Raw genomic sequence first — 57,671 nt, forward strand, 5'->3', positions numbered from 1 at the left:
GCGGGCCGGTCGGCACCACGTCGGTATGGCCGGCGAACGCGAGCAGCTTGCCGCGCGTACCGTCGACGCCGCGTTTGACGGCCCACAGGTTGGTCACGCCGTTCGATTCGATCGTTTCGTGCTCGAAGCCGAGCGCGGACAGGCGCTCGATCAGGAGGCGCTGGCAGTGCTGATCGTCGGGCGTGACGGACGCGCGCGCGATCAGTTGTTCGGTAAGGGCGAGGGTGCCGGACATGGATTCAGTACAAGCCACTTTGAAATGAAAAAATGCCGGCTGGCGGTGGAACACCGCAGCCGGCAACAGCTTTTGAGCCACGCGGCAAGGCCGCGCTTGCTTCTTGTTGCATTCGGTCCTGGCTTCGGGTCTGACGGCAAAACGGGCGCCGAGGGCGGAGCCAACTTCTGCGCCAGCGCAACGCATTCAATCCCGCGCATCGGACCACGGGCCCGGGCACGCCAACCGCGTCGCGCTCAGGCGAACAGCGCGGCGTATTCGTGCGCGGCAAAACCGAGCGACTTGACCCGTCCGTTGACCACCAGCACCGGCCGCTTGATCACCGACGGCTTGTGGATCATCAACGCGATAGCGCCCGGCTGCGTGTCCGCGGCCGCCTTCATGTCGTCGGACAGGCCGCGCCACGTGGTGCCACGGCGGTTCAGCAACGCGTCGAGCTCCACGTCCTTCAGCCAGTCCTGCACCAGCGGCCCGGTCACGCCGGCCTTCTTGAAGTCGTGAAACTCGAACTCGACGCCGTGCTCTTCCAGCCACACGCGGGCCTTCTTCACGGTGTCGCAGTTCGGGATGCCGTAGACGACGGTTTTGGTGCCGCGCGCCATCAATCGCCTCGCAGCAGCTCGTTCAGGCCGACCTTCGCGCGCGTCCTGGCGTCGACCTTCTTGACGATCACCGCGCAGTACAGGCTGTGCGAGCCGTCTTTCGAAGGCAGGTTGCCCGCCACCACCACCGAGCCCGCCGGAATGCGGCCGTACGTGACTTCGCCGGTTTCGCGGTCGTAAATTTTGGTGCTCTGGCCGAGGTACACGCCCATCGAGATCACCGAGTTCTCTTCGACGATCACGCCTTCGACCACTTCCGAACGCGCGCCGATGAAGCAGTTGTCTTCGATGATGACCGGGTTCGCCTGCAGCGGCTCCAGCACGCCGCCGATGCCCACGCCGCCCGACAGGTGCACGTTCTTGCCGATCTGCGCGCACGAACCGACGGTGGCCCACGTGTCGACCATCGTGCCTTCGTCGACGTAGGCGCCGATGTTGGTGTACGACGGCATCAGCACGACGTTCTTCGCGATGAACGAGCCGCGGCGCGCGATCGCGGGCGGCACCACGCGGAAGCCGCCGGCGGCGAAGTCTTCAGCGGTGTAGCTGGCGAACTTCGACGGCACCTTGTCGTAGAACTGGCTGTAGCCGCCGGCCGGCATCGGCGCGTTGTCTTCGAGGCGGAACGACAGCAGCACGGCTTTCTTCAGCCATTGATTGACGACCCAGTCGCCGTCCTTCTTTTCGGCGACGCGCAGCGCGCCCTTGTCCAGTTGCTCGATCGCGTGGGCGACGGCTTCGCGCACGTCGGCCGGAGCGGCCTTCGGCGACAGTTCGGCGCGGTTTTCCCAGGCGGTGTCAATGATCTGCTGAAGTTGTTGCGACATATGCGTGCTTTTCTGAAGAGTTGAAGTCGGAAGAAGGCGATGCGGTGCGCCGGGAGCGGGTTCGCCAACGGTCAAAACCGTTGGCCGGACTCAACCGGCGAGCGCGCGGCAAAACTCGACGATCCGCTGGGCGCCCTGCGTGCATTCGTCGACGTCGGCGACCAGCGCGAGGCGCACGAAATTGCGGCCGGGGTTCACGCCATGCGCGGTACGCGCGAGGAACGAGCCCGGCAGAACCGTCACATTATAGTCGGCGTAAAGGCGCTGGGCGAACCCGGTGTCCGTGAGGCCGGTACGCGAGACGTCCGCCCACAGGTAGAACGCGGCGTCCGGCAGGCGCACGTCGAGCACTTCGGCGAGCATCGGCGTGACGGTGGAGAACTTCTGCAGGTACTTCGCGCGGTTCTCGCGCACGTGCGTTTCGTCGTTCCAGGCGGCGATGCTGGCGCTCTGGAACACGGTCGACAAGGCCGCGCCGTGGTAGGTGCGGTACAGCAGGAAGTCTTTCAGGATCGCCGCGTCGCCGGCCACGAAGCCCGAGCGCATGCCCGGCACGTTCGACCGCTTGGACAGGCTCGACAGCATGACCAGCCGCTCGAAGCCGCGGCCCAGCTTATGCGCGGCTTCGAGGCCGCCGAGCGGCGGCTTCGCTTCGTCGAAATAGATCTCGGAGTAGCACTCGTCCGACGCGATCACGAAGCCGTAGCGGTCCGACAGCGCGAACAGTTCGCGCCAGTCGTCGAGCGTGAGCACCGCGCCGGTCGGATTGCCGGGCGAGCACACGTACAGCAGCTGCGTGCGGGCCCAGATGTCGGCCGGCACCGCCGCGTAGTCGCAGGCGAAGTTGCGCGCCGGGTCGCTATTGACGAAGTACGGCTGTGCGCCGCCGAGAATCGCCGCGCCTTCATAGATTTGGTAGAACGGGTTCGGACAGAGTACGATCGCAGGCTCGCCGTCGGCATTGCGCTGCGGGTCCAGCACGGTCTGCGCGAGGGCGAACAGCGCCTCGCGCGAGCCCGACACCGGCAGCACCTGGGTCGCCGGATCGATCGGTGGCAGGTTGTAGCGCTGCGTGACCCATTTCGCGATCGACTCGCGCAGCGCCGGCGTTCCGATCGTGGCCGGATACGCGGCGAGGCCGCCGAGCGAAGCCACCACGGCGTCGCGGATCAGCGTCGGCGTAGGATGTTTCGGTTCGCCGATGCCGAAGCTGATATGCGTGAGGCCGGCCGGCGGCGTGACGTCCTTGAAAAGCACGCGCAGCTTTTCGAACGGGTAGGGCTGGAGGGAGTCGAGTAGCGGGTTCACTGGGCGGATCGAGCCTGATCGAAGAGGGGCGCAGACGGATGCAGGAAGAAGCCGGGCACGCGCGCCGGTGGCGCAGCGCATTCAATGCGCGAGGCGAACCGGCCGGCAGCGGCGGCGAGCGGGTGATTATAGCGTGGGGCGCGCAGCCTGGCGTGACGGCCAGGCGTTGGCAGGCGTGGTGTGGCAACGGGCGTGGGCAATCCGTGGCCTCACCGCCCCGCGAGGTAACACACAGTGGCAGAACACGGTGCGCCGTCAAGCAGCGGCGCAACCCGCCAGGCGGCGTATTGAATGCGTTGCAGCGGGAACGACGCGAACCCCCGACGGTTCGCGCAAAAAGAAGCAGGAGCAGCAATGTACGCAGCAGTCCCGGAGACGGTCGGACGAAGCGGGCGCGAGCCCGCCGCGGTTGGTGACGGCAACAACATGAAGAGCAACACCCCGAGCAATCTTCCGAACAACCCAGCGAGCAAGCCCGCGAGCAAGCCCGCGAGCAACCCCGCGCGCGACTCCGCAAGGAGCCTTGCGCGATGAACAACTGGCTTCGCAACGGCTGGCCGACGCTCGCAATCATGCTGGGCGCGTCGGTGTGGGGAATGATCTGGTATCCGCTGCGCATGCTGGCGGCCCTCGGGGTCACCGGCACCGCGGCCAGCGCGCTGACCAGCGGCGCCGGTTGCCTGTTCGTGCTGCTGGTGCGCCATCGCGCGCTCAAGACCGTGCGCTGGCACTGGCTGCTGCCGGCACTCGCGTTGGCCGCGGGCATCACCAACCTCGGCTTCGTGTGGGGCTCGATCCACGGCCAGGTGATGCGCGTGCTGCTGCTGTTCTACCTCACCCCCGCATGGACCGCGCTGTTCGCACACTTCATCCTGCATGAACGGCTGACGTGGTCGGGCGCGGGTCTTGCCGCGCTGTCGCTGGCCGGCGCGATGACCATGTTGTGGTCGCCCCGGTTGGGGCTCCCGGTGCCCGGCAATCTCGCCGAATGGGCGGGCCTCGCGGGCGGCATGGGCTTCGCGATGAGCAACGTGCTGATCCTCAAGACAAGCCGCGTGCTGCCGGAGATGAAGCCGGAAATGCGCACCGCGACGATCTTCGGCGGCGCGGCGCTGTTCAGCGCGTGCGCGTCGCTGTTCGAAGCGATGCCCGCGCCGCCCACCGGCGCGCATCTCGGCACCGCCGCGTGGCTCGTGATCGGCCTCGGCCTGCTGCTGGCGTCGAACAACATGCTGGTGCAATACGGGCTCGCGCGCGTGCCGGCCAACCGGGCGTCGATCATCATGCTGTTCGAGATCGTGGTTACCGCGTTGTCCGCATGGCTGTTTGCCGGGGAGACGCCTGGCCCGCGCGAATGGGCCGGCGGCGTGTGCATCGTGCTGGCTTCGGCGTTGTCCAGCTGGGTCCACCGGACCAAGGTGCTGCCGCCCGATCCGGCCACCGAGGACGTGAGCCTCGCCGACGACCTCGATAGCGATCGCAACGACCGTAAGGGCGGTAAGAATCGCCCACGTGCGATGGTATGATTGCCCCTCATTAGCCGGCGCATGCCTGAGCGCGTACAGCCGGCGCGCGTGATCCGAGGGTTTGCGGGGTTCGCGGGCCGTGTCGCTGCATCGGCGAACGGCTCACGCGGCCTTCACGAGCCACCTATTATTTTCCCTTTTCAAACAGCGAAATCGCCGTGCGTCTGACCTCGATCAAACTCGCTGGCTTCAAGTCATTCGTCGATCCCACGCATTTCCAGGTTCCGGGCCAGCTAGTCGGCGTGGTCGGACCGAACGGGTGCGGCAAGTCCAACATCATCGACGCCGTGCGCTGGGTGCTCGGCGAATCGCGCGCCTCCGAGCTGCGCGGCGAGTCGATGCAGGACGTGATCTTCAATGGCTCGACCGCGCGCAAGCCGGGTAGCCGCGCCAGCGTCGAACTCGTGTTCGACAACGCCGACGGCCGCGCCGCCGGCCAGTGGGGCCAGTATGCCGAAATCGCCGTCAAGCGCGTGCTCACGCGCGACGGCACCTCGAGCTACTACATCAACAATCTGCCGGCGCGTCGCCGCGACATCCAGGACATCTTCCTCGGCACCGGCCTCGGGCCGCGCGCGTACGCGATCATCGGGCAGGGCATGATCGCGCGGCTGATCGAAGCGAAGCCGGAAGAGCTGCGCGTGTTCCTCGAAGAAGCCGCCGGCGTGTCGAAGTACAAGGAACGCCGCCGCGAAACCGAGAACCGTCTGCACGACACGCGCGAGAATCTGACGCGGGTCGAGGACATCGTCCGCGAACTGGGCACCAACCTCGAGAAGCTCGAAGCGCAGGCGATCGTCGCCACGCGCTACAAGGAACTGCAGACCGACGGCGAAGAGAAGCAGCGTCTGTTGTGGCTGTTGCGCAAGAACGAGGCGGGCAGCGAGCAGGAACGGCAGCAACGTGCGATCGAACAGGCGCAGATCGACCTCGAGGCGCAAACCGCGAAGCTGCGCGAAGTCGAAGCGCAACTCGAAACGCTGCGGGTCGCGCACTACTCGGCCAGCGACGTGATGCAGGGCGCGCAAGGCGCGCTGTACGAGGCGAATTCGGAAGTCAGCCGGCTCGAAGCCGAGATCAGGTTCATCGTCGAATCGCGCAACCGCGTGCAGGCGCAGATCGCCGCGCTGACCGCGCAGCGCGAGCAGTGGCAGTCGCAAGCCGAAAAGGCGCAGGGCGACATCGAAGACGCTGAAGAACAGCTGGTCGTCGCCGAAGAAAAAGCCGCGCTCGCCGAAGACGAAGCTGCCGCGAAGCACGACGCGATGCCCGCGCTCGAAGCGCGCTGGCGCGACGCGCAGACGGAGCTGAACGCGGAGCGCGGCGGGATCGCGCAGACCGAACAGGCTTTGAAGCTCGAAGCCGCGCATCAGCGCAATGCCGACCAGCAGTTGCAGCAGTTGCAGCAGCGTCACGAGCGCCTGAAGTCGGAAGCGGGCGGTCTCGACGCACCCGACGAAGCGCAGCTCGAAGACCTGCGCATGCAGCTCGCCGAACACGAAGAGATCCTGCACGACGCGCAAGCCCGTCTCGCCGACGCGCAGGAAACCCTGCCGCGCCTCGACGGCGAGCGCCGCGCCGCGCAGGAGCGCGTGCAGGCCGAAGGCGCGCAGATTCATCAGCTCGACGCGCGCCTGGCCGCGCTCAAGCAGTTGCAGGAAAACGTCCAGACCGAAGGCAAGATCCAGCCGTGGCTCGAAAAGCACGAACTGGGCGGCCTGCCGCGTCTGTGGAAGAAGCTGCACGTCGAAGCCGGTTGGGAAACCGCGCTCGAAGCGGTGCTGCGCGAGCGGCTCGCCGCGCTCGAAGTGTCGAACCTCGACTGGGTCAAGGCGTTCGCCACCGATGCGCCGCCCGCCAAGCTCGCGTTCTACGCACCGCCGGTGGCCGGGCAGCCGGCCGCCACGCCGCCCGCGTTGCGGCCGCTGTTGTCGCTGGTGCGGATCGACGACGCGGGCATTCGCGCGGTGCTGAACGACTGGCTCGGCCTCGCGTTCGTCGCCGACGACCTGCAACAGGCGCTCAGCATGCGCTCGCAATTGCCGGAAGGCGGCTCGTTCGTCGTGAAGGCGGGCCACGTGGCGACGCGCGTCGGCGTGCAACTGTATGCCGCCGATTCCGAACAGGCCGGCATGCTGGCCCGTCAGCAGGAAATCGAAAACCTCGCGCGCCAGGTGCGCGCGCAGGCGTTGCTCGCCGACGAAGCGAAGGCCGCCGCGATCCGCGCCGAAGCCGCGCACACGCAAGCCGCGCAAGCGCTGACCGACTTGCGTCAGCAGGCCGAGCGCGCGACGCAGCGCGTGCACGCGTTGCAGATGGGTGTGCTCAAGCTCACCCAGGCGCACGAGCGTTACACGCAGCGCAGCACGCAGATTCGCGAGGAACTCGCAGAGATCACCGGGCAGATCGAAGAGCAGCGCGCGATGCGTGCGGAATCGGAAGCGAACTTCGAGCGGCACGACGGCGAACTCGCTGAATTGCAGGCGCGTTTCGAAGACCACCAACTGGCCTTCGAAGGGCTCGACGAAGTGCTCACCGCCGCGCGCGGCCAGGCGCGCGACCTCGATCGTGCCGCCACCGATGCGCGCTTCGCCGCGCGCAACATGGCGAACCGCATCGACGAACTGAAGCGCAGCATCCAGGTCGCGCATGAGCAGAGCGAGCGCGTTGCGGTGTCGCTGGAAGATGCGCGCGCCGAGCTGGAAACGATCAACGAGCAGACCGCGCACACCGGCTTGCAGGACGCGCTCGACATCCGTTCGGTCAAGGAAGAAGCGCTGCACGCCGCGCGCCTCGAACTCGACGATCTGACCGCCAGGCTGCGCGCCGCCGACGAAACCCGTCTCACCGCCGAGCGCGCGCTGCAACCGCTGCGCGAGCGCATCAACGAATTGCAGTTGAAGGAACAGGCCGCGCGTCTGAGCGGCGAGCAGTTCATCGAGCAACTCGCCGAGGCGGGTGTCGACGAGGCCGAGTTGCAGGCCAGGCTCACGCCGGACATGAAGCCGTCGTACCTGCAAGGCGAAGTCACGCGCATCAACAACGCGATCACCGCGCTCGGCCCGGTCAACATGGCCGCGCTCGACGAACTGAAGGCGGCGACCGAGCGCAAGACGTTCCTCGACTCGCAATCGGCCGACCTGACCAGCGCAATCGAAACGCTCGAGGACGCGATCCGCAAGATCGACGCGGAAACGCGCACGCTGCTGCAAGGCACCTTCGACGAAGTGAACCGTCATTTCGGCGAACTGTTCCCGCGTCTGTTCGGCGGCGGCCAGGCGAAGCTGATCATGACCGGCGACGAGATTCTCGACGCCGGCGTGCAGGTGATGGCGCAGCCGCCAGGCAAGAAGAATTCGACGATTCACCTGCTGTCGGGTGGCGAAAAAGCGCTGACCGCCACCGCACTGGTGTTCGCGATGTTCCAGCTGAATCCGGCGCCGTTCTGTCTGCTCGACGAAGTGGACGCGCCGCTCGACGACGCCAACACCGAGCGTTTCGCGAACCTCGTACGGGCGATGTCGGACAAAACCCAGTTCCTGTTCATCTCGCACAACAAGATCGCCATGGAAATGGCGCAACAGTTGATCGGCGTGACCATGCAGGAGCAGGGCGTGTCGCGCATCGTGGCGGTCGACATGGAAACCGCGGCCGGTTTCGCCCAGAATATCGTTTAAGTTGAGCCTTCGCGGGCGCCCGCGGTTCAGCAGCGGCCAACGCCGCGCGACACGTGGAGCGGGCGCATAGCCGCGCAGATAGAAGAATTGCTGATGGAGCATGCATGGACGAGTTGACACTCGGTTTGATCGGCGCGGGTGCCGTGGTGGTCGGAGGCGTGGTCGTGTACAACGCGTGGCAGGGCGCGAAGGTGCGTCGCAAGATGCCGCGGCCCATGCCGGCCGAGACCGCCGAAAGCTTCGCGCGGGACGATCAGGAGGAACAGAGCCCGTTCATCGAACCGGCGCGGCCGACTACGCGGCGCGAACCGGTGGTGGGTGCCGAAGCGGCTGCGGAAACGGCGTCGGCGCGCGTCGAGCCGACGTTTGGCGCGGTGGCCGCCGCGCCGCTCGATACGCCGGCCGATATCCAGGCCGATACGGTCACACCGAATGGCTATCCGGAAGCCGAGGGGGTGGCCGAAGCCGAAGGTGGTCATGCGGCCGAGGCCGGCGAGGTTGACCGCGCCGGCGAGGCTGGCAAAGCCACGCAGCCGGCGCATGGCGCGCGCGGCGCCGACGAACCGGTCGAGCCGATTCTGCCCGCCGCCACGACGATCTCTTCGGCACCGCCGGCTATCGTGGACCGCCGGATCGACTGCATCGTGCCGATTCGCCTGAACGGCCCGGTCGCCGGCGACAAGGTGATACCGCTCGCGCAGCGCCTGCGCCGCGCCGGCAGCAAGCCGGTGCATATCGAAGGCAAGCTCGAAGGCGGCGCGTGGGAGTTGCTGCAAAACGGCGCGCGCTACGAAGAACTGCGCGCGGCCGCGCAACTGGCCAATCGCAGCGGCGCGCTCAACGAACTGGAGTTCTCGGAGTTCGTGACCGGCGTGCAGCATTTTGCCGACGCGCTCGACGCAGCGCCGGAATTCCCCGACATGCTCGAAACGGTCGCGATGGCGCGCGAACTCGACGGGTTCGCCGCGCAGTGCGATGCGCAGTTGTCGATCAACGTGCTGTCCGACGGCGCGCCGTGGTCGGCCAATTACGTGCAGGCGGTGGCGTCCCAGGACGGCTTGCTGCTGTCGCGCGACGGCACGCGTTTCGTCAAGCTCGACGCCCGCCAGAGGCCGGTGTTCATGCTGCAATTCGGCGACACCAACTTCCTGCGCGACGACCTCACCTACAAGGGCGGCCAGATGATCACGCTGGTGCTCGATGTGCCGGTCGCCGATGAAGACATCCTGCCGTTCCGGCTGATGTGCGACTACGCGAAATCGTTGGCCGAGCGCATCGGCGGACGGGTGGTCGACGACGGCCGCCGTCCGTTGCCGGAAACCGCGTTGCTCGCGATCGAGAAACAGTTGATGACGCTCTACGCGAAACTCGAGCAGGCGGGGATTCCGGCGGGTTCGCCGGCCACGCGGCGTTTGTTCAGCCAGTAAGCCGCACGATTTTCCTTGATGTCTGCGACGGCCGCACAATGTGCGGCCGTCGTCGTTTGGAGCGTGACTTGCGCAGCGTTGGCGGCGGCGCGTTCACGCGCCGCCGCGAGGCGAAGGCGAGCGCGCCGAAACTCGCCCGAAACCGTCCATTCGGCCGATGTAAAGGGGCACGCTTCCTGCGATAATCCAATGTCCGAATTTCACCGAAGAACCGTCCGACAGCATGGCCCGAACCCCCGTCTCTTCCCCAGCACCCAGCGCTCCGGCCGAGCGGGCCGCGTGGCTGCGCGCGGAACTCGAACGCGCGAACTACGCGTACTACGTGCTCGACCAGCCGGATCTGCCGGACGCGGAATACGACAAGCTGTTCAAGGAACTGCAGAGCATCGAGACGCAGCATCCGGATCTGATCGTGCCGGATTCTCCCACCCAGCGCGTGGGCGGCGAGGCGGCCAGCGGCTTCGAGCAGGTCGTGCACGATCAGCCGATGCTGTCGCTGAACAACGGTTTCGCCGATGAGGACATCGTCGCGTTCGACAAACGCGTCGGCGACGCGCTCGGCAAGAACGCGAGCGAGCCGCCGGTGCCGGTTGATTACGCGGCCGAATTGAAGTTCGACGGCCTCGCGATCTCGCTGCGTTACGTCGACGGTGTGTTCGTCCAGGCCTCCACGCGCGGCGACGGCACCACCGGCGAGAATGTCACCGAAAACGTCCGCACGATCCGCTCCATTCCGCTCAAGCTCAAAGGCAAGCGCGTGCCGCAGGTGCTCGACGTGCGCGGCGAAGTGCTGATGTTCAGGCGCGACTTCGAACGCCTGAACGAACGCCAGCGCGCCGCAGGGCAAAAGGAATTCGTCAATCCGCGCAATGCCGCGGCGGGCAACCTGCGACAGCTCGATTCGAAGATCACCGCGCAGCGGCCCCTGTCGTTTTTCGCTTATGGCATCGGCGTGCTCGACGGTATCGAGATGCCTGCCACCCATAGCGAACTGCTCGACTGGTACAAGGAACTCGGCTTGCCGGTGAACGGCGAACGGGCGGTGGTGCAGGGCGCCGAAGGTTTGCTGGGCTTCTTCCGCGCGGTCGGCGAGAAGCGCGACACGCTGCCCTACGACATCGACGGGGTGGTCTACAAGGTCAACCGGCGCGACGAACAGGACGCGCTCGGCTTCGTGTCGCGCGCTCCGCGTTTTGCGCTGGCGCACAAATTCCCCGCGCAGGAAGCGCTGACCCGGCTCGTCGCGATCGACGTGCAGGTCGGCCGCACCGGCGCGATCACGCCGGTGGCGCGGCTGGAGCCAGTGTTCGTCGGCGGTGCGACGGTCACGAACGCCACGCTGCATAACGAAGACGAAGTGCGCCGCAAGGATATCCGCATCGGCGACACGGTGATCGTGCGGCGCGCCGGCGACGTGATTCCTGAAGTGGTGAGCGCGCTGCTCGACCGCCGCCCGCACGACGCCCGCGAATTCGTGATGCCGACGCAGTGCCCGGTGTGCGGTTCGAGCATCGAGCGGCTGCCCGACGAGGCGATTGCTCGCTGTACCGGCGGCCTGTTCTGTCCGGCGCAGCGCAAGCAGGCGCTGTGGCACTTCGCGCAGCGGCGCGCGCTCGATATCGACGGGCTCGGCGAAAAGATCATCGATCAACTGGTCGAGCAGAATCTGGTGCGTACGCCGGCCGATCTGTTCAACCTCGGCTTTGCGACGCTTGCCGAACTCGACCGCTTCGCCGAGAAGTCCGCGCAGAACCTGCTCGACTCGCTCGAAAAGGCCAGGCACACCACGCTGGCGCGCTTCATCTACGCACTCGGCATTCGCCACGTGGGGGAATCGACGGCGAAAGATCTGGCGAAGCATTTCGGCTCGCTGGACCCGATCATGGACGCGTCGGTCGAAGCACTGCTGGAAGTCAACGATGTCGGGCCGGTGGTCGCCGAATCGATTCATCAGTTTTTCGCCGAAGAGCACAACCGCACGGTGATCGAGCAACTGCGCGCACCGGGCAAGGTCACATGGCCGGAAGGACCGCCCGCGCCGAAGGCGCCGCAAGGCGTGCTGGCCGGCAAGACCGTGGTGCTGACCGGCACCTTGCCGAGCCTCGCGCGCGAAGAGGCGAAGGAAATGCTCGAAGCGGCCGGCGCGAAAGTGGCGGGTTCCGTGTCGAAGAAAACGGACTATGTGGTGGCGGGGGCCGAAGCGGGCAGCAAGTTGGCGAAGGCCGAGGAACTCGGCATCCCCGTCCTCGACGAAGATGGTATGCGTAAGCTCCTGGAGGGGCAGTCATGATCCGCGAAATTCTCAAGATGGGCGACCCGCGCCTTTTGCGTATTGCCGATCCGGTCGATCACTTCGACACGTCCGAACTGCATGAACTCGTCAAAGACATGTTCGAGACCATGCATGATGCGAACGGCGCGGGCCTCGCCGCGCCGCAGGTCGGCGTCAATCTGCAGGTGGTGATCTTCGGCTTCGCGAAGAACGAGCGCTATCCGGACGCGCCGCCGGTGCCGGAGACAGTGCTGATCAACCCGACCATCACGCCGGTCTCGCTCGATATGGAAGAGGGGTGGGAAGGCTGTCTGTCGGTGCCGGGCTTGCGCGGCGCGGTGAGCCGGTTTTCGATGATCAAGTATCACGGCTTCGATCAGTATGGCAAACCGATCGACCGGGTGGCCGAGGGCTTCCATGCGCGCGTCGTGCAGCACGAGTGCGATCACCTGATCGGCAAGCTGTATCCGATGCGGATCAACGATTTCGCGAAGTTCGGCTTCACGGAAGTGCTGTTTCCGGATATGGATCCGAACAGCGACGATTGACGCTGTTTTCTGGTCTGCCGCAGCGGGATCACATAACTGTGAGGGCTGCCGGCAACAAAAAACCCACGCATTTGCGTGGGCTTTTTGCTGGGCGAATCCTGCGTTCTTCGAGCGCCTGTCCGTATTGAACAGGCGCTCGCGGCGTCAGAACGATTCGTCGGCCGACAGATAGCGCCATTGGCCCGGCGGCAGCGCACCGAGCATCACGCGACCCATCCGCACGCGCTTCAGGCCAATCACTTCGAGCCCGACCAGTTCGCACATCCGGCGAATCTGGCGCTTCTTGCCTTCGCGTAGCACGAAACGCAACTGCTCGCCGTTTTGCCAGTTGACCTGCGCGGGTTTCAGCGGCACGTCGTCGAGCGACAGGCCGTGGCACAGCAGCGCGAGGCTTTCGGGCGGGAAGTGGCTCTCGACGTCGGTGCTGTGCTCGCCGTAGGCCACGCGCACCAGATACTCCTTGTCGATCTCCGAATGGCCGCCGACCAGTTGCTTGGCGATGCGGCCGTCCTGCGTCAACACCAGCAGGCCCGTCGAGTCGATGTCCAGACGGCCGGCCGGCGCGAGCTGGCGCAGATGCGCGACCGAGAAGCGGATCTCCGAGTGATCGCCTTCCCAGCGATTCTCCGGCGTGACCAGCGTGATGGCCGGCTGATAGCCGTCTTCCGCCTGGCCCGAGACCAGACCAACGGGCTTGTGAATCAGCACCGTCACCTGGCTTGCTTGCGCGGCTTCGGCGGCGGGGTCGATCTCGATGCGCTGATCCGGGCGAACCTTGGTGCCGAGCGTGTCGACGCGCTCGCCGTCCACCAGCACCCAGCCTTTTTCGATCCACTCGTCGGCTTCGCGGCGCGAGCACAGGCCGAGTTCGGACATCAGTTTCGACAGGCGCAGCATGCCCGGCGCGTCTTCGTAATCGCGACGCGGCGTGCGCGGGGCGGCATCGGCGTCGATGTCGGTGTCGCGCCGCTCGGCTCGTGCTGCCGATGCGGAGCCGCGCGGCTTGTCGGCGCGTGCCGGCCGGTCGTCGCCGAAGCGGCGGGGCGCGGACGGCACTGTTCTGTCGAAGCTGCGGACCGGGCGCTCGCCACGCTCGGTGCGTTCACCGCTGCGGGCCGGGCGGTCGCCGAATTCGCGTTTGGCCGGCGTCCGCTCACCACGGCCGCCGCGTTCACCACGGTCGTCGCGCGGAGCGCGTGCCGGACGGTCCGAGCGGTCGCCGTAGCCGCTTTTCGCGGGTTTTGCGACGCTGCGTTCGCCACGTTCGGACGAGCCGCGCTCGCCTTCGAAACGACGCGGCGCGCTGTCGCTGCGCGGTCCCCGCTCGCTGCTGCGGCGTTCTTGCGGAGCCCCGCGGTCGCTGCCGAAACGGGGGCGATCGGATGCGTCGCGCTCGCGGCGCACCGGACGTTCGCCACGCGGGCCGCCTTCCGACGGACGGCCTGCGCCGCCCGGACGCGGACCGCTGAACGGGCGGCGTTCGCCGTCGTCGCGGCGCGGGGGGCGGTCGCCGCGATCCCCAGCGCCTTCGAAACGGCGGGGTCCGCGTTCACCGCGATCGCCAGCGCCTTCAAGGCGGCGCGGCGCACCTTGGCCGCGCTCACCTTCAGTGCGGCGCGGAACCCGTTCACCACGCTCACCGCCTTCAAACCGGCGCGGCGCACCGCCAGCCCCTTCGCGGCGCGGCGGCCGATCCGACGTCGCACGGCGCGGCGCGCCCGCGGCGCCCGCATCCCGCTCGCGCGAAAACGACCCTTCAGCGCGTGGCGCGCGCGCACCGCCCGTCGCCGGCTTACCGCCAGCCGGCCGTTTGCCGCCGCTACCCGCTGCGCCAGCGCCTTCGCCCCGCGCCCCGCTGAAGCCCGCCGTCGACGGTTTCGGTCCCGCCGGGCGCGTCGGCTTACGCGCCGACGTGCTACCGGTACGGACAGGGGCGCGTTCGGACGAAGCCGGCCGCGGGTGCTTGGCTGTTAATTTGACTCGCATGAAATCTCACACTGCAATCGCGCGCAGCAGTTCGGTCTCGACCTGAATTTGCAGGCGGTTGTCCGACAGACCGTGTCCATCCAGCAGGAACACGTCTTCGACGCGTTCGCCGAGCGTATTGATCCGCGCCGAGGCGACGCCGACCCGGTGCTCGGCCAGCACGCGCGCGATCGAATAAAGAAGGCCTGGCCGGTCGTTCGCCGACACGGACAGGATGTAGTATTGGCCGCGCTCGTCGGCCCGAAGATCGACGCGCGGCGTGACAGGGAAGGTCCGCGACAGCCTCGACAAACGGCCTTTCGACGGTCCCGGCAGCAGGGTTCCGTGGCCGGCGAGGCGGGCGGTCAGTTCCTGTTCGACCAGATTGGCAATATCGCGATAATGCACGTCTTCTTCGGTATGCGCGACGAGGAAATTATCGAGCGCGTACCCGTGACGGGTCGTGCTGACCCGCGCATCGAGCACCGACAAGCCATTGCGGTCGAAATACGCGCAAATGCCGGCGAACAGATCGGGCTGGTCCTTCACGTACACCAGCACCTGAAGCGCCTCGCCGATCGGCGACGGACGAGCCCGGACGATCGGCGTCGGCGTTTCGACATGACGATATAACACGCGTGTTTGCCACGCGATATCCGCCGCGTCGTGGCGCAGGAAATAGCCGATGTCGAGCTTGTCCCACAGCGCCCGTTGCGCGCCTTCCGGCACGGTTTCGAGGCGCAGCAGCGCGAGCGCCTCTTCCTGGCGGGACTTCAGTTCCGAATGCGCGTCCGGCCGCGCGCCGCCGAGCACCGCCAGGGTGGTGCGGTACAGGTCTTCGAGCAGCTTGCCTTTCCACGTGTTCCAGACTTTCGGGCTGGTGCCGCGGATGTCGGCCACGGTCAGCAGATAGAGTGCGGTCAGCCGCCGCTCGGTGCCGACCAGTTCGGCAAAGCGCCTGATCACTTCCGGGTCGCTCGTATCCTGCTTCTGCGCGACCTGGCTCATCGTCAGATGCTGTTGCACCATCCACACGACCAGCTCGCCGTCCTCGCCCTCGATGCCGTGCTGGCGGCAGAAGCGCCGCGCGTCGACCATGCCGAGCGTGGAGTGGTCACCGCCGCGGCCCTTGGCGATATCGTGGAACAGCGCCGCCACGTACAGCACCCATGGCCGCTCGAGGTTGGCGATCAACTGGCTGCAGAATGGATACTCGTGCGCGTGCTCGGCCACCGCGAAGCGGCGCAGGTTGCGCAGAACCATCAGGATGTGCTGGTCGACGGTGTAGACGTGATACAGGTCATGCTGCATCTGTCCGACGATGCGGCGGAAATTCAGCAGATATCGCCCGAGCACGCTGGTCTGGTTCATCAAACGCAAGGCGTGCGTGATGCCCGCCGGCTGCTTCAGGATGTCCATGAACAGACGGCGGTTTTCCGGGTCGCGCCGCCAGTGCTGATCCATCACGTCGCGCGCGTTGTAGATCGCGCGCAGCGTGCGCGCCGACAAACCCTTGACGCCGGGCGTCTGTTCGTACAGCAGGAAGGCCTCGAGGATTGCGTTCGGTTCGCGCTGGAACACGTCGTCGCTGGCAATTTCCAGCATGCCCTGCTTTTCGACGAAGCGGTCGGACAGCACGCGCGTAATGCCGCTCGTGCTGGGGAAGAGCTGCGCCTCGATGTTCTGGATCAGAATCGTCGCGAGCTGCGTGACGGCCTTGGCGGACCAGTAATAGCGGCGCATCAGCTGTTCGCTCGCGCGCTTGGTGACGGTCGGCTTGTAGCCGAAGCTCTCGGCCACCGGCGTCTGCAGGTCGAACACCATGATGTCCTGACGACGCCCGGCGATCACATGCAGCCGCGCGCGCAGTGCCTTCAGGAAGCCTTCGTTGTGGCGCAGTTCGCGCGCTTCGCGCTCGGTGATCAGCCCGCGCGCTTCGAGTTCGCGCCAGCTGCTGCCGAAACCGGCTGCCTGGGTGATCCAGAGAATCAGCTGAAGGTCGCGCAGGCCGCCCGGGCTTTCCTTGATGTTGGGTTCGAGCGCGTACGGCGTGTCCTGAAACTTCGCGTGACGCTGGCGCATTTCCAGCACCTTCGCCTGGAAGAATGCCTTCGGATCGAGCGCCGCGCGGTAACGCTTCGCGAAGTCGTCGAACAGCGCCGCGCTGCCCGTGATGCGCCGCGCTTCGAGCAGCGAGGTGCGCACAGTGACATCGTTGGCGGCTTCTTCGAGACATTGCGACACGCTGCGCACGCTGCTGCCGAGTTCCAGCCCCAAATCCCACGCGAGGCTGATAAAGCGTTCGATGCGCGCTTGCAGATGCTCGATCGGCGCGTCGGGCAGCAGCACGAGGATGTCGATGTCGGAGTGCGGCGCCAGTTCGCCCCGCCCATAGCCGCCGACGGCCAGCAGCGCCAGCTCGCCCGGCAGTTCGCAGGTGTCCCACGCGGCGCGCAGCGAGTCGTCGGTGGCGCGTGCGAGGGCGGCCATCAACGCATCGACGTTGGTGGCCGTTTTAAAGCGTTCCAGCAACTGGGCTTTGGCCACTTTGTAGTCCGCCTTGAGCGACGTGGCATGGGATTGGGCGACGACTGGAACACTACTCATTGGCAGGCGGGCGGTGAGGTCGGAGGTCGGTCAGGCGGTGGCCGCGACGACCGGCGGCCGCGCAGGCGTGCCGGCGGAAACGGTCAGCACATCGTAGCCGGTTTCCGTGACGAGCACGGTGTGTTCCCACTGCGCCGACAGGCTGCGGTCCTTGGTCTTGACGGTCCACTGGTCGGGCATGGTGCGGATGTCGCGGCGGCCGGCGTTGATCATCGGCTCGATCGTGAAGATCATGCCGGCTTGCAGTTCGAGCCCGGTGCCGGGACGGCCGTAGTGCAGAACCTGCGGATCTTCGTGGAACACCGTGCCGATGCCGTGGCCGCAATATTCGCGCACCACGCTGTAGCCCTGGCCCTCCGCATGCTTCTGGATCGCATGGCCGACGTCGCCGAGATGCGCGCCCGGGCGCACCTGGTCGATGCCGAGCCACATGCATTCGAAAGTGGTCTGGACCAGCCGCTTGGCCAGGATCGAGCCTTCGCCGACGATGAACATGCGGCTCGTGTCGCCGAAATAGCCTTCCTTGATCACGGTGATGTCGATGTTCAGCGCATCGCCGTTCTTCAGCGCCTTGTCGCCGGGAATGCCGTGGCAGATCACGTCGTTGACGGAAATGCAGGTGGCTTTCGGATAAGGCGGATAGCCGGGCGGCTGATAATTCAGCGGCGCCGGTACCGTGCCCTGTTCCTTCAGCATGTATTCGTGGCACAGGCGGTCGAGTTCGCCGGTCGTGACGCCGGCCTTGACGAACGGCGTGATGTAGTCGAGCACTTCGCTAGCGAGCTTGCAGGCGACGCGCATCTGCGCGATATCGTGTTCGTTTTTGAGCGTAATAGCCATGAGTCGGGCCTGAAATGCGATTTATTCCGGGATTATCGCACCATATCCTGGCTGCCGCAGGCTTTTGCGACGGGGCTGGCGCGTTTTGCGGGCGCTTTTGCTAGCGGCCCGCGCGCAGGTTGGGGTGGACTCTGTGCGTGGCGGTGCGGGCGGCCTGCGTGGACTTAAGCAGGTATTACATCTGTTTGCGCTTCGGCAGCCTTTGCGACGCACGTTGGTGACGCTGCAAACCCACTGGTGCAACCCGCTGCGGCAAACGGGAGCCGCCAGGCAGGTTGAGTCGGCCGATAGTCGCGTGCTATACTCTTTGGCTAAGTCGATCTATGTCCTGTTTTGTTATCTCGTATGACTGTCTTATATGAGGCGAAAGCGAGGCAAAAGCGGGCAGGAAAGGCTTCTCATACCGCTGGTTGCCTGCGCTATGAGGTGAAAGGAAAGGCAGTACCAAGGCAGCAGACTCGCAAGCCGGCGCACCCAGGGTGTCCGCCGCGTTCCAGCCAGAGAAGGCGGGCGCGGCCGATACGGCGGCCGGCTTAAGACCCAACCCTCGCGGAGATTTTCATGGCAGTTACCATGCGTCAAATGCTGGAAGCCGGTGTCCACTTCGGTCACCAAACGCGCTTCTGGAACCCGAAGATGGCCCCCTTCATTTTCGGTCATCGCAACAAGATTCACATCATCAACCTCGAAAAGACGCTGCCGATGTACAACGACGCGCTGAAATACGCGCGTCAACTGGCAGCGAACCGCGGCACGATCCTGTTCGTCGGCACGAAGCGTCAATCGCGCGACACGATCGCTGAAGAAGCGCAACGCGCTGGCATGCCGTTCGTCAACGCACGCTGGCTCGGTGGCATGCTCACCAACTTCAAGACGCTGAAGGTATCGATCAAGCGCCTGAAGGACATGGAAGCAGCGCTGGAAGCAGGCGAAACCGAACGCATGAGCAAGAAGGAAGCGCTGCTGTTCGAACGTGAAATGGCCAAGCTGCAAAAGTCGATCGGCGGCGTGAAGGACATGGGCGGCATTCCGGACGCGATCTTCGTGGTCGACGTCGGCTACCACAAGATTGCCGTCACCGAAGCCAACAAGCTCGGCATTCCGGTCATCGCCGTGGTCGACACGAACCACTCGCCGGAAGGCATCGACTACGTGATCCCGGGTAACGACGACGCCAGCAAGGCTGTCGCTCTGTACACCGCAGGCGTGGCTGACGCGATCCTCGAAGGCCGTGCGAACGCGGTCAACGAAGTGGTGCAGGCTGCCCGTGGCGGCGACGGCGACGAGTTCGTCGAGGTCAACGGGGAAGCGTAAACCTGCCCCGTGTCCGGCAAAAAAGGGGGCTTTCTACAGGCCCCCTTTTTTTAAGTCGCGACATTGTAGTGGGGCGCTGCAAGCGGCGCCCAACGCGTTGTCCGTAAAAAAATACGCGGGACGCTGAAACGAATTCTTGCCGCCGGTATCGAAGTGCGGGCGGCGTGTGACAGACGGAACTCAAGGAGCAAATGATGGCGGCAATTACCGCAAGCATGGTTGCAGAACTGCGCGCAAAGACCGACGCGCCGATGATGGAATGCAAGAAGGCGCTGACGGAAGCTGACGGCGACATGGCGCGCGCTGAAGAGCTGCTGCGCGTGAAGCTGGGTAACAAGGCCAGCAAGGCGGCGTCGCGCGTGACGGCTGAAGGCGTGGTCGCATCGTTTATCGGCGGCAACGCGGGTTCGCTGGTCGAACTGAACTGCGAAACCGACTTCGTTTCGAAGAACGACGACTTCCTGGCTTTCTCGAAGAAGGTCGCCGAGCTGGTCGCCACGCAAAACCCGGCTGACGCCGCTGCCCTGTCGGCACTGCCGCTGGACGGCTCGACGGTCGACGCAGTGCGCCTCGCGCTGGTCGGCAAGATCGGCGAAAACCTGTCGATCCGCCGTTTCGTGCGCTTCGACACGGCTAACAAGCTGGCAGCGTACCTGCACGGCACGCGCATCGGCGTGCTGGTCGAGTACACCGGCGCGGACGAGCAGGTCGGCAAGGACGTGGCAATGCACATCGCCGCGATGAAGCCGGTTTCGCTGTCGTCGGACGACGTCCCGGCGGACCTGATCGCGAAGGAACGCAGCATCGCTGAACAGAAGGCTGCCGAATCGGGCAAGCCGGCTGAAATCGTCGCCAGGATGGTCGACGGCAGCGTGCAGAAGTACCTGAAGGAAGTGTCGCTGCTGAACCAGACGTTCGTTAAGAACGACAAGCAGACGATCGAACAGATGCTGAAGGCTGGCAACGCGAGCGTGCAGAAGTTCGCGCTGTTCGTAGTCGGCGAAGGCATCGAGAAGAAGCAGGACGACTTCGCAGCAGAAGTGGCCGCGCAAGTCGCTGCTGCAAAGCAACAATAAGTCTTACCCAAGCTTCGAGTAGTACTGTTGGACCCGCGGCGGAGCAAGACTTTGCCGCGGTCGGCAGCGCCGCAAGGCTGCGCGCGGGTTGACCCTCGCCGCGTAGCCGCCCGCGGACCTGAGGGTCCGTCAATTTGGCGACGCTTGCCCGAATCAGCATTTCACCCCTACATTAGTCCCTTGTTGTTGCCCTGTTCTGCGCGATCTGGATACCTCTATGCCCACTGCTTACAAACGCGTCCTGCTCAAACTTTCCGGTGAAGCTCTGATGGGCGACGATGCCTTCGGCATCAATCGCGCGACCATCGAACGAATGGTGGCGGACGTGGCCGAAGTGGTCCGTCTCGGAACGCAGCTGGCCGTGGTGATCGGTGGCGGCAATATTTTCCGCGGCGTCGCGGGCGGCGCGGCCGGTATGGATCGTGCGACAGCCGACTACATGGGCATGCTGGCCACGATGATGAACGCGCTGGCGTTGCAGGACGCGATGCGCCACGCCGGCATCGAGGCGCGCGTGCAATCGGCGCTGCGCATGGACCAGGTGGTCGAGCCGTACATCCGGCCCCGCGCGATTCGCCAGCTCGAAGAAGGCAAAGTCGTGATTTTCGCGGCCGGCACCGGCAACCCGTTCTTCACGACCGACACGGCCGCCGCGCTGCGCGGCTCGGAAATCGGCGCGGAAGTCGTGCTGAAGGCAACCAAGGTGGACGGCGTCTATTCGGCCGATCCCAAGAAAGATTCGAGTGCTACCCGCTACACCACGATCAGCTTCGACGAGGCGATCGGCCGCAATCTGCAGGTGATGGATGCCACGGCGTTCGCGCTGTGCCGCGACCAGAAGCTGCCGATCCGGGTTTTTTCGATCGTCAAGCCGGGCGCGCTCAAGCGCATCGTACTAGGCGAGGACGAGGGTACCCTCGTCCACGTGTAAACTCTCGTTCACATAACGTGGGCTTTGACGCGAGCCCAAGCCGCCGCATCGCGCGCTGGCCGACTCGCACCGTTTTGAAGGTTCGGAGGTTTGAAAATGTCTGTGGCTGATATCAGGAAGGGCGCTGAACAAAAGATGCAGCGTTCCATCGACGCGTTCAAGAACGACCTGTCGAAGATCCGCACGGGCCGTGCACACACGGGCCTGCTCGATCATATCCAGTGCGACTACTACGGTTCGCCGGTGCCGATTTCGCAGGTTGCGAACCTCACGCTGATCGACGCACGCACGATCGGCGTGCAGCCGTGGGAAAAGAAGATGGTGCAGGTCGTCGAAAAGGCGATCCGCGAGTCGGACCTCGGTCTGAACCCGGCCACGCAAGGCGACGTGATCCGCGTGCCGATGCCCGCGCTGACCGAAGAACGCCGTCGCGAACTGACCAAAGTGGTCAAGAGCGAAGCGGAAACGGCCAAGGTTGCGGTCCGCAACCTGCGTCGCGATGCAAACGAGCAACTGAAGAAGCTCGTGAAAGACAAGGAAATTTCAGAAGACGACGAGCGTCGTGCAGGCGACGACGTTCAGAAGCTGACGGACAGGTTCGTCGCTGAAATCGACAAACTCGTCGTGACGAAAGAAGCCGAGATCATGACGGTGTGAGGCCGCAGGGCTCCGCACTGTCACGATTCCACTTCTTTATTTGCAGTCACTGTCCCGACGGCCATGACCTATACCAGCTCAACCGTGCGCGTGCCTGATGTCGCCGCGGTGCCGCGACACATCGCGATCATCATGGATGGCAACGGCCGTTGGGCCACCCAGCGGCGCTTGCCGCGCGTGGCGGGCCATACGCGCGGTGTCGACGCGGTGCGTGCGGCCGTCGAGGCGTGCGCCCGGCAGGGCGTCGAATACCTGACGCTGTTCGCCTTCAGCTCGGAGAACTGGCGCCGTCCGAACGAGGAAGTGTCGTTCCTGATGCGCCTGTTCGTCACCGCGCTGGAGCGCGAGATCGGCAAACTGCACGCGAACGGCATCCGTTTGCGGGTGGTGGGCGATCTGGACCGTTTCGATGCGCGCATCCGCGACCTGATCAAACGCGCGGAAACCAAGACCGCGCGCAATACCCGTCTCACGCTGACCATTGCCGCGAATTACGGCGGCCGCTGGGACATCATGCAGGCCACCCGCAAGCTCGCCGAGCAGTCGGCGCTGGCGGGCAAGGCGGTCGAGGTCAACGAGGAATCGTTCGCCGAGCACCTGTCGATGGCTTATGCGCCGGAGCCGGATCTGTTCATCCGCACCGGCGGCGAGCGCCGCGTCAGCAACTTCCTGCTGTGGCAGCTTGCCTACACCGAGTTCTACTTTACCGACACGTTCTGGCCGGATTTCGACGCCGACGCGCTCGGCCATGCCATCGCTTCATACGCGGAGCGCGAACGCCGCTTCGGCCGCACCAGTGCTCAACTCGAGCCGCAATCGCAAAACGTCGATTCGCTTCCATGCTAAAAACCCGTGTCATCACGGCGATCATCCTGCTGGCGGTGCTCCTGCCGGTCACGCTGTTCGCGCCGGTGGGCGCGTTCGGCGCGCTGATCGCTTTCGTCGTCGTGTTCGCCGCGTGGGAGTGGGCGCGTTTGCTCAAGCTGGGCGGCGCCGGTCCGGTGATCTACGCGCTGGTGGCGGCGGTCGCGCTGGTCGCCAGCACCCGGCTCGGCACGGGGATCGCAGAGGCCCGTTCGCTGTTCAAGGCGGCGGCCATCTTCTGGGTGATCGCCGGTCCGTTCGTGCTGCTGCGCAAGCCCATGCTCGCGCAGGGCGCCTGGCGCGCCTTTCTGTTTCTTGCGGGCATTGTGGTATTCGCCGCGTGCTGGCATGCTCTCGTCGCCGCGCGCATGCAGGGCGTGCCCTTCGTGCTGTCGCTGCTGCTATTGGTATGGCTGGCCGATATCGGCGCATACTTCTCGGGAAAAGCATTCGGAAAACACAAGCTGGCGCCTGCCATCAGTCCGGGTAAGACTTGGGAGGGCGCGATCGGCGGCTGGCTGGTGGTGATGATCGTCGCGGCGGCGGCGGTCTTTCTGCATGCGTTCGAGCCGACCCTGTATTCTGCGCTGCTGGCGCAATGGGGCGCCGTACGCACACTGCTCGCACTGACCTTGCTGGTGGTATTCAGCGTGGTGGGCGACTTGTTCGAATCGATGTTGAAACGCCAGGCCGGTGTGAAAGATTCAAGCGGCCTGTTGCCGGGGCACGGCGGCGTGCTCGATCGCATCGACGCATTATTGCCGGTGCTGCCGCTTGCCATGCTGCTGCTCGGCTAGAGAAAGAGATATGCAAAAACGACTGACATTGCTCGGTTCCACGGGCTCGATTGGAGACAGCACGCTCGACGTCGTCGCGCGTCATCCCGAGCGTTTCTCGGTTTATGCGCTGAGCGCGCATCGCAATGGCGACAAGCTCGTCGAGCAATGCCTGCGCTTTAAACCAGAAGTCGCGGTGGTCGGCGACGCCGACACGGCTGCGCGGGTCGCGGCGAAACTGCGCGAAGCGGGTTGCAAGACCGAGGTCACGTACGGGCCGCAAGCGCTCGTCGACGTATCGAAGAGCGACGGCTGCGACACGGTGGTGGCGGCGATCGTCGGCGCGGCCGGCCTCGCGCCGAGCCTCGCCGCCGCGCGCGCCGGCAAACGCATCCTGCTCGCCAACAAGGAAGCGCTGGTGATGTCCGGCGCGATCTTCATGGACGCGGTGCGCGACAACGGTGCCGTGCTGCTGCCGGTCGACAGTGAACACAATGCGATTTTCCAATGCCTGCCGCGCGAAGCGACGCTGCACGGTGGCGTCTCCAGGATTATCCTGACCGCTTCGGGCGGACCGTTCCGCACCCGTGAACCGGCCACGCTCGTCGACGTCACGCCGGACGAGGCCTGCAAGCATCCGAACTGGGTGATGGGCCGCAAGATTTCGGTCGACTCGGCCACGATGATGAACAAGGGTCTCGAAGTGATCGAGGCGCACTGGCTGTTCGGTTTGCCGGGCGAGCGCATCGACGTGCTGATTCATCCGCAAAGCGTGATCCACTCGCTGGTCTCGTACGCCGACGGCTCGGTGCTCGCGCAACTCGGCAACCCCGACATGCGTACGCCGATCGCTCACGCGCTGGCGTTTCCCGACCGGGTGGACTCGGGCGTCGCGCAACTCGATCTCGCGGAGATCGCGTCGCTGTCGTTCGAAAAGCCGGATTACGCACGCTTCCCGTGTCTCGCGCTCGCGATGAAGGCGCTGGCCGAGGGCGGCGTCGCAAGCGCGGCCCTGAATGCCGCAAACGAAATCGCGGTTGACGCGTTCCTGTCGCGCCGGATCGGCTTCATGACGATCGCGCAAGTGGTCGGCTCGGTGCTCAACGCGTTGCCGAATCGCAGCGCGCACGCGCTCGAAGACGTGATCGAAGCGGACGCCGCCGCGCGTCGCGCTGCTACCGAATTCATTGCGCGTCTGCCCGACGGCGCCCGTCGTACGGAACGCGCCGTCCAGTGAGGCGCTTATGAACCTGCTGATCGAACTGCTTGCCTTCGCGGTCGCGATTGGCGTACTCGTGGTCGTCCACGAGTACGGGCACTACAGCGTCGCGCGTCTGTGCGGCGTCAAGGTGCTGCGCTTTTCGATCGGCTTCGGCAAGCCGCTGTTCCAGTGGGTGAGCCCGAAGACGGGCACCGTGTGGACGATTGCCGCGCTGCCGCTCGGCGGCTACGTGAAGATGCTCGACGAGCGCGAGACCGGCGCTGCGCCGATTCCCGCCGAAGCACTGCCTTATGCGTTCAACCGGCAGTCGGTGTGGCGGCGCTTTGCGATTGTGGTGGCCGGACCGGTTGCGAACTTCCTGCTGGCCATCGTGCTGTTCGCGCTGGTGTTCGCCACCGGCGTGACGGAGCCGGCGGCCGTGATCGCGACGCCCGCGCCGAATACGCCGGCCGCAGTGGCCGGTTTCGAGGGCGGTGAGACCGTCGTCGCGGTGCGTACCGGCAATGCCGGCGAATCCGAACCGGTGCGCTCGTGGTCGGACTTGCGCTGGAAGCTGCTGGGCGCGGCCTTCGATCACAAGCACCTCCTGCTGAGCGCGAAAGACGCGCATGGCACCTCCGATTTCCCGCTCGATCTGCGCGGCTTCAGCGAGAAAGACGTCGACGACGATTTCATGTCGCGTCTCGGCTTCGAGCCGGGTGGCGGCAAGCTGACGGTGGCCGGCGTGCAGCCGGGCAGCGCGGCGCAGAAGGCGGGCATAGTCGCGGGCGATCGTCTGCGCGCCATCAACGGAACGCCGGCTGACAACGCCACAGCCTTCATCGCTTATGTAAAATCGCACGCCGGCGTGCCGATCACGCTGCAAGTGGAGCGCGGCGGCCGGGGCGGCCAGGCGGCGGGCAAAGTCGAAGACATCCGCATCGTTCCGCAGTCGCAGCGCGACGACGCGACCGGTCAGCAGATCGGTCGCATCGGCGCGGAACTGGCGACCCAGGTGCCGTCGATCGACGTGCGCTACGGGCCCATCGAGAGTCTGCAACTGGGCGCGCGCCGCACGTGGGAGCTGGCGGTTTACTCGGTGCGCATGTTCGGCAGGATGATCGTCGGCGAGGCTTCGCTGAAAAATCTTTCCGGTCCGGTGACGATCGCCGATTACGCAGGAAAGAGCGCACGTCTAGGTCCTTCTGCATTCCTGTCGTTCCTGGCCCTTGTCAGTATTAGCCTTGGTGTACTGAACCTGCTACCAATTCCGGTATTGGACGGGGGTCATCTGTTATATTATTTGGTTGAAGCTGTAACCGGCAAAGTTGTCTCCGAACGCTGGCAACTCGTTTTTCAGAGGGCGGGTCTCGCCTGCATCGTCGCATTGTCGGCGATCGCGCTGTTCAACGATCTGGCTCGTTTAATCCATTTTTAAAGTGTCCGGCGGCGTTCACGATGGCGACCGTCTGACCTGATGCAGCTATACACACTGGGGAAGCACGTTGTTTAAACCTCATCGCTTTGTTCCAAAGACGGTTATAGCCGCGGCATTCGCCGCGCATGGGCTGGTTGCTCACGCAACGACGCCCTTCGTGGTGCAAGACATCCGCATTGAGGGATTGCAACGCGTCGAACCGGGTACGGTGTTCGCGTACCTGCCGATCAAGCAAGGCGACACGTTTAGCGACGAAAAGGCGTCCGAAGCGATTCGCGCGCTGTACGCGACGGGCTTCTTCAACGACGTCAAGATTGCGACCGAAGGCAATATCGTCATCGTGCAGGTGCTCGAACGTCCGGCCATCGGCACGATCGACTTCTCCGGCATTCATGAATTCGAAAAGGACAACCTGATCAAGGCGCTGCGCGCGGTCGGTTTGTCGCAAGGCCGCTACTACGACAAGGCGCTGGTCGACAAGGCCGAGCAGGAGCTGAAGCGCCAATACCTGACGCGCGGCTACTACGCCGCCGAAGTCACCACCACGATCACGCCGATCGACCGCAACCGCGTGGCGGTGCTGTTCTCGGTGGCCGAAGGTCCGAGCGCGAAGATCCGCCAGATCAACTTCATCGGCAACAAGGCGTTCAGCACGGGTACGCTGCGCGACGAAATGCAGCTGTCCACGCCGAACTGGTTCTCGTGGTACACGAAGAACGACCTGTACGCGAAAGACAAGCTCACCGGCGACCTCGAAAACGTCCGCTCGTATTACCTGAATCGCGGCTATCTCGAGTTCAATATCGAGTCGACCCAGGTGTCGATCACGCCGGACAAGAAGGACATGTATCTGACGGTCACGCTGCACGAAGGCGAGCCGTACACGATTTCGAACATCAGGCTGGCCGGCAATCTGCTCGACCGCGAAGCCGAGCTGACGAAGCTGATCAAGATCAAACCGGGCGACCGCTTCTCGGCTGAGAAGCTGCAAGCCACCACCAAGGCGATCGTCGACAAGCTCGGCGAATACGGCTACGCGTTCGCGACCGTCAATGCGCAGCCGCAGATCGATCAGGCCAATCACAAGGTCGACCTGACGCTGCAGGTGGACCCGAGCCGCCGCGTCTACGTGCGCCGCATCAACGTGGTCGGCAACACGCGTACCCGCGACGAAGTGGTGCGCCGTGAAATGCGCCAGCTCGAAAGCTCGTGGTTCGACTCGAACCGCCTCGCGCTGTCCAAAGACCGGATCAACCGTCTCGGCTACTTCACCGATGTCGACGTGACCACGGTGCCGGTCGAAGGCACGCCGGACCAGGTCGACGTGGACGTCAAGGTGGCCGAAAAGCCGACCGGCGCGATCACGCTGGGTGCGGGCTTCTCGTCGACCGACAAGGTGGTGCTCTCGGCGGGTGTGTCGCAGGACAACGTGTTCGGTTCGGGCACGAGTCTCTCGGTGAACATCAATACCGCGAAGACGTACCGGACGCTGACGGTCACGCAGGTCGACCCGTACTTCACGGTCGACGGCATCAAGCGGATTACCGACGTCTACTACCGCACGTACCAGCCGCTGTACTACTCGACGGATTCGAGCTTCAAGATCGTCACGATCGGTGGCGACCTGAAGTTCGGCATTCCGTTCTCGGAAGTCGACACGGTGTACTTCGGCGCGGGTCTCGAGCAGAACCAGCTCGACGTCGACGCGAACACGCCGGCGTCGTACAAGCAGTACGTGCAGGACTTCGGGCGCGTGTCGAACAACGTGCCGCTCACAGTGGGCTGGTCGCGCGACGCGCGGGACAGCGCACTGGTGCCGAGCCGCGGTTACTTTACGCAGGCGAACGCCGAATACGGCACCCCGATCGGCGGCACACAGTACTACAAGGCCGACCTCAACGCGCAGTATTATTATTCGTTTGCGCGTGGCTTCGTGCTGGGCTTCAACTTCCAGGGCGGCTACGGTAAGGGCCTCGCCGGCAAGCCGTATCCGATTTTCAAGAACTACTACGCGGGCGGTATCGGTTCGGTGCGGGGCTACGAGCCGAGCTCGCTGGGTCCGCGCGACAAGACGACGAACGACCCGATCGGCGGCTCGAAGCTGTTGGTGGGTAACATCGAGTTGACGTTCCCGCTGCCGGGCACCGGTTACGACCGCACGCTGCGTGTCTTTACGTTCCTCGATGCGGGTAACGTGTGGGCAGACGCAAGCAACGCCGCAACGTCGACGGGCGCGAACGGCCTGCGTTACGGCTATGGTGTGGGTCTGGCGTGGATCTCGCCGATCGGCCCGCTCAAGCTCAGCCTGGGCTTCCCGCTCACGAAGCACACGGGCGACCAGTATCAGAAGTTCCAGTTCCAGATCGGCACGGCGTTCTGATCACGGCCGCGGGCGGCTCCCAGCGGCGAGCCCGGCCAAACTACAGTATCGAGAGGATGACTTTGCTAACCGGTATGTTTTCGAAACGTGTAGCGTGCGCGATGGCGCTGGCAATGACCTTGGGCGTCGGGGTTGCGCACGCGCAGGAGGCGAGGATCGCCGCGGTGAATTCCGACCGCATCCTGCGCGAATCGGCGGCGGCGAAAGCCGCCCAGGTCAAGCTCGAAGCCGAATTCGCCAAGCGTGACAAAGATCTTGCCGACATGGCGCAGAAGCTGAAGTCGATGTCCGATTCGCTCGACAAGAACGGCGCGTCGATGTCGCCCGGCGATCGCGCGCAGAAGCAGCGCGATCTGTCGCAACTGGACACGGACTTCCAGCGCAAGCAACGCGAATTCCGCGAAGATCTGAACCAGCGCCGCAACGAAGAACTGGCGGCGGTGCTCGATCGTGCCAACAAGGTCATCAAGCAGATCGCCGAGGCGCAGCACTACGATCTGATCGTGCAGGAAGCGGTGTATGTGAGCCCGCGCATCGACATCACCGATCAGGTGCTCAAGGCGCTGGCGGCGTCGGGCAACTGAGCCGCGCGGCCGCCGGGCCGCATGCCGGCACGCGGCGGCACAGGGCAGCGCGTGGCCGCAATGACGAGTTGGACTGAACAGCAGGAGACAGGATAGGCATGGCATTTACGCTCGAGGACATTGTCCGGCGGTTCGGCGGTGTGGTAGTCGGAAACGGTTTGCAGCGCGTCGGCAGTCTGGCGCCGCTCGACCAGGCGGGTCCGGACCAACTGGCGTTCCTTGCCAACCCGAAGTACCTGTCGCAGGTCGAGACGACCCGCGCGGGCGCGGTGTTGATCAATGCCGACGACCTCGCGAAGCTGGCCTCCCGCGAAGCTCGTAACTTCATCGTCACGCCGAACCCGTACGCTTACTTCGCGCGCATCGCGCAAACCTTCATCGACCTCGCCGCACCCAAGTCAGCGCCCGGCGTGCATTCGAGCGCGACCATCGATCCGTCGGCGCAGATTGCCGCGAGCGCGGTGATCGGTCCGCACGTCACGGTGGAAGCCGGCGCTGTGATCGGCGAACACGTGCGGCTGGACGCCAATGTCGTGATCGGCCGCGGCACGCGCGTCGGCGCGAACTCGCATCTGTATCCGAATGTCGCCGTGTACCACGGCTGCAAGCTCGGCGAGCGCGTGATCGTGCATGCGGGCGCGGTGATCGGCTCGGACGGTTTCGGCTTTGCGCCGGATTTCGTCGGCGAAGGCGACGCGCGTACCGGCAGCTGGGTGAAGATTCCGCAGGTCGGCGGTGTGTCGATCGCGGCGGACGTCGAAATCGGCGCGAACACCACGATCGACCGTGGCGCGATGGCCGACACGATCATCGAAGAGTGCGTGAAGATCGACAACCTCGTGCAGATCGGCCACAACTGCAAGGTCGGCGCGTACACGGTGATCGCCGGTTGCGCGGGCATCGCGGGCAGCACGACGATCGGCCGTCATTGCATGATCGGCGGCGCGGTCGGGATTGCCGGGCACGTCACGCTGGCCGATCATGTGATCGTTACCGCGCAGTCGGGCGTGTCGAAGTCGCTGTTGAAGCCCGGCATGTACACCAGTGCGTTCCCGGCCGTGAACCATGCGGACTGGAACAGGAGCGCGGCTCTGCTGCGCAATATCGACAAGCTTCGCGATCGTATCAGGGCGCTCGAAAGCGCCGCGGCTGACAGCTCAAGCAACGCGGGGGGCAATGCAGCGACTCACGCGGCGGGCAACATGGCAGCCAATGCAGCAAGCAATTCCGCTGGCGACAAAACCTGAGATATCAGGGCGGCCTGCCGGCGCCGCGTAAAATAACGGGCAAGCATCATGAAGCAAAGTCGGTTGCCGTGACCGGGTGGCACGGCCGCCGGATCATGGCGGGCGCCGGCAGCACGCGTTTTCAACCCACCTGCACCAGCATCCGCAGTCATCATCGCGCAGTCAATGCGTGAGTAGAAACACCATGAGCACCGAAAAAATCAATCTCGACATTCATAAGATTCTCACGCTGCTGCCCCATCGTTACCCGATCCTGCTGGTCGACCGGGTGCTCGAACTCGAGCCGCACAAGAGCATCAAAGCGTTGAAGAACGTGTCGATCAACGAGCCGTATTTCCAGGGGCACTTCCCGACACGCCCAGTGATGCCCGGCGTGCTGATTCTCGAAGCGCTCGCACAAACCGCGGCCCTGCTGACGTTTTCGGAAGAGCCGAGCGATCCGTCGAACACGCTGTACCTGTTCGTCGGTATCGACAATGCGCGCTTCAAGCGCGTGGTGGAGCCGGGCGATCAGCTGATCCTCAACTGCACGTTCGAGCGGCATATGCGCGGCATCTGGAAGTTCAAGGCGCGTGCCGAAGTGGATGGCATCGTGGCGGCGGAAGCCGACCTGATGTGCGCGGTACGGCACACGGACAAAGACGCTTGAGTCAGCGTCCAGGCAAGCAGCGTCGAGGCAGTCAGCCTGCGGGCGGTCAGTGGCTTGACACGAGCGCTGCCGGCCCCGCCAGAAGCCCATCCAGACAACGCAACAGAATCAGAAGCGAGGACGCATGAGCAGGATTCATCCCACTGCGATCGTCGAGCCGGGCGCACAACTCGACGAATCGGTCGAAGTCGGTCCGTACGCCGTGATCGGCGCACACGTGACGATCGGTGCACGGAGCACGGTCGGTTCGCACAGCGTGGTCGAAGGCCACACCACGATCGGCGAAGACAACCGCATCGGCCACTACGCGTCAGTCGGCGGCCGTCCGCAGGACATGAAGTACAAGGACGAGCCGACCCGGCTCGTGATCGGCAACCGCAACACGATCCGCGAGTTCACCACGATCCACACCGGCACGATGCAGGACGCCGGCGTCACCACGCTCGGCGACGACAACTGGATCATGGCGTACGTGCACATCGGGCACGACTGCCACGTCGGCAGCAACGTGATTCTGTCGAGCAATGCGCAGATGGCCGGCCACGTGACGATCGGCGACCACGCGATCATCGGCGGCATGTCGGGCGTGCATCAGTACGTGCGCGTCGGCGCGCACTCGATGCTGGGCGGTGCGTCGGCGCTGGTGCAGGACGTCCCGCCGTTCGTGATCGCCGCCGGCAACAAGGCCGAGCCGCACGGCATCAACGTCGAAGGCCTGCGCCGCCGCGGCTTCTCCCCGGATGCGATTTCGGCGCTGCGCGCGGCCTACCGCGTGCTTTACAAGAACGGTTTGTCGCTGGAAGAAGCGAAGGTGCAGCTGCGCGAACTCGCGACCGCTGGCGGCGACGGCGATGCGCCGGTGCAGACGCTGCTCGCGTTCGTCGAAGCGTCGCAACGCGGCATCATCCGCTAACCGATGGCATTGCAACCCAGTCCGCTGCGCGTCGCGATGGTGGCCGGCGAGCCGTCCGGCGACCTGCTGGCGGCGTCGCTGCTCGACGGCCTCGCGAGCCGTCTGCCGGCCGCCACCCAGTACTACGGGATCGGCGGCCCGCGCATGATCGCCACGGGTTTCGACGCCCACTGGCCGATGGAAAAGCTGACGGTGCGCGGCTATGTCGAAGCACTGCGGCACATCCCCGGGATTCTCGGCATTCGCAACGAACTGAAGCGCCAACTGCTGGCTGAGCCGCCGTCGGTGTACGTCGGCGTGGATGCGCCCGATTTCAACTTCGGGCTCGAACACGCGCTGCGCGACGCGGGTATTCCGACCGTTCACTTCGTCTGCCCGTCCATCTGGGCGTGGCGCGGCGGGCGCATCAAGAAGATCGCCAAAGCGGTCGATCACATGCTGTGCGTGTTCCCGTTCGAAACGGCGCTGCTCGAAAAAGCGGGCGTCGCGGCCTCGTACGTGGGCCATCCGCTCGCTGACGAGATTCCGCTCGAACCTGACACGCTCGGCGCGCGCCGTGCGCTCGGCCTCGCGGAAAGCGGTCCGGTCATCGCGGTGCTGCCGGGCAGCCGGCGCTCGGAAATCGATCTGATCGGCCCGACGTTTTTCGCCGCGATGGAAATGATGCAGCACCAGGAGCCCGGGCTGCGTTTCGTGATGCCGGCGGCCACGCCGACCTTGCGCGAGATGCTGCGGCCGCTGGTCGAGGCGCACCCCGGTCTCGCGCTGACGATTACCGACGGCCAGTCGCAACTCGCGATGACCGCTGCCGACGCGATCCTCGTGAAGAGCGGCACCGTGACGCTCGAAGCCGCGCTGCTGAAAAAGCCGATGGTCATTTCGTACAAGGTGCCCTGGCTGACCGGCCAGATCATGCGCCGCCAGGGCTATCTGCCGTACGTCGGCCTGCCGAACATTCTGGCGGGGCGTTTCGTGGTGCCGGAGATCCTGCAGCACTTCGCGACACCGCAGGCGCTGGCCGAAGCCACGCTGAAACAGTTGCGCGACGAAGCCAACCGGCGCACGCTGACGGAAATCTTCACGGAGATGCATCACGTGCTGAAGCAGAACACCGCGCAGCGTGCGGCGGAAGTCGTGGCGAGCGTCATCGAAAAGCGGACGGCGCGGCCGTGACCATCGCACGCGCACCTCGCCGCAAGACGGCGGCCGTCGCTGGGGCGGCGGCGCAGCAGGCCGGCCTGAACTTCGAGACGGCCGATGATATCGTCTGCGGCGTCGACGAAGCAGGGCGTGGGCCGCTGGCGGGTCCGGTGGTCGCGGCAGCCGTTATTTTCGATCCGGCGAGGCCAATGATTCGCGGGCTCGACGACTCGAAAGTGCTCACCGCCAAAAAGCGCGATGAGCTGTACGACAAGATCGTCGACCGTGCGCTCGCTTACTGCATCGCGTCGGCAACCGTCGAAGAAATCGATACGCTGAACATCCTGCACGCCACGATGCTGGCGATGAAGCGCGCAGTGGAAGGTCTGTCGGTCGTGCCGACGCTCGTGAAGGTCGACGGCAATCGCTGCCCGCTGCTGAGCATTCGCAGCGAAGCGGTGATCGGCGGCGATGCGCTCGTGAAGAGCATTTCGGCGGCGTCGATTCTCGCGAAGGTCACGCGCGACCGGATGCTGCTCGAACTGCATCAGCGCTTTCCTGTGTACGGCTTCGACGCCCATGCCGGTTATGGCACGCCACAGCACCTCGCGGCGCTGCGCGAACATGGGCCCTGCGAGCACCATCGGCGCTCGTTCGCGCCGGTGCGCGAAGCGCATCTGCGTTTCGGCACCGGCGTGCCGTTGCCGGCGGCTGAAGTCCTCGTCGTGTCCGGCACGCTCAGCGACGCCATGTCCGATGATGACGCCTTCGGCGAATACAGCGGCACCTGAACATCTCTCGAGCGCCGCGAGCATTCGCGAACGCGTCGCTCTTTTCCTCATTCTCACCGTCTTCGCTGCCTGTGAAAGCCATCACCTCGCGGGACAATCCGCTCTACAAGCGCCTGAAGGCATTGGCCGGCTCGACGCATCAACAGCGTCGCAGCGGCCACGCGCTGCTCGAAGGGTTCCATCTCGCGAGCGCGTATCTCGACGTCGCCGGGCAACCGGAGATGTGCATCGTCACCGACGGCGCGCTACGTCACGACGAGGCGCAGGCGATCGTGTCGCGCATCGAAGATCATCGCATCGTGACGCTGCCGGACGCGCTGTTCGGGCAGTTGTCGAACGTCGTGCACGGGGTCGGCATCCTGTTGCAGGTCGATAAGCTCGGTACGCCGCTGCCGGACAAGGTCACGCAAACCTGCCTCGTGCTCGACGGCGTGCAGGACGCGGGCAATGTCGGGTCGATTCTGCGCAGCGCGGCGGCCGCGGGGATTCAGCAGGTGTTTTGCGCGCCGGGCACGGCGTACGCATGGTCGTCGAAAGTGCTGCGCTCGGGCATGGGCGCGCACTTCCTGTTGCAGATCCATGAGGATGCCGAAGCATACGCGCTGATTGAACGTCTCGCGGTGCCGATCGTCATTACGGATTCGCACGGCGCCGAGGCGATCTACGACTGCGATCTAAGCGGACCGCTCGCATGGGTGTTCGGCAACGAAGGGGCGGGCGTCTCGCAGGTGTGGCGCGACGCCGTCTCGCTGCGGGTGACGATTCCGCAACCGGGCGGGATGGAGTCGCTGAATGTGGCGGCGGCTGCTGCGGTTTGCGTGTTCGAACAGTGCCGTCAGCAACGCGGGCGCGCCTGGCGATAGTGCCGCGTTGCGCGGGTTGTAACGCGGGGGCGTTCACGGAATCACGCTGACGTAATAGCGCTCGTGCCGCCCCGCGTCGACCTCACCCCAAGCTGCGTTCAATAAGCCGGCCGGTCCAGCTTGATCTCCTGCAGGATCGTCGTCGCGATCTCCTCGATCGACTTGTGCGTCGACGACAGCCACTTGACCCCTTCACGCCGCATCATCGTTTCGGCTTCGTTGATCTCGTAGCGGCAATTTTCCGGCGCGGCGTACTTGCTGCCCGGACGGCGCTCATTGCGGATCTCCGACAAGCGCTGCGGATCGATCGACAAACCAAACATCTTCTGCCGATGCGCGAGCAGCGGCGTCGGCAGCTTGCCGCGCTCGAAGTCTTCCGGAATCAGCGGATAATTGGCCGCTTTCACCCCGTACTGCATGGCCAGGTAAAGGCTGGTCGGCGTCTTGCCGCTGCGCGACACGCCGACCAGAATCACGTCGGCGTCGGCCAGATTGCGATTCGATTGACCGTCGTCGTGGGCGAGCGAAAAATTGATCGCCTCGATCCGGTTCTTGTACTCCTCGGTGTCCGCGTTCTGGTGGCCGCGGCCCATTGCGTGGCTCGACTTCAGCTCCAGCTCCTGTTCGAGCGGCTCGACGAAGGTCTGAAACATGTCCAGCACGAGCGCATTCGAGCCCTTGACGATCTGGTTCGACGCGCTGTCCACCAGCGTGGTGAAGACGATCGGACGGCGGCCATCCTGCTGGATCGCTTCGTTGATCTTTTCGAGCGTCGCGTAGGCCTTTTCCGTCGAGTCGACGAAGGGCACGCGAACCAGGCGGAATTTCTGGTCGAACTGGGAGAGGATCGAATGCGCGAAGGTTTCGGCAGTGATCCCGGTACCGTCGGAGACGATGAATACGGTGGGCGGCATCAGTGGAGCTGGGGAACGTGAGCGGCAAAAAGCGCTCGAATCAAACAGCGCTGCGTTGGGCTCGCTGCCCGGTGGCTAACCGGAGGTTGCAGCGGCGTCGATGCAGCGCGCCGTGGGCACCAGAAAACGCGCCCGGACGGCGGCGGGGCCTCGCAAAAGCCCGTCCGCCGGTGCGGGGCGCGGTTCGAGGCGCAATTCTCGTCCGACTGCCACATTTCAGGAGTCGGCACGGTAGAATAGCGGCAACCTGTTGGATAAGCAATTGCAGGCGATTGGCGTCTAACTTACCGCGAACGGTTGGTCAACGCGTCGCTATCGGCCGGTAACTTGCACTGAACATGGTGGATCGACCGGTAAATTCGGCCATTCACCTGTTTCGTCGCGTATCTGGAATAGGCGCCTTACTGGCCCGTTGCAGCGATTGCTTCTCCAACAGGTTGTGCAAGACACGAGCTCACGCTTCCAATGGGCGTCTCGTGTTCAAGCCCACTTGCACAGCCGTGAATTTCTTTCACACTTAGGGGCTTGTATGACTAACGCAGTTACCGTCGCAAAGGACAACGCGTATGTAGTTCCGTTTGAGCAGTTGCGGATGACCGATGTGGAGATTGTCGGCGGCAAGAACGCGTCGCTTGGCGAGATGATCAGTCAGCTCGCAGAAGCCGGCGTGCGCGTGCCGACCGGCTTCGCCACCACGGCGCTGGCTTTCCGTGACTTCCTGCAGCACAACAATCTGACCGAACGCATTGCCAAACGTCTCGAAACGCTCGACGTCGACGACGTGAAGGCGCTCGCCGAAGCGGGCAAGGAAATCCGTCAATGGATCGTCGACGCGCCGCTGCAACCGCAGCTCGAAGCCGACATCCGCGCGGGTTTCGACACGCTGCAGAACAGCTCGCCTGAAGAGCTGTCGTTTGCCGTGCGTTCGTCGGCAACGGCGGAAGACTTGCCGGACGCATCGTTCGCGGGTCAGCAGGAAAGCTACCTCAACGTGGTCGGCATCGACGACGTGCTCGATCGCATGAAGCACGTGTTCGCGTCGCTGTATAACGACCGCGCTATCTCCTATCGCGTCCACAAGGGCTTCACTCACGCTGAAGTCGCGTTGTCGGCGGGCGTGCAGCGCATGGTGCGCTCGGACGTCGGCGCAGCAGGCGTGATGTTCACGCTGGATACCGAATCGGGCTTCAAGGACGCGGTCTTCATCACGTCGAGCTATGGTCTGGGCGAAACCGTCGTGCAAGGCGCGGTGAATCCGGACGAGTTCTACGTCTTCAAGACCACGCTCGCGCAGGGCAAGTACCCGATCATCCGCCGCTCGATCGGCTCGAAGCTGATCAAGATGGAATTCACCAAGGCCGGCGAGCAGGGCCGCGTGAAGACCGTCGACGTCGCGCACGAGCAGCGCAACCGTTTCTCGATCACCGACGAAGACGTGATCGAACTGGCGAAGTACGCGGTCATCATCGAACAGCACTACGAGCGTCCGATGGACATCGAGTGGGGCAAGGACGGCCGCGACGGCAAGATCTTCATTCTGCAGGCGCGTCCGGAAACGGTGAAGAGCCAGGCAGCGGGCAAGGCCGAGCAGCGCTTCAAGCTGAAGGGCCAATCGAACGTGCTGGCCACGGGCCGCGCGATCGGCCAGAAGATCGGCGCGGGTCCGGTGCGCGTGATCCATGATCCGTCGGAAATGGACCGTGTGCAGCCGGGTGACGTGCTGGTCGCCGACATGACCGACCCGAACTGGGAGCCGGTGATGAAGCGCGCGTCGGCGATCGTCACGAACCGTGGCGGCCGGACCTGCCACGCGGCGATCATCGCGCGTGAGCTGGGCGTGCCGGCGGTGGTCGGCTGCGGCGACGCAACCGACGTGCTCAAGGAAGGCGCGCTCGTGACCGTGTCGTGCGCGGAAGGCGACGAAGGCAAGATCTACGACGGCCTGCTCGAAACTGAAATCACCGAAGTGCAGCGCGGCGAACTGCCGCCGATTCCGGTGAAGATCATGATGAACGTCGGCAACCCGCAACTCGCGTTCGACTTCTCGCAACTGCCGAACGGTGGTGTGGGTCTGGCGCGGCTCGAATTCATCATCAACAACAACATCGGCGTTCACCCGAAGGCGATTCTCGAGTACCCGAACATCGATCAGGACCTGAAGAAGGCCGTGGAAAGCGTCGCTCGCGGTCACGCATCGCCGCGCGCATTCTACGTCGACAAGCTGACCGAAGGTATCGCGACGATCGCCGCGGCGTTCTATCCGAAGCCCGTGATCGTGCGTCTGTCGGACTTCAAGTCGAACGAGTACAAGAAGCTGATCGGCGGTTCGCGTTACGAGCCGGACGAAGAAAACCCGATGCTGGGTTTCCGTGGCGCATCGCGCTACATCGCCGAAGACTTCGCCGAAGCGTTCCAGATGGAATGCGTCGCGCTGAAGAAGGTGCGTGAAGAGATGGGCCTCGACAACGTCGAGATCATGGTGCCGTTCGTGCGTACGCTGAAGCAGGCGGAGCGCGTGGTCGGGCTGCTGGAGAAGTTCGGCCTGAAGCGCGGCGAGAAGGGCCTGCGCCTGATCATGATGTGCGAAGTGCCGTCGAACGCGATTCTCGCCGAAGAGTTCCTGCAATTCTTCGACGGTTTCTCGATCGGCTCGAACGACCTGACGCAGCTCACGCTCGGCCTCGACCGCGACTCGGGCATGGAACTGCTGGCCGTCGATTTCGACGAACGCGATCCGGCGGTCAAGTTCATGCTCAAGCGCGCGATCGAAACCTGTCTGCGCCTGAACAAGTACGTTGGCATCTGCGGCCAGGGCCCGTCGGATCATCCGGACTTCGCGCAATGGCTGACGGACGAAGGCATTGCGTCGATCTCGCTGAACCCGGACACGATCGTCGAGACGTGGCAGCAACTGGCGAAGTCGGCGAAGCAGTAAAGCGTGCGGCATGCCGCTTTCCAGGCGGCGTGCATAACGTGAGGTGCGGTATGTCAAATGCGTGTTAAAGCGTGCCGCATCGCCCGTTACACGAACCCGCTTCGTGCTATAAACACCCCGGTAGATCCGGGGTGTTTTGCTTTGTGGAGGTCGACGTGGCGCCAGGTGGATTGTTCTGGTGGATCGGGGCGGGTGTGCTGGTCGTGCTGGAGTTGATCAGCGGCACCTTCTATCTGTTGATGATCGCGTTGGGCTGTGTGGCGGCCGCGTTTGCGCGCATTGCCGGCGCCGGCACTGACGCGCAGTTCGCGGTGGCCGCCGTGGTGGCGCTGGCGGCGGTCGTGGCGCTCAGGCGTTCGCGCTTTGGCCGGCGACCGCGCAAGCAGGCGTCGCGCAATCCGGACGTCAATCTCGACATCGGTCAGACGCTCACCGTGCCGGCTTGGCACGAGCGCCGCGCGCGCGTCAATTACCGTGGCGCGGCATGGGATGTCGAACTGGCCGCGGGCGAGCCCGAAGACGCGCAACTCTACGAAATCAAGGAATTGCGCGGCAGTTGCCTTGTCGTCGTGGCGAGCCGGCAGCCGAAAGCCAACGCCAGCGCAGCCTGAGTGCCGGCGTAGTACGCAGAACTAACACGCACAACCAACGCATAACTATTCGAACCAGGGACCGGAGGGCAGATATGGATTCAACCATCGTCGGGGCGGTGCTTCTGATCGTCGTGATCGTGCTGGCGTCGCAGACCATCAAGATCGTGCCGCAGCAGCACGCATGGGTGCTGGAGCGCCTCGGCCGCTATCACAGCACGCTGACGCCGGGCCTGAGCTTCGCGTTTCCGTTCGTCGACCGGATCGCGTACAAGCACATCCTCAAGGAAATTCCGCTCGAAGTGCCGAGCCAGGTCTGTATCACGCGCGACAACACGCAGTTGCAGGTGGACGGCGTGCTGTACTTTCAGGTCACCGATCCGATGAAGGCGTCGTACGGGTCGAGCAACTTCGTGTTCGCGATCACGCAGTTGTCGCAGACCACGCTGCGTTCGGTCATCGGCAAACTGGAACTCGACAAGACCTTCGAGGAGCGCGATTTCATCAACCACAGCATCGTGTCGTCACTCGACGAAGCGGCGTCGAACTGGGGCGTGAAGGTGCTGCGCTACGAGATCAAGGATCTGACGCCGCCCAAAGAGATCCTGCACGCGATGCAGGCGCAGATCACCGCCGAGCGCGAGAAGCGCGCGCTGATCGCCGCATCGGAAGGGCGCAAGCAGGAGCAGATCAATATCGCATCCGGCGGCCGCGAAGCGGCGATCCAGAAGTCTGAAGGCGAGCGGCAGGCGGCAATCAACCAGGCGCAGGGTCAGGCGTCGGCGATTCTGGCCGTGGCCGAGGCCAACTCGCAGGCGATTCAGAAGATCGCGGCTGCGATCCAGTCGAACGGCGGGATGCAAGCGGTGAACCTGAAGGTGGCCGAACAATACGTGAACGCGTTCAGCAATCTGGCGAAGCAGGGCACCACGCTGATCGTGCCCGGCAACCTCGCGGATATGAGTTCGATGATCGCGTCGGCGCTGACGATCGTGAGTAAAGGCAAGGGCGCGCCCGAGGCACACTGAGCGCACCGCGGCAAGTGCACTGCGGTAAGTCCACCGCCGCAAAAACAGATGGCCCGCAGATAGTGCGGGCCATTTTTCATTGAGCGCTTGCAGCGCGGCGGTGATGGATGAGGCGCGGCACCTGCTTGCGCCGCCCGCCGCCCACCGCGAACGAGGGGCGCGTTCCCGATCAGGTCGGCGAGCGCATCAGACGCGCTTTCTCGCGTTCCCAATCGCGCTTCTTCTCGGTCTCGCGTTTGTCGTGCTGCTTCTTACCCTTGGCCAGACCGATCTCGCATTTGACGCGGCCGCCCTTGTAGTGGAAGTTGAGCGGCACGAGCGTGTAGCCGCGCTGCTCGACCTTGCCGATCAGTTTGCTGATCTCTTCGCTATGCAGCAGCAGCTTGCGCGTGCGGACCGGGTCGGGGTTGATGTGGGTCGAGGCTTCGGGCAGCGGGCTGATGTGCGTGCCGATCAGGAACAGTTCGTTGTTCTTGATCACGACGTAACCTTCCTTGATCTGGCCGCGCCCGGCGCGCAGCGCCTTGACCTCCCATCCTTCGAGCACGAGCCCTGCCTCATAGCGTTCTTCGACCGAGTAGTCGTAGAAGGCTTTTCTGTTGTCGATAATGCTCATGAATGGAAAGTGCCCAACTCGTTTAAAATCACGATTTTAGCAAAGCGGGGCAAGGAAAGCCCGCGGCGCTCGTCCACCCTTGCCACGCGCTGTTCAATTTATGGCAGATGTCCAGAAAACCGTGTTGATCCGCCATTCGGCGGAACAGATGTTCGACCTCGTCACCGATGTCGCTGATTACCCCAACTTCCTGCCGTGGTGCGGGGGCGTCGAAATCCGTCGACAGGACGAAACCGGCATGGAGGCGAAGATCGATATCAACTTCAAGGGCATCAAGCAGCATTTCGCCACGCATAACAGCATGGAGCGGCCCACGCGCATCGATATGGAGTTCGCGGACGGCCCGTTTCGCAAGTTCACCGGCTACTGGCGTTTCACGCCGCTGCGCGCGGATGCCTGCAAGATCGAATTCGCGCTGCACTACGAATTCACCAACATCATTCTGGAAAAGATTATTGGGCCGGTGTTCACTCACATCGCCAATACGTTCGTCGAATCTTTTGTGAAGCGCGCCGATCAGCGCTACGGTAAGGCATGAGCGCGCGCCTGTCGATTGAAGTCTGCTACGCGTCGCCCGACGGGCAGGCGCTGATTGCCGTGGACTTGCCCGAGGGCGCCACGCTGCAACAGGCGCTCGACGCGAGCGGCATCCTGCAGCGCTTTCCGCAGATCGATCTGAACACGCAGAAGGTGGGCGTGTTCGGCAAGCTCAAGCCGCTCGATGCGGTGCTGGCCGATCATGATCGCGTCGAGATTTACCGGCCGCTGCTGGTGGATCCGAAGGTATCGCGTCAACGCCGTGTCGAGAAGAGCCGCAAGGCGGGGTCGATTGAAGGGCGCCGCTGGCAGAATCGGGATTCGCGTTAGGCGGCGCGGGAACCCCGCGTCGGCCCGCCGCGCCGCAGTCCATCTCAAGGCGCCGAGACTTGCGCCTTCTCCTTGATGCGCGCGACCCCCGACGAATCATCGTCCGCATGCTGGCGCACCGACCAGCACACCCCCGCCACCAGCAGCAGGATCGCCGCCAGTTCCAGCGGACGCGGCAGGCGCTGGTCATAAACGAACGCGTAGAGCAGCGCGAACAGCGTCTCGAACACGATCATCTGGCCGGACAGCGTGAGCGGCAGCCGTTTCGACGCGGCATTCCACAGCCCGTTGCCGAGCCACGACGCGCCGATCGCGAGGCCGAGATTCAGCATCCAGAAGGTATGCCAGCGCGCGCCGGCCAGCTCGCCTTGCGGGCCGCCCGACGGCAGCACTGCGATCACCAGCCACAATGCCGCGCCGAGCGCGCCGGTCACCACGCCCCACAGCACCGACCACTCATTGCCGCTGAAATGCGTCTGGCGCTGCAGATAGCGGGCGTTTTCGACCGCGAACCACGTCCAGCAGCCCAGTGCGCCGACCGCGCAGGCGAGCCCGAGCAGTTTGGTGGCGACGCTCACCGGTGTACTCCCGGCCACCGTAAACACGTCGATGTTGATGCAGACGATGCCCGCCATCACCACCGCGAGCGGCCATGCGAGCCGGGCGAGCGGCACCGCGCCGTGATCGCGCCGGCCGAGCAGCGTCACCGTGACCGGCAACACGCCGACGATCAGCGATGCCGGCGCGATGCCGATCAGATGGACGGCCGCCGTCAGCAGCAGGTAATAGATGAGGTTGCCGGCCAGCGCCAGTTTCACCAGCGCGACCAGGTCCTCGCGGGTCAGTCGTTTGACGAGCGGGCGCGCCATCGGCAGCGCGGCGGCCAGCGAGACGATGCCGTACATCGTGTAGCGGCCGGCGCTCAGGAGCAGCGGCGAAAAGTCGGGCAGCACGCGCGGCACCAGAAAAACCATGCCCCATAAGGCCCCGGCCATTACTCCATATGCCACACCGCGCTGCATCGACTGCCCTTGCAAGAAAACTGGAATGGTTCGCAGAATAGCCGTTCGGCGGGCAGCGCGTCTTGTTCGATTCTGCATTCGGGCGGATTTTGTGCGGTTTTGCCCCCCTTGTTCCCGTTTTCGTCCGCGCTACAGGACCGAAGCAGGGGAGCGCGACGCTGCCCGCCGCCGCGCGCCAACCTGAAAGGTGACCGGTCGGCCCGCGCGGTGTCCCATTGCGCCCGAACGCGCAAACGAAACCCGATCGAACCCGACGCGAACAGCCAGGCGAAATCGAAGCGTCCGAAGTCACGAAGAAAATCGCCTGAAATTCGCTAAGCTGCTGTTCGTGCAGTGAAAACCGGGGAGGTATCGCGTATAATTCGCTTTTGCGCCTATAGGATTTGCCATGCGTCTGATCCAAACAGCACTCACGTTCGATGACGTGCTCCTCGTCCCGGCCTTCTCCGATGTTCTGCCGCGCGACACCAGCCTCAAGACCCGGCTGACCCGCAACATCTCCCTGAATATGCCGCTCGTGTCCGCCGCCATGGACACCGTCACCGAAGCACGTCTCGCGATCGCGATGGCGCAAATGGGTGGCGTGGGCATCATCCACAAGAACCTCACGCCGGCCGAGCAGGCGCGTGAAGTCGCCAAGGTCAAGCGTTTCGAGTCGGGCGTCGTGCGCGATCCGATCACCATTCCGCCGCAGATGAAAGTGCGCGACGTGATCGCGCTGTCGCAGCAACATGGCATTTCGGGCTTCCCGGTCGTCGAAGGCGCGCAGCTGATCGGTATCGTCACGAACCGCGACCTGCGCTTCGAAGAGCGTCTGGATGAGCCGGTGCGCACCATCATGACGCCGCGCGAGCGTCTCGTCACCGTCAAGGAAGGCACGCCGCTCGCCGAAGCCAAGGCGCTGATGCACAGCCACCGCCTCGAACGTGTGCTGGTCATCAACGACGCATTCGAACTGCGCGGCCTGATGACCGTCAAGGACATCACCAAGCAAACCGAACACCCGGACGCCTGTAAAGACGAACACGGCAAGCTGCGCGCAGGCGCGGCGGTCGGCGTCGGCGCGGACAACGAAGAGCGCGTGGAGCTGCTGGTGCAGGCGGGCGTCGACGTGATCGTCGTCGATACCGCGCACGGCCACAGCAAGGGCGTGCTCGAACGCGTCAAGTGGGTCAAGCAGAACTTCCCGCACGTCGAAGTGATCGGCGGCAACATCGCCACCGCGGCGGCTGCCAAGGCGCTCGTCGAGTACGGCGCGGACGGCGTGAAGGTCGGTATCGGCCCGGGCTCGATCTGCACGACGCGGATCGTCGCCGGCGTGGGCGTGCCGCAAGTCACCGCGATCTCCAACGTATCCGAAGCGCTGAAGGGCACGGGCGTGCCGGTGATCGCCGACGGCGGCGTGCGCTTCTCGGGCGACGTCAGCAAGGCGCTGGCCGCGGGCGCGAACGCCGTGATGATGGGCAGCATGTTTGCCGGCACCGAAGAATCACCGGGCGACGTGTTCCTGTATCAGGGCCGTCAGTACAAGTCGTACCGCGGCATGGGTTCGGTCGGCGCGATGAAGGACGGCGCGGCGGATCGTTACTTCCAGGACAACTCCGCGAACATCGACAAGCTGGTGCCGGAAGGTATCGAAGGCCGCGTCGCCTACAAGGGCTCGGTCAACGCGATCCTGTTCCAGCTGATCGGCGGCGTGCGCGCGAGCATGGGCTATTGCGGCTGCCGCACGATCGCGGAGATGAACGACACGGCCGAGTTCGTGCAGATCACCGGCGCGGGCCTGCGCGAGTCGCATGTGCATGACGTGCAAATCACCAAGGAAGCGCCCAACTACCACGTGGACTAAACGCCGATGAAGCCACTGCTGCGCGTTGTACTTATCCTCGATGCCTTGTTGTTGCTTGCGTTCGGCCTGCTGTTTCTGCTGACGCCCTGGACTTCGTTGTACAACGCGCTGCAGTTGGTGCAAACCGAGCCGGCTTTGGTCGCGCAGGGGTTTGGCGTGGCGCTGATCGGACTCGCGTGGCTGGCCTTGCACGCGTCGTTCGACGGGGCGCTGACGTCGACGGTCGCCAAGGTCGTCGGTCACGTGAACTGGCTGACCGGCGTGCTGATGCTGGTCTGGCTGCTCGGCCTGCGCACACCTTCGCTCACCGGTTTCGGGCAGATCGTCGCGGTGCTGACGGGTGTGGTGCTGGTGGTGATCGGTCTCGGCGGGGCGCGCTTGTCGGGCGCGGTGCGGCGGCGTGAGAAGGGGATCGTGGTCAAAGCCTCTGCCAGCCGTGCTGAAAAGCGGGCTGCCAAAGAAGCCGGCAAAGAAGCGGACAAGCAGGCTGAGAAAGAGGCCGCGAGGCAACGTGAGCTGGAGCGCGAAGCCGCGCGCGAGCCGCGCCTCACAGCGGGCTTTCCGGTCTATCACGCCGAGCCGGTGGTCGAACCCGTCGTGCCGGTCCCCCGGCCCGTCAATCCCGCTAGTCCGGTTAGCCCTGTGAGTCCTGTTTCAACGACACCGGTTCGTCCGGTGGTCGACGAAGCCAGTCTGACGGAGTCCGAACGCGCTGCCCGGGCAGCGTCCGCGGCCGCGCGCGACGAGGCCCGCAACGCCGCCGCCGACGCGCCCGGCGCGCCCCGGCCGCCGTTTCATGGCTGATGCGCCGCGCGCCACGCCATCCGCCGAAGCTACCGGATTCCGTTCGCGCGCGCCGCAGGCCAGTGGCCGCGGCGCCGGATGCGCCAGTCAGCTTCATCGTTACGTTTCATGCTCGATCGTTCCCACGTGGACCGCTTTGAATTCAACGCCGCGCTCCGTGCGCGGCATTCCGTATCCGTTCACTTTTGACTCCGTCCGCTGCCATGCATGACAAGATCCTGATCCTCGACTTCGGTTCGCAAGTCACCCAACTGATTGCACGTCGCGTTCGCGAAGCCAACGTGTATTCGGAAATTCATCCGTACGACGTCGATGCGTCGTTCATTCGCGACTTCGCGCCGAAGGGCGTGATCCTCTCCGGCGGTCCGAGCTCGGTCACCGAAACGGATACGCCGCGCGTGCCGCAAGCGGTGTTCGAACTCGGCGTGCCCGTGCTCGGCATTTGCTACGGCATGCAGGCGATGGCCGAGCAACTCGGCGGCAAGGTCGATATCGGCCATCTGCGCGAATTCGGCTATGCCGAAGTGCGCGCGCGCAATCACACGAGCCTGCTTGAAGGCATCAGCGATTTCACCACGCCGGAAGGTCACGGCATGCTGAAGGTGTGGATGAGCCACGGCGACAAGGTGCTGGAAATGCCGCCGGGCTTCGCGCTGATGGCGTCGACGGACTCGTGCCCGATCGCGGCGATGGCCGACGAAAAGCGCCATTTCTACGGTCTGCAATGGCATCCGGAAGTCACGCACACCGTGCAGGGTCGCGCGATGCTCGAGCGCTTCGTACTGCAGATTTGCGGCGCGCAGCCCGACTGGGAAATGGGCCACTACATCGACGAAGCAGTCGCGAAGATTCGCGAGCAGGTCGGAAGCGAGCACGTGATCCTGGGGCTGTCGGGGGGTGTGGATTCGTCGGTGGCGGCGGCGCTGCTGCATCGCGCGATCGGCGATCAACTGACCTGCGTGTTCGTCGATCACGGCCTGTTGCGCCTGAACGAAGCCGAGCAGGTGATGGCGCTGTTCGCCGATCACCTCGGCGTGAAGGTGATTCACGTCGACGCGAGCGAAGTGTTCCTGCGCAAGCTGGCCGGCGTGACCGATCCGGAAGCGAAGCGCAAGATCATCGGCGCGGAGTTCGTCGAAGTGTTCCAGACCGAAGCCGGCAAGCTGACCGATGCGAAGTGGCTGGCACAAGGCACGATCTATCCGGACGTGATCGAATCGGCCGGCAAGGGCAAGAAGGCCACGCAGACCATCAAGAGCCACCACAACGTGGGCGGCCTGCCCGAGACGCTGAATCTGAAGCTGCTCGAACCGCTGCGCGAACTGTTCAAGGACGAAGTGCGCGAACTCGGCGTGAAGCTCGGTTTGCCGGCGGCGATGGTGTACCGTCATCCGTTCCCGGGCCCGGGCCTGGGCGTGCGGATTCTCGGCGAAGTGAAGCGCGATTTTGCGGACCTGCTGCGTCGCGCGGACGCGATTTTCATCGAGACGCTGCGCAGCTTCATCGATAAGGAAACCGGCAAGTCCTGGTACGACCTGACGAGCCAGGCGTTCGCGGTGTTCCTGCCGGTCAAGAGCGTCGGCGTGATGGGCGACGGCCGGACATATGAGTACGTCGTCGCGCTGCGTGCGGTGCAGACGCTGGACTTCATGACCGCACACTGGGCGCACCTGCCGCACGAGTTGCTGGGGCATGTGTCGAACCGGATCATCAATGAAGTGCGCGGGATCAACCGGGTTGTGTATGACATCTCGGGCAAGCCGCCGGCGACCATCGAGTGGGAGTAGACGGTAAAAAATTTCGAATAAAATCAATGGCTTGAAAACACGCGAGAAATTTCTACTTGATATGGCGTGACTTTCAAGTGGCGCGATCCAATTTGAAGTGCAACACCTTGCTCGTGTAAGGTGTGCCGATGCAAAAAAGAACTTACCGACAACTGCAGCCTGAAGAACGCATGACGATTGCAAGCATGAAGCAGCAGGGTTCGAGCGTTCAGGCCATCGCTCGAATACTCGGGCGCGCGGCGTCAACCGTGAGCCGCGAGCCGCGAGCTGGCCAGAAACACGTGTTCTGCCGTGTTGGCTATGCGTCTGCACCAGCGCAGGCGCTCAGCACGAGCCGACGCGAGGCGGCACGCCCGTGTCCCAAGCTGCACCCTCAAAGCGTGTCGTGGCGCGTGGTACTCACCCTGCTGGAATGGAAGTGGTCGTCCCAGCAGATCTCAGGTACCCTCAAGCGCATGTGGCCCAACGATCCGACCCAGCACGTCTCGCACGAGACCATCTATACCGCCATCTATGCCCAGCCATGCGGTGAGCTGCGCCGCCCGCTTATCGCCTGTCTGCGGCACGGCCACAGCACGCGTATGTCACGCAAGCGGGGCACTGACCGGCGCGGCCAGATCCCCGACATGGTGAGCATCCATGTGCGCCCGCCTGAGGTCGACGATCGCAAGATCAGTCAAGTTTCCGCCTGCGGCAGGAACCGAATCGGATGCGGCCCTAAGTGGTTACAGCCTTCAGGCGATCCTGTTTTGCACGCGAGCAACCCGAGCTCGGCGGCTGTGGGGAAAGTTGCCGCGAGTCAAAGTTTGAGGATCAGGCGGTTGTTGGCTAGCGTCTCGAGGAGCGACTCCGCTGCGCGCCTGTGGCCAAACTTGCGCATTTGCACCTACGCAGTGTGGTGACGGCAGAGTGAACTTGCGGGCCAGCACGCTGGATGAAACTGATTGTCCGCGTCAAAGTCGATGCGTGAAAGCTGACGGACAAGGTCTTCGAAGAACTGCACACTAAGATAACTCCGAGGCTGATGAATCGACAAGACAGGTGTCTATCAACCTATGAACGCCCGGAAGTTATGAAAAGCAAGCGCATTGTCGCCAAGCCGGCTAAAGCCCCGAAGCTTTCCCGTACTCACGCCCCGGATCACATGCCCCCCGCTGACTGGCAGCGCGCCTTGCGCCGCCAGTTCGGGCGCGAGCAGCTTTTCAGCCTGGAGAATCTCGGAACGGAGCCGTTTTTCTCGGAGTTTCGTATCGGTAATCCGGAGTCGAAATCCAGTTATCGTGTGGCAATCCGCGGGACACGGCCGGGCGACAACTTCTGTGCCTGTCCTGACTATGCGACCAACGAATTGGGTACCTGCAAGCATATCGAATTCACACTGTCCAGACTGGTAAGAAAACGCGGTGCCAAGGCGGCGTTTGCCCGCGGCTACGAGCCGGCGTTCTCGGAACTGTATCTGCGCAACGATGGTGGGCGAACGATCCATTTTCGCGCCGGCACAGATTGTCCACCGAGGGTGGCGAAGGCCGCCGCGACGTTGTTCGACGTGTCTGATGGGTGGCGGTTACCGGAGGCTCGTTTCGACGATCTGGGTCGTTTTCTCGCCGACGCGGCGAAGACAGGTCACGAATTGCGCGCCTACGACGACGCGCTCGATTTCGTCGCAGGCCGCAGCGACGCGTCGCGTCGCGCCACGGCGCTGACCGCCGTGTTCCCGCGTGGGGCGGCCGACTCGCTGCTGAAGAGGTTGCTCAAGGTGCCGCTTTACCCCTATCAGGCCGAAGGCGCGTTGTTTGCCGTGCGCGCCGGGCGTGTCCTGATCTGCGACGAAATGGGCCTGGGCAAGACTGTTCAGGCAATTGCGGCAGCGGAGATTCTGGCGCGACATTTCGGTGTGTCGAGGGTACTCGTGGTTTGCCCGACTTCGCTCAAGTATCAGTGGCAGAGCGAGATTCTTCGCTTTTCCGGCCGGGCGTCGCGTGTAGTCGCAGGAAGTCTCGTCGAGAGGCAGAACGAATACGCCGAGGAAGACTTTTGCAAGATCACCAACTACGAGAAGCTGAAATCCGACCTTGACATGATCTCTGCGTGGGCACCGGAGCTTGTGATCGTGGACGAAGCACAGCGCATCAAGAACTGGAACACCATCGCGGCGAAAGCACTCAAGGGCATCGACAGTCCCTATGTCGTGGTGCTGACGGGCACGCCACTGGAAAACAAGGTGGAAGAACTCATTTCCATTGTCCAGTTCGTCGATCAGCATCGCCTCGGACCTACCTGGAAGCTGCTGCATGAGCATCAGGTCAAGGACGAAGCCGGACGTGTGACCGGTTACACCAGACTTGAGAAGATCAACCAGACCCTGGCGCCGATCATGATCCGCCGGCGCAAGTCTGAGGTGTTGCGTCAGTTGCCGAACCGTACCGACCAGAATCTGCTGGTGCCGATGACCGAGATGCAGATGGCCCGTCATGCGGAGAATGCGGACATCGTGGCCAAAATTGTCCAGCGCTGGCGCAAAACGAAGTTTCTGTCGGAGCAGGACCAGCGACGACTCACCTGCGCCTTGCAAAACATGCGCATGTCCTGCAACAGCACCTATCTTCTGGATCAGGAAACCGACCACGGCGTAAAGGCTGACGAGTTGGCGACGCTGTTCGAATCTCTCTTCGCCCAGCCGGAAGCGAAAGCGGTGGTGTTCAGCCAATGGACGCGCACTCATGAGATCGTCATTCGCCGACTGAAGAAACTCGGCATCGGTTATGTCAGCTTCCACGGCGGCGTGCCATCAGAGAGGCGGCCTGCCTTGGTGGAGCGTTTCCGGGACGATCCAGACTGCCGCGTTTTCCTGTCGACGGACGCGGGCAGCACGGGGCTCAACCTGCAACACGCTTCGACGCTCGTCAACATGGATCTGCCGTGGAACCCGGCGGTGCTCGAACAGCGCATTGCGCGTATACACCGCATGGGGCAGCGCAAGCCTGTACGAATCATCAACTACGTTGCCAAGGGAACGATCGAGGAGGGCATGCTGTCGGTGCTGGCTTTCAAGCGCTCCCTGTCAGCGGGTATCCTCGACGGCGGCACAGGCGAAATTTCGCTCGGTGGCTCACGTCTGAACCGCTTCATGAAGGATGTGGTAAACGTCACGGGCCGCATGGGCGAGGGCGAGGCAATGGCCGTGGCGGAAGAGGCCGTCAATGCCGCCGCGGCATCCGGCGAATTGCAGGAAGACGCGACAACTGCGAAAGCACACGTCCTCGATGCCTGGACCCGACCCAAAGCCATCGCCGCCGAAACAGCGCCACAAGACGTGCGCCCTGATTCCTGGTCGGGGCTGTTGCAGTTCGGCGTGGAACTGGCATCCGCACTGAGCGCGTCGAACGATGGGGATGCCGCCCATCCATGGGTTGAACGCGACCCTGCCACCGGCGTACGCAGCCTTAAGTTGCCCCTGCCGCCGCCGGATACGGCAAGGCGGCTTGCAGATGCCCTGTCGGAAATTTCACACGCTTTGCTGCGCAAGGGTGTCAAAGACGGAAGCCGCTAAGGATGTGAGACGACAGGTTTCCTCTCGCGCCAGGCATGCAGAAGTGGGCGTGCAATGGGCGTATCGTTACAATTGCCAGGTTAACATGAACGCGCGGCCGGATCATGCCAAATGATACGATCCGGCCTGAGACCAGAGCCTTGCCCCTCGACTACTCAACCCTCGACACCCTCCGCACGCACCATCCAGCGTGGCGGCTCTTACGTTCCGACCACGCCCCGCTGGTGGCGAGCTTCCTGCATCGCGTTTTCGTGGTTCCGAACGTGCGCGTGATGTCCGCCGCTGACCTCTCCGAAGTGCTCGAAGACGAACTTTACGCACTGCGAGATCGCCTGGGCACCGACGCCTATCCAAAACGCGCGCTCGACTACCTCAACGACTGGGCAAGCCCGGAAAAAGGCTGGCTGCGCAAGTTCTACCGCCAGGGCTCGGACGAAGCCCACTTCGACCTTACGCCGGCGACGGAAAAAGCGATCGTATGGCTGGACGCGCTAACGGAACGCAGCTTCGTCGGCACGGAATCACGCCTGTTGACGTTGTTCGAGTTGTTGCGGCAGATGAGCGAAGGCAGCGAATCCGATCCGCAAAAGCGCATGGCCGAATTACATAGGCGTCGAGACGAGATCGATGCCGAGATCGCGCGGGTGAATTCCGGGGACCTTCCACTGTTGGACGACACGGCCCTCAAAGATCGCTTCCAGCAATTCATGCTGCTGGCGCGCGACCTGCTGACCGACTTTCGCGAGGTGGAGCAGAACTTCCGCATGCTCGACCGTCGCGTGCGCGAGCGCATTGCGCTATGGGAGGGTTCGAAGGGCGCGCTACTGGAGGAGATCATGGGCGAGCGCGACGCGATCGGTGACTCGGACCAGGGCAAAAGCTTCCGCGCATTCTGGGATTTCCTGATGTCCAGCACTCGCCAGGAAGAGCTTACCGAACGGCTCGCGCGAGTGCTCGCATTGCCCGTGGTGGCCAACCTGAAGCCCGACGCCCGGACCGCTCGCGTGCATTACGACTGGCTGGAAGCGGGCGAAAACACGCAGCGCACGGTCGCGCAGTTGTCGCAGCAACTGCGCCGGTTCCTCGATGACCAGGCGTGGCTGGAAAACCGCCGCATCATGGACATTCTGCGCGGCATCGAGGCCAGGGCGCTGGCTGTACGCGACACGCCACCGGTCGGCGAGATAATGAATCTTGCCGAGTCGTCATCCGACGTCGAGCTTCCGATGGAACGTCCGCTGCACACGCCCGTACAGAAGCCGGTTATCACGGATGTTGTGCTGGAAACGGGCGACGTCAATCTGGACGCTGCGGCGCTGTATTCGCAAGTGGTGGTTGACCGTGCGCAGCTCGCGGGTCATATCCGCCAGGCCTTGCAGGATCGGTCGCAAGTGACGCTGCGCGAGCTGATCGAATCGTACCCGCTGCAGCACGGTCTTGCGGAACTGGTCGCGTATCTGCAACTGGGCAGTGACGCGTTCAAGACGGTCGTGGACGAAGACACGCACGAAGTCATCGTGTGGCAAACAACCCGTCGCGACGAGGCGCCGAAGGCACGACGCGCCCGGCTGCCACGTGTGATCTTTGTGAGGTGAAGATGGAAGACGAACGACAAGAGGTGGCGGGGAACGCCAATCTGTCGACACTGGCGATCACGCTGCTCAAAGGCGTGATCTATCGTGAGGGTGATGAACGTCTGTGGGGCGCGTTGCTCGACCTGCAGGCGCGCGTGCGGGACTACGTGTCGGTACTGGGCCTGGAACTGGTGCTGGACGAGGCCGAAGGCTACGCGTTCCTGCGCAGCCGCCCCGAGCAGGCTGAAGATGACGCAGGGCCAAAGCCGCCGCGTTTGATTGCACGCCGGCCGATCTCTTTTCCGGTCAGCCTGCTGCTGGCGTTGCTGCGCAAGAAGCTTGCCGAATTCGATGCCGGCGGCGGCGATACGCGCCTGGTGCTGTCGCGCGACGACATCGTCGAGCTCGTCAGGGTCTTCCTTCCGGACAGCAGCAATGAAGCGAAGCTGATCGATCAGATCGAAACGCACATCAACAAGATCGTTGAGCTGGGCTTCCTGCGCCGGTTGAAGGTTGCGAGCGGCTCGGCCAGTTTCGAAGTGCGGCGCATCCTGAAGGCCTTCGTCGACGCGCAATGGCTGTCGGACTTCGACACCCGCCTCGCCGCGTACCAGGCGCAACTGACGGGCACGACGGCAGGGCCGGGAGGTGATGTCGATGAATGAGCCGAACGAGGCGATTCCACAACTGCTGGAGCTGGATTTTCTCGCTGACGACACACTCTCAGGCTTTCGCCTGACCCGCCTGGAAGTTTTCAACTGGGGTACATTCGACGGGCGCGTATGGACGCTGCAGTTGGACGGCAAGAATGGTCTGCTGACGGGCGACATCGGTTCAGGCAAGTCGACGCTGGTCGACGCGATTACGACGCTAATGGTTCCCTCGCAGCGTATCGCCTACAACAAGGCGGCAGGAGCGGACAGCAAGGAACGGACGCTGCGCTCGTACGTACTCGGGCATTACAAGTCAGAGCGCAACGAGGTGACCGGTACAGCCAGGCCCGTTTCCTTGCGGGACCGCAACAGCTACTCGGTGATCCTCGGCGTGTTCCACAACGCTGGGTATGACCAGACAATCTCGCTGGCGCAGGTCTTCTGGATGAAAGAGGCACAGAGCCAACCCGAGCGCTTTTACGTGGGTGCCGAGCGGAATTTGTCGATAGCGACGGACTTTGTCCACTTCGGCTCCGATATCGCGCAATTGCGCAAAAAGCTGCGCGGCCTGGGTGCGCAAATCGAAGACACCTTTCCGAAATATGGCGCGTGGTTTCGCCGGCGCTTCGGCATCGACAATGAGCAGGCGCTCGAGCTGTTTCATCAGACGGTGTCGATGAAGTCGGTCGGTAACCTGACCGACTTCGTGCGTAGCCACATGCTCGAGCCGTTCGATGTCGCGCCTCGGATTGCCGCGCTGATCTCACACTTCGACGATCTGAATCGCGCGCACGAAGCCGTGCTCAAGACGAAGCGCCAGGTGGAACTGCTCAGGCCCCTGGTGGTGGACTGCGACCAGCACGGCGCGCTGGCGGTGGAACTCGAGGCTTCGCGCGTGTGCCGTGATGCGCTGAAGCCGTACTTCGCCGAATTGAAGCTGGGCCTGCTGGATCGGCGGTTGCAGTTGCTCGCGGAGGATCATGCACGCCTTTCCGCGCAGAGGGAGCGGCGCATCGAGCAGTGCGACCAGGATCGAACGCAGGCCGATCGCCTGAAGCGTGCGATTGCCGAGCAGGGCGGTGACCGGCTGGAGCAGCTTGCTGTCGCTATTCGCGACGAGGAACGCGAGCGCAATCGACGCCAGCAGCGCGCCGAACGTCACGCGCAATTGCTTGCTGCGATCGGTGAGACCGCTGTTGCCGACGAGCCTGGTTTCATCGCGCAGCGGCAGCAGGTGACCGATCTGCGCGAGGGCGTGAGTCAGCGGGAAGCCGATCTGCAGAACCAGATCACCGAGTGGGGCGTGTCGCTGCGCCAGGGCAAGCGCGAACATGACGTGCTTGGCGAGGAAGTCGCGAGCCTGAAGGCGCGACGCAGCAATATTCCCAAGGAGCAGGTCGCCATGCGTGCGGCGTTGTGCGCGTCACTCGGTCTCGACGAAGACAGCATGCCGTTCGCCGGCGAACTGATCCAGGTGCGTGAAGAGGCGCGCGAATGGGAAGGCGCGATCGAGCGGGTGTTGCATAACTTTGGCCTCTCGCTTCTCGTGCCCGATGCGCACTATTCCGATGTCGCCGCCTGGGTGGATCGCACGCATCTCGCGGGGCGGCTCGTCTATTTCCGCGTGCGAGCCACGCGCGACCAGGATGTCGCCGATCTGCATCGCGATTCGCTGGTGCGTAACGTCGCCATCAAACCGGATTCGCCGTTTTACGGCTGGCTTGAGCGGGCGCTGACACAGCGCTTCGATTACGCGTGCTGCGCGACGCAGGAGCAGTTTCGTCGCGAGTCCCGTGCGCTGACTCGCACAGGTCAGGTCAAGGCGCCCGGCGAACGCCACGAGAAAGACGACCGCCATCGTCTCGAAGACCGCAGCCGCTACGTCCTCGGCTGGAGCAACGCCGCCAAGATCGCCGCGCTGGAAGGGCAACTGCGTGCGCTCGAGATGCGTCATGGCGGCATCGCTAGCCAGATCGCCAAAGCGCAGGGCGATCAGACGACGCTGCGGCGGCAGTTGGAGGTGTTGGCGGCGCTCAATGAGTTCAACGATTTCCGTGAACTGGATTGGCAGAGCTGCTCGGCCACGATCGCTCGCCTGCAGGATGAGAAAGCGCGTCTTGAGGCGGCCAGCAATGCGTTGCTGGAACTGGCCGCGCAGCTCGAATCGGTGCAGGCGGCGCTGAAGGAGAGCGAGAAGGCATTGTCGGACGTCAACCGGGAGTTAGGCGGGATCGACGCCAGACGCGAAGCGGCCGAAGCATTGCGGGAGCAAACCGCGGCATGGCTGGCCGGGATCGCCCCCGATACCCGCGAGCGGCTGGACGTGCTGCGCGCGCAGATTCTGGGCGAGCATCAGCTTTCGGTCGAGTCATGCGAGAACCGCGAACGCGAACTGCGTGACGCGTTGCAGGCACATATGGACGCTGAGGCCAAGCGCCTGGATCGCCTCACGGAGCGCATCATCAGGAGCATGTCCACGTTCAGGGACACATACAAGCTCGATACGGCCGACTTCGACGCCAGCCTCGAAGCCACGTTCGAGTATCGCGAGCTGCTGGCTCGCCTGAATACCGACGATCTTCCGCGCTTCGAGGCTCGCTTCAAGGAGCTATTGAACATCAACACGATCAATGAGATTGCCAACTTCAACGGGCAACTGGCGCGGGAACGCGAAACGATCAAGGAGCGGATCACCCGCATCAATGAATCGCTGGCTCAAATCGACTACGACCCAGGTCGTTATATCGTGCTGGAGTCTCAGGTGAGCCCCGACGCAGACATCCGCGATTTCCAGGCGGAGCTGCGAGCCTGCACGGAGGGTACGCTGACCGGTTCGGACGACACGCAGTATTCTGAAGCCAAATTTCTGCAGGTCAAGGCGATTATCGACCGGTTTCGCGGCCGCGAAGGCCTGTCGGATCAGGACCGCCGATGGACTGCGAAGGTCACCGACGTGCGCAACTGGTTCCTGTTTGCCGCAAGCGAGCGCTGGCGCGAAGATGATACGGAATACGAGCACTATTCGGATTCGGGCGGTAAGTCGGGCGGGCAGAAGGAAAAGCTGGCCTACACGATTCTCGCGGCCAGCCTCGCATATCAATTTGGTCTGGAATGGGGCGCGGTACGGTCACGCTCGTTCCGCTTCGTGGTCATCGACGAAGCGTTCGGACGCGGCTCGGACGAGTCCGCGCAATACGGCCTCAAGTTGTTCAGGCAGCTCAATCTGCAACTGCTGATCGTTACGCCGCTGCAGAAGATCCATATCATCGAGCCGTTCGTTTCCAGCGTCGGCTTCGTGCACAATGATGAGGGGCGTGCTTCGAAGCTGCGCAATCTGACGATCGAGGAGCATCTCGCGCGCAAGGCGGAGGGCGCGACGTGAGCTGGACAACCGCCAGTGACCTGAAAGCGCAGGTGCGCCGCTTGTGGGAGCGAGGTGAGCTGTTGCGCAGCATGGTTAGCGACGACGCCAACGCGGCGCCGAATACCGTGCTTACCGCTCGCGACGAAGTGAAGGTCGGCCTGCGCTCCGGCTGTGCGTTCCCGCTGCGACTCGTCCTGAAGGGACCGGCTTCGGCCGAACTCACCGAACGTTTCCAGGCTGTGCGTGAATGGATTGCTGAGCTTGTCACTGTCGCGCGGATCCGAATCGAATGGCGCGAGTTCAATCATCGTGTCCTTGGTGTTCAGCGAGTGCCGCAGGCAGTCTGGATTGACGATCTGGACAGTGCGCTGGCGATGATCGGTAAGCGCGGCGACGCGGCACATTTCGGTCGCTTGCTCGCCCTCGTGGGCTCGCGGCAGCCGGCGCTGCTGGTATGGTTTCGCCGGCGTCCGCTGCAGGCGCTTGAGCTGGCTGACGAATGTGAACGTTTACTGGCAGTGGTCGGCTGGATCGTACGGCATCCACGTCCCGGCATTTACCTGAGACAAGTGGACATTGCCGGTGTGCACAGCAAGTTCATCGAAAACTGGCGCGGTGTGCTGTCAGAATGGCTCGATCTTGTACTTCCCCAGGAGGCCGTCGCGGTAGAAAGAAACGGCGGTGCGCACTTCGCGGCCCGCTACGGCTTCCTCGACAAGCCTGCCCGTATCCGTTTTCGCGTGCTCGACGCGCAGTTGCCCATGCTGCCCGGTCCTGCGCTTCCCGATATCGCAGTCGATGCAGACAGCTTTGCCGTGCTGGCCGTGCCGATCCGCCGGGTTTTCATCACTGAGAACGAGACGAACTTCCTCGCATTCCCGCCTCTAGCCGATACAATCGTTGTCTTCGGTGCAGGCTATGGATGGGACGCGCTGTCAAAAGCGGCATGGCTTTCCCGCTGCAGCATCCACTACTGGGGAGATATCGACACTCATGGCTTCGCCATCCTGGACCAGTTGCGCAGCCGCTTTGACCACGTCAAGTCTTTCCTGATGGACCGGGTGACGCTGATCGCCCACGAAGCTCAATGGGGCGAGGAGCATGATCAGGTGCTCCGCGACTTGCCGCGGCTCGACGATGCGGAGCAAGCGCTGTTCAACGACCTGCGCGATAACCGGATTCGTAAAAATTTGCGGCTCGAGCAAGAGCGTATTGGCTTCCAGTGGGTTGAAACCGCGCTCGCCACGCTTGCAAGACAGTGAAATAGCCTCTCTGCTGCGCAGCGACGTGCGGCAGATGCGATGAGCAGTGGAAATTAGCTTCATGCCGAAAATCACGTCATCGACTACAGCACGCTTCGCGTGCTTTTAGAGGCGGCTGGAGTTGATGGTTATGTCGTCGAGGGGAAGTTGCCAGGCCCCCTTGAAAAAGAGTGTGACCTTGACGGTATGAATGACGGT

44 protein-coding genes and 1 pseudogene (1 of these 45 only partly in view) are annotated in these 57,671 nt (G+C 64.0%); 35 read left to right on the forward strand and 10 right to left on the reverse strand.

Annotated features, from left to right (window positions below):
* The 4 genes from dapE to dapC all read right to left on the reverse strand — a co-directional run.
* Positions 1 to 235 carry the 5' end (the start) of a succinyl-diaminopimelate desuccinylase gene (gene dapE / locus HV744_RS04050; RefSeq protein WP_175148263.1) on the reverse strand. 905 nt of this gene lie to the left of the window's left edge, so only the first 235 of its 1,140 coding nucleotides appear in the window; it begins with the start codon at positions 233 to 235; the stop codon falls past the left edge of the window.
* Between the two features lie 236 nt (positions 236 to 471).
* Complete coding sequence (locus HV744_RS04055; RefSeq protein ID WP_175148264.1) at positions 472 to 837, reverse strand: ArsC family reductase; 366 nt, start codon at positions 835 to 837, stop codon at positions 472 to 474.
* Positions 837 to 1,664: a 2,3,4,5-tetrahydropyridine-2,6-dicarboxylate N-succinyltransferase gene (dapD, locus tag HV744_RS04060; protein ID WP_175148265.1), complete on the reverse strand. Its 828-nt coding sequence runs from the start codon at positions 1,662 to 1,664 to the stop codon at positions 837 to 839. The genes HV744_RS04055 and dapD overlap by 1 nt, the downstream gene beginning before the upstream one ends.
* 90 nt (positions 1,665 to 1,754) lie before the next feature.
* A complete protein-coding gene (gene dapC, locus HV744_RS04065; protein ID WP_175148266.1) occupies positions 1,755 to 2,972 on the reverse strand; it encodes a succinyldiaminopimelate transaminase in 1,218 nt (405 codons plus the stop codon).
* Between the two features lie 530 nt (positions 2,973 to 3,502).
* Between dapC and HV744_RS04070 the strand changes: the two genes are divergently transcribed.
* From HV744_RS04070 to def, 5 genes are all read left to right on the forward strand, one after another.
* Positions 3,503 to 4,498 carry a DMT family transporter gene (locus HV744_RS04070; RefSeq protein WP_175148267.1) on the forward strand — a complete coding sequence of 332 codons (996 nt, stop codon included), beginning with the start codon at positions 3,503 to 3,505 and terminating at the stop codon, positions 4,496 to 4,498.
* A 158-nt stretch (positions 4,499 to 4,656) separates the two neighbouring features.
* Positions 4,657 to 8,175, forward strand: coding sequence for a chromosome segregation protein SMC (gene smc, locus HV744_RS04075; protein WP_175148268.1), 3,519 nt, complete (start codon positions 4,657 to 4,659; stop codon positions 8,173 to 8,175).
* Positions 8,176 to 8,279: 104 nt separating this feature from the next.
* On the forward strand, positions 8,280 to 9,602 hold the full coding sequence (locus HV744_RS04080) for a cell division protein ZipA C-terminal FtsZ-binding domain-containing protein (protein WP_175148269.1): 1,323 nt from the start codon (positions 8,280 to 8,282) through the stop codon (positions 9,600 to 9,602).
* 223 nt (positions 9,603 to 9,825) lie between these two features.
* Entirely contained in the window at positions 9,826 to 11,892 is a 2,067-nt protein-coding gene (gene ligA, locus HV744_RS04085) for an NAD-dependent DNA ligase LigA (RefSeq protein WP_175148270.1), read from the forward strand.
* On the forward strand, positions 11,889 to 12,422 hold the full coding sequence (def, locus tag HV744_RS04090; protein WP_175148271.1) for a peptide deformylase: 534 nt from the start codon (positions 11,889 to 11,891) through the stop codon (positions 12,420 to 12,422). The genes ligA and def overlap by 4 nt, the downstream gene beginning before the upstream one ends.
* Positions 12,423 to 12,566: 144 nt before the next feature.
* Here def and HV744_RS04095 read toward each other — a convergent pair whose 3' ends face one another.
* Genes HV744_RS04095 through map form a run of 3 tightly spaced genes read right to left on the reverse strand, consistent with a single transcriptional unit; the run spans position 12,567 to position 17,834 of the window.
* Positions 12,567 to 14,408 carry a pseudouridine synthase gene (locus HV744_RS04095; protein ID WP_175148272.1) on the reverse strand — a complete coding sequence of 614 codons (1,842 nt, stop codon included), beginning with the start codon at positions 14,406 to 14,408 and terminating at the stop codon, positions 12,567 to 12,569.
* Positions 14,409 to 14,414: 6 nt separating this feature from the next.
* Positions 14,415 to 16,994: a [protein-PII] uridylyltransferase gene (locus HV744_RS04100; RefSeq protein WP_175148273.1), complete on the reverse strand. Its 2,580-nt coding sequence runs from the start codon at positions 16,992 to 16,994 to the stop codon at positions 14,415 to 14,417.
* 30 nt (positions 16,995 to 17,024) lie between these two features.
* On the reverse strand, positions 17,025 to 17,834 hold the full coding sequence (map, locus tag HV744_RS04105) for a type I methionyl aminopeptidase (protein WP_175148274.1): 810 nt from the start codon (positions 17,832 to 17,834) through the stop codon (positions 17,025 to 17,027).
* Between the two features lie 561 nt (positions 17,835 to 18,395).
* Between map and rpsB the strand changes: the two genes are divergently transcribed.
* The 16 genes from rpsB to HV744_RS04185 all read left to right on the forward strand — a co-directional run bounded on the left by rpsB (position 18,396) and on the right by HV744_RS04185 (position 34,658).
* Positions 18,396 to 19,148, forward strand: coding sequence for a 30S ribosomal protein S2 (gene rpsB, locus HV744_RS04110; RefSeq protein ID WP_028199373.1), 753 nt, complete (start codon positions 18,396 to 18,398; stop codon positions 19,146 to 19,148).
* Positions 19,149 to 19,342: 194 nt separating this feature from the next.
* Positions 19,343 to 20,224, forward strand: coding sequence for a translation elongation factor Ts (tsf, locus tag HV744_RS04115; RefSeq protein WP_175148481.1), 882 nt, complete (start codon positions 19,343 to 19,345; stop codon positions 20,222 to 20,224).
* A 217-nt stretch (positions 20,225 to 20,441) separates the two neighbouring features.
* Positions 20,442 to 21,155: a UMP kinase gene (pyrH, locus tag HV744_RS04120; protein ID WP_013089703.1), complete on the forward strand. Its 714-nt coding sequence runs from the start codon at positions 20,442 to 20,444 to the stop codon at positions 21,153 to 21,155.
* A gap of 96 nt (positions 21,156 to 21,251) precedes the next feature.
* Entirely contained in the window at positions 21,252 to 21,812 is a 561-nt protein-coding gene (frr, locus tag HV744_RS04125; RefSeq protein ID WP_094778704.1) for a ribosome recycling factor, read from the forward strand.
* Between the two features lie 63 nt (positions 21,813 to 21,875).
* Positions 21,876 to 22,658 carry a polyprenyl diphosphate synthase gene (uppS, locus tag HV744_RS04130; protein WP_175148275.1) on the forward strand — a complete coding sequence of 261 codons (783 nt, stop codon included), beginning with the start codon at positions 21,876 to 21,878 and terminating at the stop codon, positions 22,656 to 22,658.
* A complete protein-coding gene (locus HV744_RS04135) occupies positions 22,652 to 23,473 on the forward strand; it encodes a phosphatidate cytidylyltransferase (RefSeq protein ID WP_175148276.1) in 822 nt (273 codons plus the stop codon). The genes uppS and HV744_RS04135 overlap by 7 nt, the downstream gene beginning before the upstream one ends.
* A gap of 10 nt (positions 23,474 to 23,483) precedes the next feature.
* Complete coding sequence (locus HV744_RS04140; RefSeq protein WP_175148277.1) at positions 23,484 to 24,689, forward strand: 1-deoxy-D-xylulose-5-phosphate reductoisomerase; 1,206 nt, start codon at positions 23,484 to 23,486, stop codon at positions 24,687 to 24,689.
* Between the two features lie 7 nt (positions 24,690 to 24,696).
* Positions 24,697 to 26,091: an RIP metalloprotease RseP gene (gene rseP, locus HV744_RS04145; RefSeq protein WP_175148278.1), complete on the forward strand. Its 1,395-nt coding sequence runs from the start codon at positions 24,697 to 24,699 to the stop codon at positions 26,089 to 26,091.
* A gap of 67 nt (positions 26,092 to 26,158) precedes the next feature.
* Complete coding sequence (bamA, locus tag HV744_RS04150) at positions 26,159 to 28,471, forward strand: outer membrane protein assembly factor BamA (RefSeq protein ID WP_175148279.1); 2,313 nt, start codon at positions 26,159 to 26,161, stop codon at positions 28,469 to 28,471.
* A gap of 62 nt (positions 28,472 to 28,533) precedes the next feature.
* Positions 28,534 to 29,055 carry an OmpH/Skp family outer membrane protein gene (locus HV744_RS04155; protein ID WP_175148482.1) on the forward strand — a complete coding sequence of 174 codons (522 nt, stop codon included), beginning with the start codon at positions 28,534 to 28,536 and terminating at the stop codon, positions 29,053 to 29,055.
* 98 nt (positions 29,056 to 29,153) lie between these two features.
* On the forward strand, positions 29,154 to 30,302 hold the full coding sequence (gene lpxD / locus HV744_RS04160) for a UDP-3-O-(3-hydroxymyristoyl)glucosamine N-acyltransferase (protein WP_175148280.1): 1,149 nt from the start codon (positions 29,154 to 29,156) through the stop codon (positions 30,300 to 30,302).
* Positions 30,303 to 30,486: 184 nt separating this feature from the next.
* A complete protein-coding gene (fabZ, locus tag HV744_RS04165) occupies positions 30,487 to 30,951 on the forward strand; it encodes a 3-hydroxyacyl-ACP dehydratase FabZ (RefSeq protein WP_175148281.1) in 465 nt (154 codons plus the stop codon).
* Between the two features lie 124 nt (positions 30,952 to 31,075).
* Positions 31,076 to 31,864: an acyl-ACP--UDP-N-acetylglucosamine O-acyltransferase gene (gene lpxA / locus HV744_RS04170; protein WP_175148282.1), complete on the forward strand. Its 789-nt coding sequence runs from the start codon at positions 31,076 to 31,078 to the stop codon at positions 31,862 to 31,864.
* Positions 31,865 to 31,867: 3 nt separating this feature from the next.
* Positions 31,868 to 33,037, forward strand: coding sequence for a lipid-A-disaccharide synthase (gene lpxB, locus HV744_RS04175; protein WP_175148283.1), 1,170 nt, complete (start codon positions 31,868 to 31,870; stop codon positions 33,035 to 33,037).
* A complete protein-coding gene (rnhB, locus tag HV744_RS04180) occupies positions 33,034 to 33,795 on the forward strand; it encodes a ribonuclease HII (RefSeq protein WP_175148284.1) in 762 nt (253 codons plus the stop codon). The genes lpxB and rnhB overlap by 4 nt, the downstream gene beginning before the upstream one ends.
* Positions 33,796 to 33,866: 71 nt before the next feature.
* Positions 33,867 to 34,658, forward strand: coding sequence for a TrmH family RNA methyltransferase (locus tag HV744_RS04185; RefSeq protein WP_175148285.1), 792 nt, complete (start codon positions 33,867 to 33,869; stop codon positions 34,656 to 34,658).
* Positions 34,659 to 34,756: 98 nt separating this feature from the next.
* Here HV744_RS04185 and ppsR read toward each other — a convergent pair whose 3' ends face one another.
* Positions 34,757 to 35,572: a posphoenolpyruvate synthetase regulatory kinase/phosphorylase PpsR gene (ppsR, locus tag HV744_RS04190; protein ID WP_175148286.1), complete on the reverse strand. Its 816-nt coding sequence runs from the start codon at positions 35,570 to 35,572 to the stop codon at positions 34,757 to 34,759.
* A 529-nt stretch (positions 35,573 to 36,101) separates the two neighbouring features.
* Between ppsR and ppsA the strand changes: the two genes are divergently transcribed.
* From ppsA to HV744_RS04205, 3 genes are all read left to right on the forward strand, one after another.
* Positions 36,102 to 38,507 (forward strand): phosphoenolpyruvate synthase, encoded by a 2,406-nt coding sequence (gene ppsA, locus HV744_RS04195; RefSeq protein WP_175148287.1) that lies wholly within the window; start codon positions 36,102 to 36,104, stop codon positions 38,505 to 38,507.
* Positions 38,508 to 38,662: 155 nt separating this feature from the next.
* Entirely contained in the window at positions 38,663 to 39,118 is a 456-nt protein-coding gene (locus HV744_RS04200) for an NfeD family protein (protein ID WP_175148288.1), read from the forward strand.
* 74 nt (positions 39,119 to 39,192) lie between these two features.
* Entirely contained in the window at positions 39,193 to 40,125 is a 933-nt protein-coding gene (locus tag HV744_RS04205) for an SPFH domain-containing protein (protein ID WP_175148289.1), read from the forward strand.
* A 169-nt stretch (positions 40,126 to 40,294) separates the two neighbouring features.
* On the opposite strand, the gene smpB is transcribed toward HV744_RS04205, so the two are convergent.
* A complete protein-coding gene (gene smpB, locus HV744_RS04210; RefSeq protein WP_012433428.1) occupies positions 40,295 to 40,741 on the reverse strand; it encodes an SsrA-binding protein SmpB in 447 nt (148 codons plus the stop codon).
* Positions 40,742 to 40,841: 100 nt separating this feature from the next.
* On the opposite strand from smpB, the gene HV744_RS04215 reads away from it, so the two are divergent.
* Entirely contained in the window at positions 40,842 to 41,279 is a 438-nt protein-coding gene (locus HV744_RS04215; protein WP_175148290.1) for a type II toxin-antitoxin system RatA family toxin, read from the forward strand.
* On the forward strand, positions 41,276 to 41,608 hold the full coding sequence (locus HV744_RS04220) for an RnfH family protein (RefSeq protein WP_175148291.1): 333 nt from the start codon (positions 41,276 to 41,278) through the stop codon (positions 41,606 to 41,608). The genes HV744_RS04215 and HV744_RS04220 overlap by 4 nt, the downstream gene beginning before the upstream one ends.
* Before the next feature lie 44 nt (positions 41,609 to 41,652).
* Here the strand turns inward: HV744_RS04220 and HV744_RS04225 are convergent, their stop codons facing one another.
* The gene (locus HV744_RS04225; RefSeq protein WP_175148292.1) at positions 41,653 to 42,630 is read right to left on the reverse strand and encodes a DMT family transporter; all 978 of its coding nucleotides are present in this window, start codon (positions 42,628 to 42,630) and stop codon (positions 41,653 to 41,655) included.
* Between the two features lie 388 nt (positions 42,631 to 43,018).
* On the opposite strand from HV744_RS04225, the gene guaB reads away from it, so the two are divergent.
* The 9 genes and pseudogenes from guaB (at position 43,019) to HV744_RS04270 (ending at position 57,473) form a co-directional block, all read left to right on the forward strand.
* Complete coding sequence (gene guaB / locus HV744_RS04230) at positions 43,019 to 44,479, forward strand: IMP dehydrogenase (RefSeq protein WP_175148293.1); 1,461 nt, start codon at positions 43,019 to 43,021, stop codon at positions 44,477 to 44,479.
* A 6-nt stretch (positions 44,480 to 44,485) separates the two neighbouring features.
* Entirely contained in the window at positions 44,486 to 45,283 is a 798-nt protein-coding gene (locus HV744_RS04235) for a WVD2 family protein (protein WP_175148294.1), read from the forward strand.
* A gap of 203 nt (positions 45,284 to 45,486) precedes the next feature.
* Positions 45,487 to 47,070 carry a glutamine-hydrolyzing GMP synthase gene (guaA, locus tag HV744_RS04240; RefSeq protein WP_175148295.1) on the forward strand — a complete coding sequence of 528 codons (1,584 nt, stop codon included), beginning with the start codon at positions 45,487 to 45,489 and terminating at the stop codon, positions 47,068 to 47,070.
* A gap of 128 nt (positions 47,071 to 47,198) precedes the next feature.
* A pseudogene (locus HV744_RS04245) lies at positions 47,199 to 47,738 on the forward strand (IS30 family transposase); the annotation flags it as partial.
* Positions 47,739 to 48,142: 404 nt separating this feature from the next.
* Positions 48,143 to 50,620, forward strand: coding sequence for a DEAD/DEAH box helicase (locus HV744_RS04250; protein ID WP_246278938.1), 2,478 nt, complete (start codon positions 48,143 to 48,145; stop codon positions 50,618 to 50,620).
* Between the two features lie 140 nt (positions 50,621 to 50,760).
* Entirely contained in the window at positions 50,761 to 52,215 is a 1,455-nt protein-coding gene (locus HV744_RS04255; RefSeq protein WP_175148483.1) for a DUF3375 domain-containing protein, read from the forward strand.
* A gap of 2 nt (positions 52,216 to 52,217) precedes the next feature.
* Positions 52,218 to 52,859 carry a DUF4194 domain-containing protein gene (locus HV744_RS04260; protein WP_175148298.1) on the forward strand — a complete coding sequence of 214 codons (642 nt, stop codon included), beginning with the start codon at positions 52,218 to 52,220 and terminating at the stop codon, positions 52,857 to 52,859.
* The gene (locus HV744_RS04265; RefSeq protein WP_175148299.1) at positions 52,846 to 56,229 is read left to right on the forward strand and encodes an ATP-binding protein; all 3,384 of its coding nucleotides are present in this window, start codon (positions 52,846 to 52,848) and stop codon (positions 56,227 to 56,229) included. Before HV744_RS04260 ends, HV744_RS04265 begins: the two co-directional genes overlap by 14 nt.
* Positions 56,226 to 57,473 (forward strand): Wadjet anti-phage system protein JetD domain-containing protein, encoded by a 1,248-nt coding sequence (locus HV744_RS04270; protein ID WP_175148300.1) that lies wholly within the window; start codon positions 56,226 to 56,228, stop codon positions 57,471 to 57,473. The genes HV744_RS04265 and HV744_RS04270 overlap by 4 nt, the downstream gene beginning before the upstream one ends.
* Positions 57,474 to 57,671: the final 198 nt, after the last annotated feature.

It is taken from the genome of Paraburkholderia ultramafica (assembly GCF_902859915.1).
GTDB lineage: Bacteria > Pseudomonadota > Gammaproteobacteria > Burkholderiales > Burkholderiaceae > Paraburkholderia > Paraburkholderia ultramafica.

Excerpts from the sequence above, each read along its gene's own strand:
- lpxA (WP_175148282.1), top strand. The coding sequence starts at position 31,076 with ATGAGCAGGATTCATCCCACTGCGATCGTCGAGCCGGGCGCACAACTC.
- lpxB (WP_175148283.1), top strand. The coding sequence starts at position 31,868 with ATGGCATTGCAACCCAGTCCGCTGCGCGTCGCGATGGTGGCCGGCGAG.
- HV744_RS04135 (WP_175148276.1), top strand. The coding sequence starts at position 22,652 with ATGCTAAAAACCCGTGTCATCACGGCGATCATCCTGCTGGCGGTGCTC.
- HV744_RS04215 (WP_175148290.1), top strand. The coding sequence starts at position 40,842 with ATGGCAGATGTCCAGAAAACCGTGTTGATCCGCCATTCGGCGGAACAG.
- def (WP_175148271.1), top strand. The coding sequence starts at position 11,889 with ATGATCCGCGAAATTCTCAAGATGGGCGACCCGCGCCTTTTGCGTATT.
- HV744_RS04235 (WP_175148294.1), top strand. The coding sequence starts at position 44,486 with ATGAAGCCACTGCTGCGCGTTGTACTTATCCTCGATGCCTTGTTGTTG.
- HV744_RS04220 (WP_175148291.1), top strand. The coding sequence starts at position 41,276 with ATGAGCGCGCGCCTGTCGATTGAAGTCTGCTACGCGTCGCCCGACGGG.
- map (WP_175148274.1), bottom strand. The coding sequence starts at position 17,834 with ATGGCTATTACGCTCAAAAACGAACACGATATCGCGCAGATGCGCGTC.
- HV744_RS04225 (WP_175148292.1), bottom strand. The coding sequence starts at position 42,630 with ATGCAGCGCGGTGTGGCATATGGAGTAATGGCCGGGGCCTTATGGGGC.
- guaA (WP_175148295.1), top strand. The coding sequence starts at position 45,487 with ATGCATGACAAGATCCTGATCCTCGACTTCGGTTCGCAAGTCACCCAA.
- HV744_RS04070 (WP_175148267.1), top strand. The coding sequence starts at position 3,503 with ATGAACAACTGGCTTCGCAACGGCTGGCCGACGCTCGCAATCATGCTG.
- HV744_RS04265 (WP_175148299.1), top strand. The coding sequence starts at position 52,846 with ATGTCGATGAATGAGCCGAACGAGGCGATTCCACAACTGCTGGAGCTG.
- frr (WP_094778704.1), top strand. The coding sequence starts at position 21,252 with ATGTCTGTGGCTGATATCAGGAAGGGCGCTGAACAAAAGATGCAGCGT.
- guaB (WP_175148293.1), top strand. The coding sequence starts at position 43,019 with ATGCGTCTGATCCAAACAGCACTCACGTTCGATGACGTGCTCCTCGTC.
- HV744_RS04140 (WP_175148277.1), top strand. The coding sequence starts at position 23,484 with ATGCAAAAACGACTGACATTGCTCGGTTCCACGGGCTCGATTGGAGAC.
- HV744_RS04095 (WP_175148272.1), bottom strand. The coding sequence starts at position 14,408 with ATGCGAGTCAAATTAACAGCCAAGCACCCGCGGCCGGCTTCGTCCGAA.
- fabZ (WP_175148281.1), top strand. The coding sequence starts at position 30,487 with ATGAGCACCGAAAAAATCAATCTCGACATTCATAAGATTCTCACGCTG.
- HV744_RS04080 (WP_175148269.1), top strand. The coding sequence starts at position 8,280 with ATGGACGAGTTGACACTCGGTTTGATCGGCGCGGGTGCCGTGGTGGTC.
- smpB (WP_012433428.1), bottom strand. The coding sequence starts at position 40,741 with ATGAGCATTATCGACAACAGAAAAGCCTTCTACGACTACTCGGTCGAA.
- tsf (WP_175148481.1), top strand. The coding sequence starts at position 19,343 with ATGGCGGCAATTACCGCAAGCATGGTTGCAGAACTGCGCGCAAAGACC.
- HV744_RS04100 (WP_175148273.1), bottom strand. The coding sequence starts at position 16,994 with ATGAGTAGTGTTCCAGTCGTCGCCCAATCCCATGCCACGTCGCTCAAG.
- HV744_RS04205 (WP_175148289.1), top strand. The coding sequence starts at position 39,193 with ATGGATTCAACCATCGTCGGGGCGGTGCTTCTGATCGTCGTGATCGTG.
- dapD (WP_175148265.1), bottom strand. The coding sequence starts at position 1,664 with ATGTCGCAACAACTTCAGCAGATCATTGACACCGCCTGGGAAAACCGC.
- pyrH (WP_013089703.1), top strand. The coding sequence starts at position 20,442 with ATGCCCACTGCTTACAAACGCGTCCTGCTCAAACTTTCCGGTGAAGCT.
- uppS (WP_175148275.1), top strand. The coding sequence starts at position 21,876 with ATGACCTATACCAGCTCAACCGTGCGCGTGCCTGATGTCGCCGCGGTG.
- HV744_RS04055 (WP_175148264.1), bottom strand. The coding sequence starts at position 837 with ATGGCGCGCGGCACCAAAACCGTCGTCTACGGCATCCCGAACTGCGAC.
- rseP (WP_175148278.1), top strand. The coding sequence starts at position 24,697 with ATGAACCTGCTGATCGAACTGCTTGCCTTCGCGGTCGCGATTGGCGTA.
- lpxD (WP_175148280.1), top strand. The coding sequence starts at position 29,154 with ATGGCATTTACGCTCGAGGACATTGTCCGGCGGTTCGGCGGTGTGGTA.
- rpsB (WP_028199373.1), top strand. The coding sequence starts at position 18,396 with ATGGCAGTTACCATGCGTCAAATGCTGGAAGCCGGTGTCCACTTCGGT.
- ligA (WP_175148270.1), top strand. The coding sequence starts at position 9,826 with ATGGCCCGAACCCCCGTCTCTTCCCCAGCACCCAGCGCTCCGGCCGAG.
- ppsR (WP_175148286.1), bottom strand. The coding sequence starts at position 35,572 with ATGCCGCCCACCGTATTCATCGTCTCCGACGGTACCGGGATCACTGCC.
- HV744_RS04260 (WP_175148298.1), top strand. The coding sequence starts at position 52,218 with ATGGAAGACGAACGACAAGAGGTGGCGGGGAACGCCAATCTGTCGACA.
- ppsA (WP_175148287.1), top strand. The coding sequence starts at position 36,102 with ATGACTAACGCAGTTACCGTCGCAAAGGACAACGCGTATGTAGTTCCG.
- HV744_RS04250 (WP_246278938.1), top strand. The coding sequence starts at position 48,143 with ATGAAAAGCAAGCGCATTGTCGCCAAGCCGGCTAAAGCCCCGAAGCTT.